Genomic DNA, 55041 nt, shown 5'->3' with positions numbered 1-55041 from the left:
AACATCATGGACGCCAACGAATCGGCCCAGAAGCAGGCCGAGGAGACCAGCGCCATCCGCCAGCTCTTCATGGAGAAGCTGGACGTCGACGAGGAGATCGCCGACATCCTGATCGCCGAAGGCTTCACCAGCCTGGAAGAGGTGGCCTACGTGCCCATCGCCGAGATGCTCGAGATCGAGGCCTTCGACGAGGAGACCGTCAACGAGCTGCGCGCCCGTGCCAAGGACGCGCTGCTGACCCTCGAAATCGCGCGGGAAGAGAGCGTCGAGAGCGTCTCGCAGGACCTGCGCGACCTCGAAGGCCTCACCCCCGAGCTGATCGCCAAGCTGGCCACCGCGGGCGTGAACACGCGCGACGACCTGGCCGACCTCGCGGTCGACGAACTCACCGAGATCACCGGCCAGAGCGCCGATGACGCCAAGGCCCTCATCCTCAAGGCGCGCGAACACTGGTTCGCTGGCGCGCAAGAGTGATGTCATGGGAGCACGAAACAGATATGTCCAGCACCACCGTTGCAGAGTTCGCTCAGGAACTCAAGAAGACACCCGAAACGCTGCTTGACCAGTTGCGCAGTGCCGGCGTGGCCAAGTCGGCCGCGTCGGACGCGCTGACCGAAGCCGACAAGCAGCGCCTGCTCGGCCACCTGAAGGCCAGCCACGGCACGGCTGCCCCCGAGCGCAAGAAGATCACGCTGACCAAGAAGTCGACCACCGAGATCAAGCAGGCCGACGCGATGGGCCGCGCGCGCACCATTCAGGTGGAAGTGCGCAAGAAGCGCACCTTCATCCAGCGCGACGACGCGCCGGCCGAGGCGCCGGCTCCGGCACCCGCGCCGGCCGCGCCGCGCATCGACGAGGCCGAGCTCGCCCGCCGCGAGGAAGAGGCGCGCCGCAACGCCGAGCTGCTGCGCCGCCAGGAAGAGGAACTCGCCGCCCGCCGCCGCGAGCGCGAGGCTGCCGAGGCGGCCGAACGCGAGGCGGCCGAGAAGGAAGAGCGCGCCGAGCGCGACCGCGAGACGCAGGCCGAGAAGGCCCGTGCGGAAGCCGCCGCCATCAACGCCGCGGCGGCCGAGGCGCGCAACGCGCCGGCCGCCGAGGCTGCGGCCCAGAAGGCGGCCGAGGAGAAGGCCGCTGCCGAGAAGGCCGCCGCCGAGAAGGCCAAGGAAGAGGCCAAGGCCAAGGCCGCCGCCGAATCCAAGGCGCGCGCCGACGAAGAGGCGGCCCGCGCCCGCGACCTGGAAGAGCGCCGCCGCAAGGCGCTGGCCGAGGCCGAGGCCATCCGCGAGATGATGAACGCGCCCAAGCGCGTGCTCGTGGCCAAGAAGGAAGAGCCCAAGCCGGCCGAAGCCAAGCCGGCCGCGCGCGGCACGCTGCACAAGCCGGCCACCGGTACGGGCGCGCGCCCGGCCGCCGGCGGGGCGGCGGCACCGGCGCCCGGCGCCGGCAAGGAGATCAAGTCGGCCAAGCTGTCGTCCAGCTGGGCGGGCGAGGCCGGCAAGAAGAAGGAGATCAAGACCCGCGGCGACGCCAGCGGCGGCGTGGGCCGCGGCAACTGGCGCGGCGGCCCGCGCGGCCGGCGCGGCAACGACCGCGACCGCGACGACTCGCACCACCAGGCGCAGCCGGCGGAGCAGCGCGTCATCGAGGTGCACGTGCCCGAGACCATCACGGTGTCGGAGCTGGCGCACAAGATGGCGGTCAAGGCCTCCGAGGTCATCAAGCAATTGATGAAGCTGGGCCAGATGGCGACCATCAACCAGTCGCTGGACCAGGACACGGCCATGATCCTCGTCGAGGAGATGGGCCACAAGGCGGTGGTCGCCGCGCTGGACGACCCCGAGGCCTTCACCGAGGAAGAAGTGCAGGCGCAGACCGCCGAGGCCCTGCCGCGCGCACCGGTGGTCACCGTCATGGGCCACGTCGACCACGGCAAGACCTCGCTGCTGGACTACATCCGCCGCGCCAAGGTGGCGGCGGGCGAGGCCGGCGGCATCACGCAGCACATCGGCGCCTACCACGTCGAGACGCCGCGCGGCATGGTCTCCTTCCTCGACACCCCGGGCCACGAGGCCTTCACTGCCATGCGCGCCCGCGGCGCGCAGGCCACCGACATCGTCATCCTGGTGGTGGCGGCCGACGACGGCGTGATGCCGCAGACCAAGGAAGCCATCAAGCACGCGAAGGCGGCGGGTGTGCCGATCGTGGTGGCGGTCAACAAGATCGACAAGCCCGAGGCCAACCCCGAGCGCGTGAAGAGCGAGCTGGTGGCCGAGGAGGTCGTGCCCGAGGAATTCGGCGGCGACTCGCCCTTCGTCGAGGTCTCGGCCAAGACGGGCAAGGGCATCGACGACCTGCTGGAACAGGTGCTGCTGCAGGCCGAGGTGCTGGAGCTGAAGGCGCCGGTGGATGCCGCCGCCAAGGGCCTGGTCATCGAGGCGCAGCTCGACAAGGGCCGCGGCCCCGTGGCCACGGTGCTGGTGCAGTCCGGCACGCTCAGGGTGGGCGACGTGGTGCTGGCCGGCTCCACCTCCGGCCGCGTGCGCGCCATGCTGGACGAGGATGGCCGCAACACCAAGTCGGCGGGTCCCTCCATCCCGGTGGAGATCCAGGGCCTGACCGAGGTGCCGCAGGCCGGCGACGAGTTCATGGTGATGGCCGACGAGCGCCGCGCGCGCGAGATCGCCACCTACCGCGCCGGCAAGTTCCGCAACACCAAGCTGGCCCGCCAGCAGGCCGCCAAGCTGGAGAACATGTTCTCCGACATGACGGCGGGCGAGGTGAAGAACCTGCCCATCATCATCAAGGCGGACGTGCAGGGCTCGCAGGAGGCGCTGTCGCAGTCGCTGCTCAAGCTGTCGACCGACGAGGTGCGGGTGCAGATCGTCTACGCCGGCGTGGGCGGCATCAGCGAGTCGGACGTGAACCTGGCGATCGCCTCCAAGGGCATCGTGATCGGCTTCAACGTGCGCGCCGATGCCGGCGCGCGCAAGCTGGCCGAGGGCAACGACGTCGACATCAAGTACTACAGCATCATCTACGACGCCGTGGACGAGCTGAAGACCGCGATGGCCGGCATGCTGGCCCCCGAGCGCCGCGAGGAAGTCATCGGCCATGCCGAGATCCGCACGGTGTTCGTGGCCTCCAAGATCGGCACCGTGGCCGGCTCGTACGTGCTGGACGGCGTGGTGCGCCGCGACGGCCACTTCCGCCTGCTGCGCGACAACGTGGTGGTCTATACCGGCGAGATCGAGTCGCTCAAGCGCATGAAGGACGACGTCAAGGAAGTCCGCGAGGGCTTCGAGTGCGGTATCAAGCTGCGCAACTACAACGACATCCGCGAAGGCGACCAGCTCGAGATCTTCGAGATCAAGGAGATCGCACGGACGCTGTGAGCGCCCGGCGCGGCACCTGAACCATGGCCTCGAAGAAGCAGACCACGCCCAACCGCGGCTACCGCGTCGCCGACCAGATCCAGCGCGATCTGACGGAGATCATCGCGCGCGAGCTGAAGGACCCGCGGGTGGGCATGGTCACGCTGCAGGCCGTGGAGGTGACGCCCGACTACGCCCACGCCAAGGTGTTCTTCAGCGTGCTGGTGGGCGACCCGCAGGAGACGCAGGACGCGCTCAACCAGGCGGCCGGCTTCCTGCGCAACCACCTGTTCAAGCGGCTGCACATCCACACCGTGCCGACGCTGCACTTCGTGTTCGACCGCACCACCGAGCGTGCGGCGGACATGAACGCCTTGATCGCCAAGGCCGTTTCCTCGCGCGGCAAGGAAGACTAGCCCCCATGTCGTCGCCATCCCGTGTCAGGGTGCAGCGGCGCCCTGTGCATGGGGTGTTGCTGCTCGACAAGCCGCTGGGCCTGTCCAGCAATCAGGCCTTGCAGAGGGCCAAGTGGCTGCTGCGCGCAGAAAAGGCGGGCCACACCGGCACGCTGGACCCGCTGGCCACCGGCGTGCTGCCGCTGTGCTTCGGCGCGGCGACCAAGTTCAGCCAGTTGCACCTCGACGCCGACAAGACCTACGAGACGGTGGTGCGCCTGGGCGTGCGCACGGCGACGGGCGATGCGGAAGGCGAGGTGCTGAGCGAGCGCCCCGTGCAATGCACGGCCGGCCAGGTGGTGGAGGCGCTGGACCGCTTCACCGGCCCGATCGAGCAGGTGCCGCCCATGCACAGCGCCCTCAAGAAGGACGGCAAGGCGCTCTACGAATATGCGCGCGACGGCGAAACCGTCGAGCGCGAGCCGCGCCAGGTGGTCATCCATGCGCTGGAGCTGCTGGAGATGCAGCTCTCGGGCGAGACGCCGGGCCTGCGGTTGCGCGTGCATTGCTCCAAGGGCACCTACATCCGCACCCTGGGCGAGGACATCGGCGAAGCCCTGGGCTGCGGCGGCCACCTGGGCTTCCTGCGCCGCGTCGCCACGGGCGGCTTCGAGGTCTCGCAGTGCGTGACGCTGGAGGCGCTCGAAGCCCTGCCCGAAGACGGGCGCCTGGCGCTGCTGCAGCCCGTCGAATGCCTGGTGGCCGGCCACACGCCCGTCACGCTGGGCGAGGACGATGCCGGCCGCTTCCTCAGCGGCATGCGCCGCCGCGGCGGCTGGCCCGACGCCGGGGCGGTGGCCGTCTTCGGCACCCTGCCGCATGCCTTCCTGGGCACCGCCCACGTGAAGGCCGGCGAACTGATCCCGGGGCGCTTGCTGGCCCCCACCGAAATCCAGCAGATCCTTGTGAATCGAACGCCTCTGACCGAGGCCCTTGCACCATGACCGCAACCCGCCAGATCCGAAACATCGCCATCATCGCCCACGTCGACCACGGCAAGACCACCATGGTCGACCAGCTCCTGCGCCAGTCGGGCACCTTCGCCGAGCACGAGAAGGTGGTCGACACGGTGATGGACAGCAACGCCATCGAGCGCGAGCGCGGCATCACCATCCTGGCCAAGAACTGCGCCGTGAGCTGGAAGGGCACGCACATCAACATCGTCGACACCCCCGGCCACGCGGACTTCGGCGGCGAGGTGGAGCGCGCCCTGTCGATGGTCGACGGCGTCCTGCTGCTGATCGACGCGCAGGAAGGCCCGATGCCGCAGACCCGCTTCGTCACCAAGAAGGCGCTGGCGCTGGGCCTCAAGCCCATCGTGGTGGTCAACAAGGTCGACAAGCCGGGCGCCAACCCCGACAAGGTGGTCAACGCCGCCTTCGATCTGTTCGACAAGCTGGGCGCGACCGACGAGCAGCTCGACTTCCCGGTGGTCTACGCCTCCGGCATCAACGGCTGGAGCTCGCTGGAGGAGGGCGAGCCCGGCGAGCAGTGGGGCCCCGACATGTCGGCCCTGTTCGAGACCGTGCTCAAGCACGTGCCGCCGCACGACGGCGATCCGGACGCACCGCTGCAGCTGCAGATCTCGGCGCTGGACTTCTCCACCTTCGTCGGCCGCATCGGCGTGGGCCGCATCAACGCCGGCACCCTGCGGCCGAACATGGACGTGCAGGTGATGGAAGGCCCGGACGGCGCCTCCTTCAAGGGGCGCGTCAACCAGGTGCTGACCTTCCAGGGCCTGGACCGCGTGCAGGCCGCCGAGGCCGGCCCTGGCGACATCGTGCTGATCAACGGCATCGCCGACATCGGCATCGGCGTCACGCTCACCGACCCGGCCGACCCCACGCCGCTGCCGATGCTGAAGGTGGACGAGCCCACGCTGACGATGAACTTCTGCGTGAACACCAGCCCGCTGGCCGGGCGCGAAGGCAAGTTCGTCACCAGCAGGCAGATCTGGGACCGGCTGCAGAAGGAACTGCAGTCCAACGTGGCGCTGAAGGTCAAGGAGACCGACGAGGACGGCATCTTCGAGGTCTCCGGCCGCGGCGAACTGCACCTCACGATCCTGCTGGAGAACATGCGCCGCGAGGGATACGAGCTGGCGGTGTCCAAGCCGCGCGTGGTGTTCCGCGACATCGACGGCGAGCGCTGCGAGCCGATGGAGCTGGTCACGGCCGACATCGAGGAAGGCCACCAGGGCGGCGTGATGCAGGCGCTGGGCGAGCGCAAGGGCGAGCTGGCCAACATGGAGCCGGACGGCAAGGGCCGCGTGCGCCTGGAATACCGCATCCCGGCGCGCGGCCTGATCGGCTTCACCAACGAGTTCCTGAACCTCACCCGCGGCTCGGGCCTGATCAGCAACATCTTCGATTCCTACGAGCCGCACAAGGGCGAGATCGGCGGCCGCAAGAACGGCGTGCTGATCAGCATGGACGACGGCGAGATCTTCACCTACGCGCTGGGCAAGCTGGACGACCGCGGCCGCATGTTCGTCAAGGCCGGCGACCCGGTGTACGAGGGCATGATCGTCGGCATCCACAGCCGCGACAACGACCTGGTGGTCAACGCCACCCGCACCAAGCAGCTCACCAACTTCCGCGTCAGCGGCAAGGAGGACGCGATCAAGATCACGCCGCCGATCGAGCTGACGCTGGAATACGGCGTGGAGTTCATCGAGGACGACGAGCTGGTCGAGATCACGCCCAAGAGCATCCGCCTGCGCAAGCGCTTCCTGAAGGAGCACGAGCGCAAGCGCGCCTCCCGCGAGGCGTGAAATGAAACACCCCCAGTCTTCGCGGACTTCGTTCCGCTTCGCCAACCCCCTCAAGGGGGCACATCCTGCGGCCTGGCAAAGCCAGTTCCGCGGATGTTCCCGCATGGCCTGCTCCGCCGCCTTCGGAGCGGCTGCCTGCCAGGCGTTTCATGCGATGCGGGTGGCGGCGTAACGCCATGGAAGACTGAGATGAAGAAGCGGGCAGCCATCGTCCTGTGCATGGCGCTGGGTGCGTGGCCGCTCTTCGGCCACGCGCAGGCGGCGGCTGAACAGGCCGAGGCGGCGCGCACCTTCGCGTCGCTGCGCTCGGCCCACCCGGAGCGCATGCCGCGGCTGGCGGAGGCCGACGCCGGCCCGGTGCTGCGCGCCCTGGCCGACCCCCGCGCGCTGCCCGCCGAAGGCGCCTCGGCCGACCTGGCCGCCGTCTCGGATATCTGCGATCACGCGCAGGAGGCGTCGCTGGCCTACCTGTCCTTCGGCGCGATGCAGGACGGCCGGTTCGTGGCCTCGGTGGTGGCGGGCAACGCCGCCACCTACCAGGACGAGCTGGCGCTGCTGCAGCCCTTCCTCGCGCACTGCATCGCGCGCCAGGTGCCGCTGGCGGAAGAGACGCTGCGGCGGCTTGATCCGAAGATGGCCGGCCAGTTGCGCCTGGGCGGGCTGCGGCGCGGCCAGACGGGCGTGCTGCAGCTCTATGCCGGCCTGGCGACGGCTGTGGGCGATGCGCGCTTCGGCGCGGCGTATGTCGATGCGCTGCTCGGTGCGCTGGCCGACAGCGCGCCGGCGCACGCCCGGGCGCTGTCCGTCGCCTCGCGCGCCGTGCCGCGCAGCCTGGCGGCGGACCAGATCGCCCGGGCGCAGGGCGCGCGCCGTGCGGCCTGGCAGAAGGTGCTGGACGCGATGTCCGACACCCGCTGCGAGGCGCTGTGCGAGCTGGCTGCCCGCAACGGCCCGCGCTGAGCGAAGGGCATCGCCATCATGGCCCTGACGCATGCCCGCGCGGTGTGGCTGATGGTCGGCGCGACGCTGATGTGGGGCACCGCCGGCGTCGTCACGCGGCACCTGGAGAGCGCGCGCAGCTTCGAGGTCACCTTCTGGCGCAGCGCCTTCACCGTGCTGGCGCTGCTCGTCATCCTGCCCGCCTGGCGCGGCCGGGCGGTGCTGCGGACGCTGCGCGGCGGCGGCGTGGCGCTGTGGCTCTCGGGCCTGTGCTGGAGCGTGATGTTCACCGCCTTCATGGTGGCGCTCACGCTCACCTCCACCGCCAACGTGCTGGTGACGATGGCGGTGGGGCCGCTGTTCACCGCGCTGGCGGCCCGCCTGTTCATCGGGCACCGGTTGCCGCTTCGCACGTGGGGCGCGATCGTCGTGGCGGGTCTGGGCATCGGCTGGATGTATGCGACCAAGCTGGGGCAGGGCGAGCTGGCCGGCACGCTGGTGGCCCTGTGCGTGCCGCTGGCGCTGGCCTGCAACTGGACGGTGGTGCAGCACGCCCATGCCCAGGGCCGCGACATCGACCTGGTGCCGGCTGTGCTGATCGGCGCGTCGCTGTCGGCGCTGGCCACGCTGCCGCTGGCCTGGCCGCTGCACGCCACCGTGCACGACCTGGGGCTGCTCGCCTTCCTCGGCGTCTTCCAGTTGGCGATCCCGAGCATGCTGGCGATGGTGTGCGCCCGGGTGCTGAAGGCGCCCGAGGTGGCCCTGCTGGCGCTGCTGGAGGTGATCTTTGGCATCGCGCTGGCATGGATCGGCGCCGGGGAGATCCCGGCGCCCAGCGTGCTGATCGGCGGGGTGCTGGTGGTCGGTGCCCTGGTCGCCAACGAGTGGCTGGGCTGGCGTGCGGGGCGGTAGCCCGTCGCGCGCGCGACGCCTGCGCCGATGCGGTTCGGCCTTGTCCGACAACGCCGCCGGGCCCGGCTGCGTTATATCGGGTCCAACAACCGGGAGTCCTCCACGATGAAAACGAAGCTGTCCCTCCTCACGATCGCCGCTGCCGTCACGGTAGCCGCCGCGCCGCTGGCGGCAGGCGCCCAGGTGTCGGTCAACATCAATGTGCCCGGGCTGGTGGCCGTGGCGCCGCCGCCCCCGCGCTGGGAGGCGGTGCCTGGGCCACGGCAGGGCCGGGTCTGGGTGCCGGGCCACTGGCAATGGAGCGGTCACGCCTATGCGTGGCGGGGCGGCTACTGGCAGGCAGCGCGGCCCGACTACGCCTACGTGCCCGGCGGCTGGGTGCAGGTCGACGGCGGCTGGCGCTGGCGCGACGGCGACTGGCGCCGCGCCGCGCGCGAGCGGCAGCGCGAGGAGCGCTGGCACGACGGCCCGCGCCGCGGCCATGGCCATGGCCATGGCGGCTATCACTGCCCGCCGGGGCAGGCCAAGAAGGGCAACTGCTGACGCAAGAAAGCCGACCCGAGGGTCGGCTTTTTCATCGGGGGCGGGATGGCCGCGGCCTCAGGGGCGCGCGATCCTCCACGCGCCCGCCACGCCGTCGCCCGTGCGGTCGCCGGCCTTCGTGTCTTTCACCCAGTAGTACAGGGGCTGGCCCTTGTAGGCCCACTGCTTCTTGCCGTCGTCGCGCGTCACGACGGAGTAGCCGCCCATGGGCTTGGCGTTGTCCGGCGCGATGAGGGGCGGCCAGTTGGCGGCGCACTGCCCGTTGCACACCGACTTGCCGCTGTCGGGCGTGTCGCGCGCAAAGGTGTAGAGCGTCATGCCGCTGGGCCCGATGAGCACGCCATCGACCGTGCGCGTGGGCGTGTCGGGTGCGGACCGGGTGGCGCAGCCCCCGGCAAGCAGGGCGACAGCAAGGACGGATGCACTGAGCAGTTTCATGGACTTTCTCCTTCGTTGAAAAAACCGGCCCGGGCAGTGTAGGCGCCCGCGCCGACGGCCCGTGTCGGCGGCAGCCGCGCATTCGGGCGGCCTTAGCGGTGCCGGCTTTTCATCGCCCGCTCCACCTCGCGCTTGCCCTCGCGCTCCTTGATGGTGTCGCGCTTGTCGTGCTCGGCCTTGCCCTTGGCCAGGGCGATCTCGCACTTGACCCGCCCGTTCTTCCAGTGCAGGTTCAGCGGCACCAGGGTGTAGCCCTTCTGCTCGACCTTGCCCATCAGGCGCTTGATCTGCTCCTTGTGCAGCAGCAGCTTCTTGGTGCGCACGGCGTCGGGGTTGACGTGGGTGGAGGCGCTCTTGAGCGGGTTGATCTGGCAGCCGATGACGAACATCTCGCCGTCGCGGATGACCACGTAGCCGTCGGTCAGCTGCACCTTGCCTTCGCGCAGCGCCTTCACCTCCCAGCCTTCGAGCACCATGCCCGCCTCGAACTTCTCCTCGAAGAAGTAGTTGAAGGCGGCTTTCTTGTTGTCGGCGATGCGGGCGTTGGGGTCTTGCTTCTTGGTGGCCATGGGGGCTCAGTTGGGGGCGCATGGCGTCCCTACAATCGGCCGCTCGCTTCCCCCGAACCCGCGATTCTATGAAGAGTGTGCACAAGTCCGTCCTCATCTGGTACAGCGCCGAGGAGATGTACGGCCTGGTGACGGACGTGGCGAGGTACCCGGAGTTCCTGCCCTGGTGCGACCGCGCCCGCGTGATCGAGCAGGACGAGGCCGGCATGACGGCGGAAGTCGGCCTCGCCTTCGGCGGCATCCACCAGAGCTTCACCACCCGCAACACCCACGTGCCGGGGCGCGAAGTCCACCTCAAGCTGGTGGACGGCCCCTTCTCCAACCTCGACGGGGTGTGGAAATTCACCCCCGTGGGCGGCGAGGGCGAACGCGCCTGCCGCGTGCAGCTCGACCTGAGCTACGGCTTCAGCAACTTCGCGCTGCAGGCGCTGGTCGGGCCGGTGTTCGACAAGATCGCCTCCAGCCTTGTCGAGGCCTTCGTCAAGCGGGCCGAGCAGACCTACGGCGAGCCGGCGCCATGATCCGCATCGTCCTGTGCTGCGCCCCGGCGCCGCGGCAGGTGCACGAGGAGGCGCTGTGCGTGCCCGAGGGCTGCACGCTGGAGGCAGCCGTCGAGGCCAGCACGCTGGCGCAGGCGCTGCCGGCGCTGGACTGGCGCGCGATGCATCCGGGCGTGTGGGGCCGCGCGGCGGAATGGTCCCGGCCGCTGGCCGACGGCGACCGCGTGGAGCTGTGCCGGCCCCTCACCGTCGATCCGAAGGTGGCGCGGCGCGAGCGCTTCCAGCGCCAGGGGGCGCGCACGGCCGGCCTGTTCGCGCGGCGGCGCGAAGGGGCCAAGGCCGGCTACTGACCGATTGAAGGGGGCGGGCCGGGCGGCTGCTACTTGCAGTCGCTGTCGATGATCGACTGCAGGCGGCGCTGCTCCACCGCGCGGGCGTTGTCGTCGAGGATCTCGCGCTCGCCCTTGTCGTTGACGCGGGCCACGCGCATGCCGCTGTCCATCGTGGCCTTGCCCTGGCGCGCGCGGCTGCAGTTGTCGGCCTTGGCCTGGGCGATCTTCTTCTCCTCGGCGGCGCGCTTGGCCTTCTCGGCTTCCTCGGCCTGGCGGGCCTTCTCTTCCAGCGCCTTGTCCACCCCGGCCGCCTTGCCGGCCGGCGCCGCGGGCGCGGCAGGGGCCTGGTCGGAGGCGGGAGCAGGGGCCGGCGCGGCGGCGGCACGGCTGCCGTGCGGGCGGCGCAGGATGTTCTTCTCGGGCACGTCCAGCGGCGGCGGCTGGTCGCTGAACACCTTCTTGCCCTGCGCATCCAGCCACTGCCACTGGGCCGAGGCGGCCACCGGCATCACGAGAGCGCAGGCGACAAGGACGGCGTGGATCGGCTTCATGGGGCGGAAGTGTAGCGTCCGCTTACGTTTGGCAACACGCGGCAGAGGCCGCGAGCGCGGCATGCGCCACGAATCTGGCGTCAATCCGCAACGCCGGCCGCCCCGGCGTGCGTGCCGGCGACCCTGCCGCTTCAGGGAAAACCAGGGCCCTCGTTACAATCCTTCTTTTGGAGCCTCACCCATGCGCCTTCTCGGCAAAGCGCTCACCTTCGACGACGTGTTGCTGGTGCCAGCGTTCTCGCAGGTCCTGCCCAAGGACACCTCCCTCGCCACCCGCCTTTCCCGCAACATCGCGCTGAACCTGCCGCTGGTGTCCGCCGCCATGGACACCGTGACGGAGGCCCGCCTGGCCATCGCCATGGCGCAGGAGGGCGGCATCGGCATCGTCCACAAGAACCTCACCGCCCAGCAGCAGGCGGCCGAGGTGGCCAAGGTCAAGCGCTACGAATCCGGCGTGCTGCGCGACCCGGTGGTCATCACGCCCCAGCACACGGTGCTGCAGGTGCTGCAGCTGTCGGAAGAGTTGGGCATCTCGGGCTTCCCGGTGGTCGATGGCGGCAAGGTGGTCGGCATCGTGACCGGCCGCGACCTGCGCTTCGAGACCCGCTACGACGCGCCCGTCACCGAGATCATGACGCCGCGCGCCAAGCTGATCACGGTGCCCGAGGGCACCACGCCCGCCGAGGCCAAGGCGCTGCTGAACAAGCACAAGCTGGAGCGCCTGCTGGTCGTCAACGAGGAGTTCCAGCTCAAGGGCCTCATCACCGTCAAGGACATCACCAAGCAGACCAGCTTCCCCAACGCCGCGCGCGACGACAACGGCCGCCTGCGCGTGGGCGCCGCGGTCGGCGTGGGCGACGGCACCGAGGAGCGCGTCGAGGCGCTGGTCAAGGCCGGCGTGGACGTGATCGTGGTCGACACCGCGCACGGCCACAGCAGGGGCGTGATCGAGCGCGTGCGCTGGGTCAAGCAGAACTACCCGCAGGTGGACGTGATCGGCGGCAACATCGCCACCGGCGCGGCCGCGCTGGCGCTGGTCGAGGCGGGCGCGGACGCGGTCAAGGTCGGCATCGGCCCCGGCTCCATCTGCACCACCCGCATCGTGGCCGGCGTGGGCGTGCCGCAGATCATGGCCGTGGACAGCGTGGCCACCGCGCTGCAGGGCACGGGCGTGCCGCTGATCTCCGACGGCGGCGTGCGCTTCTCGGGCGACATCGCCAAGGCCATCGCGGCCGGCGCCAGCACCGTGATGATGGGCAGCATGTTTGCCGGCACCGAGGAGGCGCCGGGCGAGATCGTGCTCTACCAGGGCCGCAGCTACAAGAGCTACCGCGGCATGGGCTCCATCGGCGCCATGCAGCAGGGCAGCGCCGACCGCTATTTCCAGGAATCGACCACCGGCAACCCGAACACCGACAAGCTCGTGCCCGAGGGCATCGAGGGCCGGGTGCCCTACAAGGGCTCGATCGTCTCGATCATCTACCAGCTCGCCGGCGGCGTGCGCGCCAGCATGGGCTACTGCGGCTGCGCCACCATCGACGAGATGAAGAACAAGGCCGAGTTCGTGGAGATCACCGCCGCCGGCATCCGCGAATCGCACGTGCACGACGTGCAGATCACCAAGGAAGCGCCCAACTACCGGGCCGAGTAATCCACAAGAAGGACAAGGCCGGTGCAACGCACCGGCCTTGTTGTTCCAGCGAAGCGCCTTTTCATCGAAGCGTCCCATGTCACACGACAAGATCCTCATCCTCGACTTCGGCTCCCAGGTCACGCAGCTCATCGCGCGCCGGGTGCGCGAGGCGCATGTCTACAGCGAGGTGCACCCCTGCGACGTGACCGACGACTGGGTGCGCGAGTACGCGAAGGACGGCCACCTGAAAGGCGTGATCCTCTCGGGCAGCCATGCCAGCGTGTACGAGGTGGACGACCGCGCGCCGCAGGCGGTGTTCGAGCTGGGCGTGCCGGTGCTGGGCATCTGCTACGGCATGCAGACGATGGCGCAGCAGCTGGGCGGCAAGGTCGAGGGCTCGCACCAGCGCGAGTTCGGCTATGCCGAGGTGCGCGCGCGCGGCCACACCGACCTGCTCAAGGACATCGCCGACGTCACCACACCCGAGGGTCACGGCATGCTCAAGGTGTGGATGAGCCACGGCGACAAGGTGACCGAGCTGCCGCCGGGCTTCAGGCTCATGGCCAGCACCGGAAGCTGCCCCATCGCAGGCATGGCCGACGAGGCGCGGCACTTCTACGGCGTGCAGTTCCACCCCGAGGTCACGCACACGCAGCAGGGTCGCGCGATCCTGGAGCGCTTCGTGCTGGGCATCTGCGGTGCGAAGCCAGACTGGGTGATGAAGGACCACATCGCCGAGGCCGTCGAGAAGATCCGCGAACAGGTGGGCGACGAGGAAGTGATCCTCGGCCTCTCGGGCGGCGTGGATTCGAGCGTGGCGGCCGCGCTGATCCACCGCGCCATCGGCGACCAGCTCACCTGCGTGTTCGTCGACCACGGCCTGCTGCGCCTGGACGAAGGCAAGATGGTGATGGAGATGTTCGCCGGCAAGCTGCACGCGCGCGTGATCCACGTCGACGCCAGCGAGCAGTTCCTCGGCCACCTCAAGGGCGTGAGCGACCCGGAGCAGAAGCGCAAGATCATCGGCCGCGAGTTCGTCGAGGTCTTCAAGGCCGAGGCGGCGAAGCTGAAGGCCGGCGGGGCAGGGCACAAGGGCGCCAGCTTCCTGGCCCAGGGCACCATCTACCCCGACGTGATCGAGAGCGGCGGCGCCAAGAGCAAGAAGGCCGTCACCATCAAGAGCCACCACAACGTCGGTGGCCTGCCCGAGCAGCTCGGCCTGAAGCTGCTGGAGCCCCTGCGCGATCTGTTCAAGGACGAGGTGCGCGAGCTGGGCGTGGCGCTGGGCCTGCCGCCCGAGATGGTGTACCGCCACCCGTTCCCCGGGCCCGGCCTGGGCGTGCGCATCCTCGGCGAGGTGAAGAAGGACTACGCCGACCTGCTGCGCCGCGCCGACGCCATCTTCATCGAGGAACTGCGCAACTTCCGCGACGAGGCCACCGGCAAGACCTGGTACGACCTGACCAGCCAGGCCTTCACCGTCTTCCTGCCCGTCAAGAGCGTGGGCGTGATGGGCGACGGCCGCACCTACGACTACGTGGTGGCGCTGCGCGCCGTGCAGACCAGCGACTTCATGACCGCCGACTGGGCCGAGCTGCCCTACGCGCTGCTCAAGAAAGTGTCGGGCCGCATCATCAACGAGGTGCGCGGCATCAACCGCGTGACCTACGACGTGAGTTCCAAGCCGCCGGCGACGATCGAGTGGGAGTGACGACGCACCGGCCACCGCATCGGCCGGCCGCCGCTGAATTCCTTCGCCGGTTCATCGCCCGAGGAAAAGGCGCTCAGCCGACCCAGGCCTGCACCTCGATCTCCACCTTCGCGCCCTGGTAGAGCACCGCCTGCACGCACGAGCGCGCGGGCAGCCCTTCGGGGAAGTGCCGGGCGTATTCCTGGTTGAAGGCGGCGAAGTCGCCCAGGTCGGCCAGCCAGATGGTGGCGCGCACCACGCTCGCCATGCCGGTGCCGCAGTCCTTCAGGTTCTGGGCGATGCGTTCGAGGACGGCGCGGGTCTGCGCCTGCACGTCGCCCTCGATGACGCGGCCCTGCGCATCCATGGCCAGCACACCCGACAGGAAGAGGAAGCCGCCGGCGCGCACCGCCTTGGAGAAGGGAACGGGCAGCGGCGAGGGGATGCGTTCGATCTGGCTCATCGGGAAGACTCCGTGCGGGTGATGACCTGGCCGTTGCGCGCACCGGTGTGAGCGCCCTGGCGCCAGGTGACGGCGCCATTGACGATCACGGCGTCGATGCCTTCGGCGGGCCGGGTCGGGGTTTCGTAGGTGGCGGCATCGCGCACGGTGGCGGCGTCGAACACCACGATGTCGGCGTGGTGCCCGGGCGCGAGCGTGCCGCGCTGGTGCAGCCCGAAGTTGCGGGCCGTCAGCCCGGTCATCTTCCAGACCGCGGTTTCGAGCGGGAACAGGCCGACGTCGCGGCTGTAGTGGCCCAGCACGCGCGGGAAGGTACCCCACAGGCGCGGGTGCGGGCTCTCGCCCACCGGGATGCCGTCGGAGCCGATCATGGTGTCGTCGAAGGCCAGGATGCGCTGCACGTCGCCCTCGTCCATGAGGAAGTAGATCGCGCTGCCCGGCTGCAGCCGGCGCGCCGCCTCGTCGGGCTCGACGCCCCATTCGCGCGCGATGTCGGCCAGGTCGCGGCCGGCGCACTCGGGGTGCGGCTGGCTGGCGGCGATCAGCACGCGCCCGCCCAGCATGCCGCGGTCGGTGCGGATCATGGTCGAGCCGGCGGTGTAGGGGTAGCAGTCCAGGCAGATGCGCTGCGTCTTCATGGCCTCGCGGATGTGCGGCAGCGTGACCTGCGACCGGCCGAAATTCTGGGTGTTCTGCACCTTGTGGTGCGACACGACGACCGGCACGCCCAGTTCGCGGCCGATGCGGAAGGTCTCGTCCAGCGCCTCCATCACGCGGTCGGCCTCGTCGCGCATGTGAGTGACGTACAGCGCCTGCCGCGCGCGCAGCGGCTGGCCGACGGCGATGATCTCCTCGGTGGTCGCCTTGACCGCCGGCGGGTAGAAGGTGCCGGTCGACAGGCCGATGGCGCCGGCCTGCATGGCTTCCTCCACCAGCGCCTGCATGGCGGCGATCTCGTCCGGCGTGGCCTCGCGGTCGAGCGAGGCCATCGTCACCGCGCGCAGCGTCGAGTGGCCCACCATCGCCGCCACGTTGACCGAGGCGGGCCGCGCGCGCAGCGCGTCCAGGTAGGCCCGGAAGGTGGTGAAGCGTCCCTCGTCGGGGCTGTCGAGCAGGCTCAGCGGCATAGGCAGTTCCATGCCGGGGCGCAGCGGCGCGGCGCTGATGCCGCAGTTGCCAGCCACCACGGTGGTGACGCCCTGCGAGACCTTGAAGGGCAGGGTGGCCTGCGAGAGCAGCGCCTGGTCGTCGTGCGTGTGCGAGTCGATGAAGCCGGGCGCGACGATGCGCCCGTGCGCCTCGATGACCGTGTCGGCGCCGTGCCCGCCGAGGCGGCCGATGGCCGAGATGCGCCCGTCGCGCACGGCCACGTCGGCGTCGAAGCGCGGCGCCCGCGTGCCGTCGATCACGGTGCCGCCGCGGATCAGCAGGTCGTGGTGGGTGGGTGTCATCCGGGTCTCCAGGAAGGGTTCAGCGAAAGTGGCAGGCCACGAGGTGCTCGCGCGGAGCGCCGTCGGCGTCGGCCGCCTCGCGCGGCGACAGCGGCGGCGCCTGCTCCCTGCACACCGGCTGGGCCAGCGGGCAGCGGGTGTGGAAGCGGCAGCCCGCGGGCGGGTTCGCCGGGCTGGGCGGATCGCCCTGCAGCAGCAGGCGCTGGGCCGGCGTGCGCGGGTTGGGCACGGGCACCGCCGACAGCAGGATCTGCGTGTAGGGGTGGCGCGGCGCGGCGAACAGCGTGTCGCGGTCGGCCAGCTCGACGATGCGGCCCAGGTACATCACGGCCACGCGGTGGCTGATGTGGCGCACCACCGAGAGGTCGTGCGCCACGAAGAGGTACGCGATGCCGAACTCGGCCTGCAGGTCCATCAGCAGGTTGACCACCTGGGCCTGCACCGAGACGTCGAGCGCCGACACCGGCTCGTCGCAGACGATCAGCTTCGGCTGCAGAGCCAGCGCGCGTGCGATGCCCAGGCGCTGGCGCTGGCCGCCCGAGAACTCGTGCGGGTACTTGTCGATGGCTTCGGGCCGCAGGCCGACCTTGCCGAACAGCCAGCGCACGCGCTCGCGGCGCTCGGCCGCCGAGGTGCTGCCGTAGTTCCTCAGCGGCTCGGCGACGATCTCGCCGGCCTTCAGGCGCGGGCTCAGCGAGGCGTAGGGGTCCTGGAAGATGATCTGCACGTCGCGCCGGCGCTCGCGCATCTGCGCGGGGCCGAGCCGGAGCAGGTCCTGGCCGTCGAGCCATACCGCGCCGGCGGTGGGCTCGATGAGCCGCATCACGGACTTGGCGGTGGTGGTCTTGCCGCAGCCCGATTCGCCCACCAGCGAGAGCGTTTCGCCGCGCGCGATGGTGAAGGACACGTCGTCCACCGCCTGCACCGGCGGCTGCGGGCGCGCCAGCCAGCGGCGCGGCGCGGCGTAGTGCTTGCGCAGGCCTTCGACGCGCAGCAGAGGAATATCCGTGCTCATGCGTCCAACGCCTCCATCGGCGCCAGCCGTCCTTCTTCCACGGCGAAGCAGGCGACGCCGTGGCCGCCGCCCTGGTCGCTCAGGGCGGGGGTTTGCGCGGTACAGCGCGCATCGGCGTGCGGGCAGCGCGCCGCGAAGGCGCAGCCGCGGCGCGCCGCCAGCGGCGAGGGCACGAGGCCGGGAATCTCGGCCAGCCGCGCGCTGCGCGTGTTCATCGAGGGCATCGAGGCCATCAGCGCGCGGGTGTAGGGGTGCAGGGGACGGTCGAACAGGTCCTGCACGTCGGCCTCCTCGACCTTGCGGCCCGCGTACATCACGACCACGCGGTCGCAGCTCTCGGCCACCACGCCCAGGTCGTGCGTGATCATCACCACGCCCATGCCCAGCTCGCGCTGCAGGCGCCGGATGAGGTCCAGGATCTGCGCTTGGATGGTCACGTCCAGGGCGGTGGTGGGCTCGTCGGCGATCAAGACCTCCGGGTTGCAGGCCAGGGCCAGGGCGATCATCACGCGCTGGCGCATGCCGCCCGACAGCTGGTGCGGGTACTCGCCGGCGCGGCGCCCGGGCTCGGGGATCTGTACCAGTCGCAGCATGTCCACCGCGCGCGCCATGGCCTCGGCGCGGCCGGCGCGCTGGTGCAGGCGCACCGTCTCGGCGATCTGCCGGCCCACGGTGAGCACCGGGTTCAGCGAGGTCATGGGCTCCTGGAAGATCATGGAGATACGGTTGCCGCGGATGCGGCGCATCGCGGCCTCGTCCAGCTGCAGCAGGTCGGTGCCGCGCAGCCGCACCGCGCCCTGCAGCCGCGCGGGCGGCGTGGGCAGCAGCCGCAGGATGGACATGGCCGTGACGCTCTTGCCGCAGCCCGATTCGCCGACCACGCCCAGCGTCCGGCCGGCGTGCACGGTGTAGGAGACGCCGTCGACGGCGCGCGCCGGGCCGTCGAGGGTGTCGAAGCGCACGTGCAGGTCGTCGACTTCGAGCAGGGGCTGGCCGGCGGCCGGCATGTCGCGCGCGGGGGCGTTCATCGTGGCGTCTCCCGCTTCACAACTGGCGCGCCAGGCGCGGGTCCAGCGCGTCGCGCAGGCCGTCGCCCAGCAGGTTGATGGCCAGCACCGTGGCGGCCAGCAGCATGCCCGGGTAGAGGATGATGTGGAAGGCCACCGCCACGAAGTTGCGGCCCTCGGCCATCATGTTGCCCCAGCTGGGCGTGGTGGGCGGCACGCCCACGCCGAGGAAGGACAGCGCGGCCTCGTACAGCACGGCCGAGGCCGCGATGAAGGTGGCCTGCACCACCAGCGGCGCCACCATGTTCGGCAGCACGTGGCGCGCCAGGATCACCGGCAGCCGCGTGCCCACGGCATGGGCGGCCTCGACGAAGAGCTGCTCGCGCAGCGTCAGCGCGAGCGAGCGCACCAGGCGCACCACGCGCGGGATCTCGGGCACCACGATGGCCACGATCACGGTGGCGAGGCTGGCCCGCGTGACGGCCATCAGCGCGATGGCCAGCAGGATGCCCGGGATGGCCATCAGCCCGTCCATGATGCGCATGACGAAGCCGTCCAGGCGGCGCACGAAGCCGGCCGCCAGGCCCAGCAGCACGCCCAGCGCGGTGGACACCAGCGCCACGCTGACGCCCACGACCAGCGAGACGCGCCCGCCCCACACCGCGCGGCTGAACACGTCGCGGCCCAGCGCGTCGGTGCCGAACCAGTGCTCGGCCGAGGGGGCCTGCATGCGCGCCAGCGGGTCGATGTCCTGCGGGTCGTGCGTGGCGATCCACGGCGCGGCCAGCGCCAGCACCGCCATCGCGACCAGCAGCAGCGCGCCGGCGATCAGCGTGGGGTGCTTGCGCGCCCAGCGCCAGCGCGGCGGCACGAACACCGGCTCGTCGGCCGGCGCCGCACCGTCGTGGAGGGGAAGGGTGGAAGACATGGCCTCGGGTCAGTAGCGGATGCGCGGATCGAACAGCCGGTAGCTCAGGTCGATCAGCAGGTTGATCAGCACGTAGACGCCGGCGGAGAGCAGCAGCACGCTCTGGATCACCGGGTAGTCGTGGCGCTGCACCGAATCGACCACCAGCCGGCCCACGCCGGGAATGGCGAACACGGTCTCGGTCACGACCACGCCGCCGATCAGCAGCGCGATGCCCACGCCCACCGTGGTGGCGATGGGCACGGCCGCGTTGCGCAGCGCGTGGCCCAGCACCGGCAGCACGCCCAGGCCCTTGGCCCGCGCGGTGCGGATGTAGTCCTCGTGCAGCACCTCCATCACGGTGGCGCGCGTCATGCGGGTGACCAGCGCGATGTAGACCAGCGCGAGGTTCAGGCACGGCAGCACCAGGCTGCGCAGCCAGGGGCCCAGGCCCTCGCCCATGTGCACGTAGCCCTGCACGGGGAACCACGGCAGGCGGATCGCGAAGCCGTAGACCAGCAGGTAGCCGACCAGGAAGGAGGGCACCGAGAAGGCCAGCACCGCGAAGAGCATGACCAGCCGGTCGACCCAGCTTCCCGCGCGGTAGGCGGCCAGCGTGCCCAGCGGCACCGCGACCGCGATGGTCAGCAGCATGGTCACGAGCGCGATGGCCAGCGTGGGTTCGAGCCGCTGCGCGAGCAGCGCCGTCACCGGCACCTGCGTGAAGATGGAGATGCCCAGGTCGCCGGTGGCCAGCTTGCCGATCCAGATGAGGAACTGCTGCCAGATCGGCAGGTTCAGGCCCAGCGCATCGCGCAGGCGCGCGATGTCCTCCTCGGTGGCCAGGTCGCCGGCGATGAGCGCCGCCGGGTCGCCGGGCGAGAGGTGGATCAGCAGGAAGACCACGATCGCCACCACCGCCATGACGGGCAGGGTGGCGACGAGGCGGCGCAGGACGTAGCTCATCGCGCGCTGCTGCGGCCGGCCGCCTTACTTGTCCAGCGCCCAGACGATGGGCATGCCGCCCCACAGCCTGTCCAGCCCCTTGAGGCTGGCGCGCGCGGCGTAGGCGGCCGAATACTGGCCGGCGTTGACGTAGGGCACGGTCTCGAAGGCGCGGGCCTGGAAGGCGTCCAGCCGCTCCTTGCGCTGGGCCGCGTCGGCGGACTGCAGCCAGGCGGTGCGCAGCTCGTCCAGCTGCTTGTCGCAGGGCCAGCCGGGCAGCGAGTTGCCGCAGGCGGGGCTCAGGTAGGCGTTGGTGATGGGCGAGTTGACGTCGAACTCGCCGGCCACCGTCACGTAGACGTTCCAGCCGCCGGCCGCGGGGGCGTCGCGCTTGGCGCGCCGCGCGCCGATGGAGGCCCAGTCCATGGACTGCATGTCCACGTTCACGCCGATGCTCTTGAGGGTCTGCGCGGCCATCAGCGCCAGCGCGTTGAGGTAGGTGATGTCGGTGGGCACCAGCAGCACCACCTTCTCGCCCTTGTAGCCCGACTCGGCCAGCAGCGCCTTGGCCTTGGCCACGTCGGGCTTGGCCCAGGCCTGCGAGCCGGCGGCGGTGTCGTTGGGGCTGCCGCAGATGAAGAAGGTGTGGCAGTAGGCCTTGCGCATGTCGGCCGGGTAGCCCATGGCCGCGACGAAGCGCTCCTGGTTCACCGCCATCTGGAAGGCCTGGCGCGCCTTGATGTTGTCGAAGGGCGGGTGCAGCTGGTTGAGCACCAGGAAGGCCTGATAGGCCCCGCCGCTGCCGACCTTGATGTTCTTGTCCGCGCGCAGCGGCGCGATGTAGTCGGGCGGCAGCTGCTCGACCATGTCCACCTCGCCGCGCTGCAGGGCCGCGACGGCGCTGTTGGCGTCGGGCAGGTACAGCCACTCGACCCGCTCGAAGCTGCTCTTCTTGCCGCCGGCCAGGCCGCTGACGGGCTCGGTGCGCGGCACGTACTGCGCGTTGCGCACGAACACGGCCTTGTTGCCCGGCACCCATTCGTCGCGCTTGAAGACGAAGGGGCCGGAGCCCAGCACCTCGGTCATCGGCGCGGTGGTGGGCAGCTTGGCCAGCCGCTCGGGCAGGATGAAGGCGGGGTAGCCCGAGGGCTTGGCCAGCGCGTCCAGCACCATGCCGAAGGGCTGCCCCAGCGCGAGCGTGAAGCTGCGCTCGTCCACCGCCTTCCACTCGGCGCCGCCGGCCACCATGGCGCGGCCCAGGCTGTCGCGGCCGGTCCAGCGCTGCAGCGAGGCGATCACGTCGGCCGTGGTCACGGGCGTGCCGTCGGAGAACTTCAGGCCCGGGCGCAGGGTGAAGCTCCATGCCTTGCCGTCGGGCGACTGGGTGAACTTCTCCACCATCTGCGGCTGCGGCTTGCCGCTGGCGTCCTGCGAGAACAGGGTGTCGTACACCATGTAGCCGAAGTTGCGCGAGATGTAGGCCGTGGTGAAGGTCGGGTCGAGGATCTTCAGGTCGGCGTGCGCCACCACGCGCAGGGTCTTGGGCGGCGTCTGGGCCTGCGCCATCGGGCCGATGCCTCCCAGGGTGAGGGCGCCGAAGGCGGCCAGGGCGGCGAGCGTGCGTCGTTTCATGGTCGGGACTCCTGAGGGGGACACAAGAAAAATCAGGCGGGCAGGGCATCCAGCGGCCACTTGGGGCGCTGGATCTTCCGGTAGGGCAGGGTGCTCAGGTCCAGCGTCACGGCGCCGGGGGCGGCCACGTAGATCACGTGCCGGGCCACCTTCGAGAAGGAGGCGTAGAAGTGCTGCGAGGACTTCACCACGATCAGGCGCTTGGAGGCCAGGTCGCAGCCGAGCTGCGTGAACAGGTCGGTGCCCATGGCCTGGTTGCGCAGCGTGATCAGCACGATCTCGATGCCGCCGGCCTCGACCAGGGCGCAGTCGCCCAGGGCCGTGGGCGTGCCGGCCAGGCCGGTCATGACCATGTCGGTCTTCAGCGCCTTGACGGTGCAGTCCAGGTCCAGCGGCTGGCCCGACAGCGGGCTGATCTTGCCGCCGATGCGCATCGGCAGGCGCGCGCCTTCGCCGGCCTCGAAGGCGATACGCACGGCGATCGGGTCCCACAGCGGGCCGACGGCGGCGTTGCCGATGCCGCGCTCCAGCATGCGCCGCAGCACGAAGGTGGAGTCGCTCGCCGCGCCGCCGCCGGGGTTGTCGGCGCCGTCGGCCATCACCACCGGGCCCGCCGTGGCCAGGGCTTCGTCCAGGGCCGCGTCGATGTCGGGGTAGTTCACCGTCAGCGCGTCGCGCATGCCGATCACCTCGTCGGCCAGCTGGCGCGCCAGCGCCTGCGCCTTCGCGGCGTCGCCGTCGGCGTAGACCAGCACCTTGGTGCCCATGCCCGGCACGTCGCCCCAGCTGAAGCCGTGCGCGAGCGAGACGGACAGCACGCCGTCGCGGCCCTCCAGCGACTGCATGCGCTGCACGAAGCCGCGGGCCGGCTCGCGCGAGGTGTGGATGGTGAGGATCAGGCCGGTGTCGACCACCGCCGCCACCGGGCGGATCTTCTTCTGCGCCGCCGCCACGCACAGGTCCACCAGCTCCAGACCGCGCTCGAGCACGTCGGTGTGCGGGTACTCCTTGAAGGTGATGAGCACGTCGGCGCTGTCCACCATCTCGGGCGTGACGTGGCAGTGCGGGTCGAGCTCGGCGCCCACCACCACACCGGGGCCGGCCAGGGCGCGCACGCGCTGGAGGAGGTCGCCCTCGCAGTCGTCGTAGCCGTCGGCCACCATGGCGCCGTGCAGGCCCAGCAGCACCACGTCCACCGGCATCGCGGCCTTCAGGTCGGCCAGCAGCTCGTCGCGCAGCGACTCGTAGGCGTGCCGCGTGGTCGTGCCGCTGGGCTGGGCCGCCGCCACCATGCCTTCGAGCAGCGTCCAGCCCTGGTCCTTGCCGCGCAGGCGCGCGGCCCACAGCGGGCCCGAGAACAGCGTGAGGTGGTCGGGATGCCGGCCGGCCGGGAAGTAGCCGCGGTCGCGGAACGAGGCCATGCCCGTGGGCATGGGGCCGAAGGTGTTGGTCTCGGTGGCGAGGGAGGCGCTGAAGACACGCACGTGGGGCTCCTGTGAGGCGGGAGGAAGGAGGGCGTCAGGCGCCGGCCGGCTGCCGCAGGCGGCGCGGGCTCAGCATCCCGGCCGTCAGGCCGAAGGACGCGGGATGCGCCGGCACGGGCAGCCCGCGCGCCAGCGCGGCGCAGGTCTCGCCCATGGCGGCCGAGGTCTGGATGCCGTAGCCGCCCTGGGCGGCGATCCAGAAGAAGCCTTCCACCTGCTCGTCGAAGCCGCCCACCAGGTCGCCGTCGGCGACGAAGGAGCGCAGCCCGGCCCAGGTGCGGGCCGGCCGGCGGATCTGCAGCGTGGTCATCGTCTCGATGCGGTCGATGGCCAGCGCGATGTCCAGCTCCTCGGGCCGCACGTCCTGCGGCTCCACGGGGTCGGCGTTGGCGGGCGAACCCAGCAGCATGCCGGCGTCGGGCTTGATGTACCAGTCCTCGGCGGCGCCGTGCACCATGGGCCAGCCGGCGCTGTCGAGTTCCGGCGGGCCGGCGAAGACGAAGGCCGAGCGGCGGCAGGGCTGCAGCCCCAGCGGCGCCGCGCCCGCCAGGGCGCCGATCGCGTCGCACCAGGCACCGGCCGCGTTGAGCACCACCGGCGCCTCGTAGCGCTGCCCGCCGGCCGTCACCAGCCAGCGGCCGTCGACCCGTTGCAGGCCCGTGACCTCGGCGTCGCACACCAGCGTGCCGCCTGCGCGGCGCATGCCGCGCAGGTAGCCCTGGTGGATGGCATGCACGTCCATGTCGGCGGCATCCGGCTCGTAGACGGCGCCGCCGAGCAGTTCGGGGCGCAGCACCGGCACCATGGCCTGCGCCTCCTCGGGGCTCAGGCGGCGCGCGTGCGGCGACATGGGATGCAGCACCGCCCAATGCGCGTCCAGTTCGGCGGCCTGCTCGGGCGAACCGACCATCATCGCCCCGCGCGGCGTGAGCAGGGGGTGTTCGGCGAAGCCAGGGGGCGGCGACGTCAGGAAGGCGCGGCTGGCGAGGGTGAGGGCGCGCACCTGGGGCGTGCCGTAGCTTTCCATGAACAGCGCCGCGGAGCGCCCCGTCGAGTGGTAGCCGGGCTGCGACTCGCGCTCCAGCACGATGGTGCGGCCGTGCGGGGCCAGCCAGTGGGCGACGGAGGCGCCGGCGATCCCGGCGCCGATCACCAGGAAGTCGGCTTGCAGGGCGGCGGAGGAGGCGGGCGTCGTGGTCACGTTTCGGGCGGTGGAGCGAAGGCGGTGCGGCCCGGCATGGGCAGCGCGCAGAGTCTAAGAGAGGAATTTGCGCATATGCAAATTTTGCAGAGCCCCCTAGGGTAAACACCGGACCTTCTCTCAAGCGAGATCCGTGCCTGTTGGATTTGCAGTGACGCAAATTCCGCGCGAGCGCTGCGCGGCCGCGCGGCGCGCCGCTGGCAGAATGCCGGCGCATGAGCAGTCGAACCGGACGCGGAAGCACCGCGCAGAAGAAGCCCGTGGACGCGCGCGAGAGCGGGCACGCCGGGGACGCAGCGCATTCGCTCGACCGCGAGACCTTCGGCCGCCGGCTGCGCACGGCGCGCAAGGGCTTCGGCTGGACGCTGCAGCAGCTGTCGGCGCTGTCGGGGGTGTCGGTGCCGACCATCTCGCGCGCCGAGCGCGGGCAGCTGGCGCTGGGCTACGAGAACTTCGCCGCCCTGGGCCGCGCGCTGCAGATGGACATGAACGCCATGTTCGCCGGGGAGGGCGTCAAGACCACCGGCCTGGAGGCGCCGGTGGTGACGCGCGCCGGCGAGGGCATGGTCTACCGCGGGCTGTCCTTCGCCTACGAATTCCTCGGCACCACGGCCGCCGGCAAGCTCATGAGCCCGGTGGTCGGCACGGTGCACGCGCGGCGCATCGCCGGCCCGGAGGACTTCGCGCGGCACGAGGGCGAGGAATTCGCCTACGTGCTCTCGGGCACGATCGAGGTGCATTTCGAGACGGGCGAGGTGGTGCGCCTCGGGCGCGGCGACTCGCTGTACTTCGACAGCCGCATCGGCCACGCCTACGTCAGCACCAGCAGGCAGCTCGCGCGCATCGTGGGGGTGACCTCGACCGAAAGCCGCTTCATGCGCACGGCGCGCGCCGGCGAGGCGGGCGCGGCCGCGGCGCCGCGCAAGCGGGCGGCCGCCGCCCGGCGCCCGGACGGCACGCAGCGCGCACCGGCCAGACGCTGACGGCGGCCCGCCCGCGCCTCACTTCACCTGCTGCTTGCCCAGCTTGCGCGCCAGCGTGCGGCGGTGCATGCCCAGGCGCCGCGCGGTCTCGGAGATGTTGAAGCCGGTCTCGGCCAGGGTCTGGTGGATGCGCTCCCACTCCAGCGTCTTGATGGAGCTGGCGCGGTTGGTCAGCTCGACCTCGGTGGTGCCCTCGGCGCGGCCGAAGGCGGCCTCGATGTCGTCGGTGTTGGAAGGCTTGGCGAGGTAGTGGCAGGCGCCGAGCTTGATGGCCTCCACGGCGGTGGCGATGCTGGCGAAGCCGGTGAGCACGACGATGAGCATGTCCTCGTCGTGGGCGTGCAGCGCCTGCACGCAGGCCAGGCCGGAGGCCTCGCCCTGCAGCTTGAGGTCGACCACGGCGTGGGTGGGCGCGAAGCTGCCCTCCTGCAGCACCGCCTGCATCGCCTCCAGGCTGGCGGCCACGCGCACCTGGTAGCCGCGCCGCTCGAAGGAGCGGGCCAGGGTGCGCGCGAAGGCGTCGTCGTCCTCGACGAGGACCAGCCGGCGGGCGGGGGCGTCTTCTTCATCCATGCGCATCCTCCGCATCATCCGCCGGCAGCACGATCGCCGTCAGCGGCAGGGTGATCAGCAGCTCGGCGCCACCCTCGGCGCGGTTGCGCGCCGCCACGCTGCCGCCCAGGGTGCGCGCCACGTTGACGACCAGGAACAGGCCGAGCCCGCCGCCCGGCCGGCCCTTGGTCGATTGGTAGGGCTTGCCGATGTGCTGGAGCATGGCGGGCGCGAAGCCGGGGCCCTGGTCGCGCACCGCCAGCAGCAGCGCGTCGTCGGTGCGCGTGGCCTCGAATTCCTGCATGCCGGGCGAGGCCTCGAAGGCGTTGTCCAGCACGTTGCCGATCATCTGCTTGAGTGCGGAGTCCGACACCATGGGCAGGTCCTGTCCGAAGCGGTTGAGGTAGCTCAGCCGGTTGTCGGGCCGCCGGCGGCGCCAGTCGGCCACCACGTCGTCCAGGAAGGTGCAGACGGTGGTGGCGCTGGAGGATTCGCCGCGCGTCTCGCCGGCTGACAGCAGGATGCCGCTGACGATCGACTTGCAGCGCCGCACCTGCGTCTGCATCTCGGCGACGTCCTGCGCCAGTTCGGGGTCGGAGCTGAAGTGCGGCAGGTGCTGCCAGTCGCCCAGGATCACGTCCAGCGTGGAAAGGGGCGTGCCCAGCTCGTGCGCCGCGCCGGAGGCCAGCAGGCCCATGCGCACGATGTGCTCTTCCTCCGCGGCGCGCTGGCGCAGCGCGGCCAGCCGCGTGTCGCGTTCGCGCAGGTTGGCGGCGATGCGGCCGATGAAGGTGACCAGCAGTGCGGCGTTGAGGGCGAAGCACACCAGCATGCCCAGCACGTAGGGGCTGGCCAGGCCGCGGTCGTGGTCCGGGCGCAGCGGCAGCGGCTGCGCGAACAGCGCCAGCCCCGCGAAGCAGGCGCTGGTGACGGCCACCATCGTCCAGGTGGCCCAGGCCGGCAGCAACACCGCGCCGAGGATCACCTGCAGCAGGTACAGGAAGACGAAGGGGTTGGCGGCGCCGCCGGCCAGGTAGAGCTGCGCCGTGAGCATGCCCACGTCCACCAGCAGGGCGAACAGCAGTTCGGCGTTGGTCACCTCGCGGCGGGTGCGCCAGCGCAGCAGGCTGGCGATGTTGAACAGCACCAGGGCGGCCAGCACGGCCAGCATGCTGCGCACCGGGATGGGGATGCCGAAGCCGTAGTGGACGACCTCGATGGTGACGATCTGCCCGAAGACGGCGATCCAGCGCAACTGGATGAGCTGCTGCAGGTTCTTCAGCCCGGTGGCCGCGGAGGCGGTGCGCGCGGCGGCGAGCTCAGGGGCGGGGAGGGCGGGTGGCATCGTCGGGGCGGTCGCCGGGCGGCGCCGGCCGGTCATTGTCCATGCCGCCGCTCGCTGCGCAGCAGGTACACGGTGGCGCCCAGCAGCAATGCGGCCAGACCGTACCAGGTGATGGCATACACGAGGTGGCTGTTGGAGAAGCGCACCACCGTCAGGCCGGCGGCCGGCCAGGTGCCGGCGGGCGTGCCGGGCTCGGCCTGCGCGTCGATGAAGTACGGCGCCACGCTGCCCGCCGGCAGGCCGTGGGCGGCCGAAAGGGCGGCCACGTCGCGCGAGTGCCAGCGCTGTGCGGCCGGGTCGTTGTCGCGCAGGAAGGCGCCCCCGGGTTCGCTCAGGCGCAGCAGGCCCTGCACGTGGACGGTGCCTTCCGGTGCCGGCCGGCCGCGGCGCGCCGGATCGCGCGCCTCGGTGGGCACGAAGCCGCGGTTGATCCAGATCCGGTGGCCGTCGGCCGTCGCCAGCGGCGTCAGCACCCAGTAGCCGGCGCCCAGCGCGGTGCTGGCCTGCACCAGCGCCTCCTTGTCGTGCAGGTAGCGGCCGTCGGCCTGCACCCGCAGGTATTCGTGGCGCGTGCGGTCGATCGCGGGCCACTCGGCGGGGCCGGGCGCCGCCACCGGCGGGGCGTGGATGCGCGCATCCACGCGGGCGATCAGGTCGCGCTTCCAGGCCAGGCGCTGCACCTGCCAGTTGCCCAGCAGCACGAAGCCGGCGATGCCCACCGCCACGCCGGCCAGCAGCGCGGCACGGCGGCCGCGGGAGGCGGCGGCAGGGCCGGTCGGCGCGGCGCGCACCGTCAGGATTGGCCGAGGTGGTGCACCTGCCCGTCGTGGCCCGGCATCATGTTGACGTTCATGTGGAACATCACCCACAGCGTGCCGGCGACGGCGATGGCCACGAAGACGATGGTGAAGAGAGTGGACAGCATGGTCCAGCCGCCCTGGACCTTGCCGTTCATGTGCAGGAAGCAGACCATGTGCACCAGCACCTGCACCACCGCCATGCCGCCGAGCACCAGCACGGCGACGGTGCGGTCACTGATCACGTTCGACATCACCAGCCAGAAGGGGATGGCGGTGAGGACGACGGACAGCACGAAGCCGATCATGTAGCCGGAGAAGGTGCTGTGCGGGCCCTCGTCCTGGGCGTGGTCGTCGTGGTGGTGGTCGTGCCCGCCGGCGGGCATCGGTACGTCGTGCGCGCTCATCTCACAGCACTCCCATCAGGTAGACAAAGGTGAAGACGCCGATCCAGACCACGTCCAGGAAGTGCCAGAACATGGACAGGCACATCAGGCGGCGCTTGTTCTCGCGGATCAGGCCGTGCCGGCCGATCTGGATCATCAGCACCACCAGCCAGATCGAGCCGAAGGTGACGTGCAGGCCGTGCGTGCCGACCAGCGTGAAGAAGGCCGACAGGAAAGCGCTGCGCCCGGGGCCCGCGCCTTCCTGGATCAGGTGGTGGAACTCGTACAGCTCCAGCCCGAGGAAGCACAGGCCGAAGACCAGGGTGACGGCCAGCCAGCCCAGCGTGCCGCCGACCTTGCCCATCTGCTTTTGCAGCATGGCGAAGCCGAAGGTGATGGACGACAGCAGCAGGAAGGCGGTGTTGATCGCCACCAGCTTCAGGTCGAACAGCTCGCCGCCGGTGGGGCCGCCCGCGTAGCTGCGGCCCATCACGCCGTAGGTCGCGAACAGCGCGGCGAAGATGAGGCAGTCGCTCATCAGGTAGAGCCAGAAGCCCAGCGCGGTGCCGCTCTCCGGATGCGGGTCGTGCGCGAGGTGGTAGTCGCGCGCGGCGGCGCCGGCCTGCACGGCGGCGGGATGGACGAGCTCAGACATGGCGGGCCAGCAGTCGGGTGCGCGCTTCCTCCGTGGCCGCCACTTCGGCCGCGGGGATGTGGTAGTCGCGCTGGTAGTTGAAGGTGTGGACGATGGCGGCCAGCACGGTGGCGGCGAAGGAAGCGGCCGCCAGCGGCCACATGTGCCAGATCAGCGCGAAGCCGCAGACCAGGGACAGCACCGAGATGACGACGCCCGAGGCGGTGTTGGCCGGCATGTGGATCGGCTGGAAGCCGCCCAGCGGGCGCTTGTAGCCGTGCCGCTTCATGTCCCACCAGGCGTCGGCGTCATGCACGACGGGGGTGAAGGCGAAGTTGTACTGCGGCGGCGGCGAGGAGGTGGCCCACTCGAGCGTGCGGCCGTTCCACGGGTCGCCGTCGGCGTCGCGCAGCTGTTCGCGGCGCATGAAGCTCACCACCAGTTGCACCAGGAAGCAGCCGATGCCCAGCGCCACCAGCAGGGCGCCGAAGGCGGCGATCTGGAACCAGATCTGCAGCGAGGCGTCCTCGAAGTGGCTCACGCGGCGCGTCACGCCCATCAGGCCCAGCACGTACAGCGGCGTGAACGCGAACCAGAAGCCCGCCAGCCAGAACCAGAAGGAGCACTTGCCCCAGAACTCGTCCAGCCGGAAGCCGAAGGCCTTGGGGAACCAGTAGTTGATGGCGGCGAACACCGCGAACACCACGCCGCCGATGATGACGTTGTGGAAGTGCGCCACCAGGAACAGGCTGTTGTGCAGCACGAAGTCGGCCGGCGGCACGGCCAGCAGCACGCCCGTCATGCCGCCGATGACGAAGGTGATCATGAAGCCCACCGTCCACAGCATCGGCACCGTGAAGCGGATGCGCCCGCGGTACATGGTGAACAGCCAGTTGAAGATCTTCGCCCCTGTCGGGATCGAGATGATCATGGTCGTGATCCCGAAGAAGGAGTTCACGCTGGCGCCCGAGCCCATGGTGAAGAAGTGGTGCAGCCACACCAGGTACGACAGGATGGTGATGCACACGGTGGCGTAGACCATCGACGCGTAGCCGAACAGGCGCTTGCCGCAGAAGGTGGCGACCACCTCCGAATACACGCCGAAGGCCGGCAGCACCAGGATGTAGACCTCGGGGTGGCCCCAGATCCAGATGAGGTTGACGTACAGCATCGGGTTGCCGCCGTCGATGTTGGTGAAGAAGTGCGTGCCCAGGTAGCGGTCCATCGTCATCAGCGCCAGCGCGGCGGTGAGGATGGGGAAGGTCGCCACGATCAGCGCGTTGGTGCACAGCGCGGTCCAGGTGAAGATGGGCATCTTCATCAGGTTCATGCCGGGCGCGCGCATCTTGATGATGGTCACCAGCAGGTTGATGCCCGAGAGCGTGGTGCCCACCCCCGCGATCTGCAATGACCATATGTAGTAGTCCAGCCCCACGCCCGGGTTCTGGTTGCCCAGGTTCGACAGCGCCAGCCAGCCGGAGGTGGAGAACTCGCCGAGGAACAGCGACAGCATCACCAGCACCGCGCCGGCGGTGGTCATCCAGAAGCTGAAGTTGTTCAGGAAGGGGAAGGACACGTCGCGCGCGCCGATCTGCAGCGGCACCACGTAGTTCATCAGGCCCGTGACGAAGGGCATGGCCACGAAGAAGATCATGATCACGCCGTGGGCGGTGAAGATCTGGTCGTAGTGGTGCGGCGGCAGGTAGCCCATGTTGTCGCCGAAGGCCATGGCCTGCTGCAGGCGCATCATGATCGCGTCGGAGAAGCCGCGCAGCAGCATCACCACGCCCAGCACCATGTACATGATGCCGATCTTCTTGTGGTCGATGCTGCAGAACCAGTCGCGCCACAGCGGGCCCCAGAGCCGGTAGCGGGTGATCAGGGCCAGCAGGGCGATGCCGCCCAGCACGACGGCCACGAAGGTCCACAGCAGGATGGGCTCGTGCGCCATGGGCACCGAGTCCCAGGTCAGCCGGCCCAGGAGCCAGTGGGTCGGCGCCGAAGAAGGTTCAGACATGGTTCTTGTCACTCACACTCAGGTTGGCAGCGGCGGCGCGCGTGCCTCAGTTGTCCGCCAGCGCGACCGGCATGCCGGGCGTGCAGATCGATTGCGCCTGGGCCTTGGCGAACAGCGCCCCGTTGACGCGGGCGCGGCCGCGCAGCGCGTCCGAGGCCATCGTCTCGTGCATGCAGCGCTGGCCGTCCTCGACGCACAGGTTGAGCACGCGCTGGTACAGGTTCGGATCGACCGAGGCGAAGCGCTCGACCGGATGGCGCTCGCTGGGGCGGGCGAGGTCGCGGTAGGCGTCGCGCGTCAGCGGCTTGCCCTCGGCCTTGGCCCGGGCCACCCACCGGGCGAAGTCCTGCTCGCTCAGGCCGTGGAACTTGAAGGTCATGCCCGAGAAGCCGGTGCCGCTGTAGTGGGACGACATGCCGTGGAACACGCCCGGCCGGTTGATGACGGCGTTCAGCTCGGTCTGCATGCCGGGCATCGTGTAGATCATGCCGGCCAGGTCGGGCACGTAGAACGCGTTCATGGTCGAGCTGGAGGTGAGCCTGAAGCGGATCGGCCGGTCCACCGGCGCCGCCAGCTCGTTGACGGTGGCGATGCCCTGCTCGGGCAGGATGAACAGCCACTTCCAGTCCAGCGAGACCACCTCGACCTCCAGCGGCTTGATGCCCTCCGGCACCGGCTTGCCGGAGGCGATGCGGTCCAGCGGGCGGTAGGGGTCGAGCTTATGGGTGCCGATCCAGGTCAGCGCGCCCAGCGCGATGATGATGACCAGGGGCGCGGCCCAGATCACCAGCTCCAGCTTGGTCGAGTGGTCCCAGTCGGGGGCGTAGTCGGTCTCGGCATGCCGGCTGCCCTGGCGGTAGCGCCAGGCGAACAGCAGGATCAGGATGATCACCGGCACGATGATCAGCAGCATGAGCAGGGTGGAGATCACCACCATCTGCCCCTGCTGGGCGGCCACGTCGCCGGCAGGGTTGAGCACCACCAGGTTGCAGCCGGCCAGCAGGCTGGTCGCGGCGAGCAGGGGCAGGGCCCGAAGAGGATTGGGTAGACGCATGCTGGGCATCTCGGCGGCGACGGCACGGTCGCTCCGGGTTGGTACGGGTTGCGAACGGGACGAATCTAACGCGCGGCCGGCCCGGAGGCGATAGGACGTTTTGTCCTATGTCAATGCGCCGCCCGCCACCTTATAGTGCCCCTTGCTGCGCCTCGTCCAGTGCCGCGGGGCCGCGCGCAGGAGACCTGTCCTGATGTCCAGCATCACCTATCCGCCTTCCTTCCCGCCGGCGCCGGACGCCGATGCACAACCGCACGAGGTCCACGGCGACCACAGCGTGTCGCCGGGCGACATCGCCGTCGGGGTGGTGATCGGCCGCGCCTCCGAGTATTTCGACTTCTTCGTCTACGGCATCGCCTCGGTGCTGGTGTTCCCGCAGCTGTTCTTCCCGCTGCACCAGCGGCTGGAGGGCGTGCTGTTCGCCTTCACCATCTTCGCCTTCGCCTTCATCGCGCGGCCCGTCGGCACCGCGATCTCGATGGCGATCCAGCGCCGCTGGGGGCGTGCCACCAAGCTGACCATCGCGCTGTTCCTACTCGGCACCTGCACGGTGGGCATCGCCTTCCTGCCCGGCTACGAGACGCTCGGCACCAAGGCCGTGCTGCTGCTGGCGGTGCTGCGCGTCGGGCAGGGGCTGGCGCTGGGCGGCTCGTGGGACGGGCTGCCCTCGCTGCTCGCGCTGAGCGCGCCCCCCAACCGCCGCGGCTGGTACGCGATGCTGGGCCAGCTCGGCGCGCCGGTGGGCTTCATCCTGGCCAGCGCGCTGTTCGCCTTCCTCTATGGCAGCCTGTCGCAGGACGACTTCCTCTCCTGGGGCTGGCGCTATCCCTTCTTCGTCGCCTTCGCCATCAACGTGGTGGCGCTGTTCGCCCGCCTGCGGCTGGTGGTGACGCCCGAGTACGAGCGGCTGCTGGAGCGCAGCGAGCTCGAGCCGGTGCCGGCCGGCGAGCTGGTGCGCACCCAGGGCTACAACCTGTTCATCGGCGCCTTCGCCGCGCTGGCCAGCTATGCGCTGTTCCACCTGGTGACGGTGTTCCCGCTGTCGTGGATCCACCTGTATACCGAGCAGTCGATCACCGGCTTCCTCGGCGTGCAGATCGTCGGCGGCTTCCTGATCGCCGTGGGCGTGGTCGTCTCCGGCCTGGTGGCCGACCGCTACGGCCGCCGCCGCACGCTGGGCACGCTGGCCGGCATGATCGCGGTCTTCAGCGGCTTTGCGCCGACGCTGCTCAACGGCGGCACGCTGGGCCAGGACGTGTTCATCCTGCTGGGCTGCACGCTGCTGGGCCTGTCGTACGGGCAGGCGGCCGGCGCGGTGACGTCCAACTTCACGCCGCGCTTCCGCTACACCGGCGCGGCGCTCACGCAGGACTTCGCCTGGCTGATCGGCGCCGCCTTCGCGCCGGTGGTGGCGCTGGGCCTGTCGGCCCACTTCGGGCTGGGCTACCTGAGCCTGTACCTGCTGTCGGGCGCCGCCTGCACGCTGGCCGCCCTGGGGCTGAACAAGGCCCTGGTGGCGAAGGACTGACGGCCGGCCTTCATCAGCCGCCGGCGGCGCGCGCCGCCACGGCCTGCGCCAGCGCCTGCACGCTCAGCGGCGCCGAGCCTTCCGCCTTGTTGTTGATCGCCACGTAGGCCGGCCAGCCCGCGCCCACGGTGCCGGCGATCACCTTCGACAACACCTCGCGGGTCTCGGGATCGGGGTCCACCAGCCTGTCGAAGGGCTCGTACAGGCCCTTGGCCGTCTCGTAGCCGTAGGCGCCGTGGCGCCGGTGCAGGCTCCAGCGGCACACCAGCGGGCCGGGCCACAGGGCGCGCAGCAGCGGCAGTTGCGCCTCGATCGGCGGCAGCTTGGCATGCAGGCCCAGGCAGTAGGTGGCGCCGGCGCCGCGCAGCACCTCGGCGAAGGCGGGCGTGAGGAACTCGGGGTTGCGCACCTCGACGGCCACCACGCCGTCCGGCGCCTGCGGCTTCAGCGGGGGCAGGGCGGCGAGCAGGGTGCGCAGCCGTTCCAGCACCTCCGGCAGGCGGGCGAGCAGGTGTGCCGGCAGCGGGCTGAGCTGGAACACCAGCGCGCCGATGCGCGAACCCAGGCCCTCCAGCGCCGGCTGTACGAACTGCTCCACCGCCAGCACCGGATCGAGGAAGGCCGGGTTCGGCTGCTGGCCGCGTCCGTCCTCGGCGCGCACCAGCGCATCGGTCACCAGCGCGGGGGCCTTGACGATGAAGCGGAAGTCCGGCGGCACCTGCGCCGCGTAGGCGGCGTACTGGCTGGCCGTCAGCGGCCGGTAGAAGCCGCGGTCCAGGCTCACGCCGCGCAGCAGCGGGTGCTGTGCGTAGGCGGCCAGGCCGTGGCGCGACAGCGTGGGCTGCGCGTGCTCGCCGTCCCAGACCAGGCCAGCCCAGCCGGGGAAGTGCCAGGACGAGGTGCCCATGTGCAGCCGCGGCGCAAGCCGCTCGGCCAGCGCGCGCAGCCCGTCGTCCGCCGGCGCGGGCAGCACCTTCGCCGCCGCCCTGGCGCGAGCGCGGCGCGCCGGCGCGGGCTGGCGGGCGGGCTCGGGCGGCGTGTCGTCGGGGTCTTCGAAGAGGGCGTCCTGCATGGCGAATCGGTGCGCCGCGCATTCTCCGCCAGCCCCGGCGGGCACAATCGCCCGCCATGACCCATCGCCTGCGCGCCCTCGGCGGCTGGATGCTCGGCTGGCTGCTGCTGTCGGCCGCCGGCGCCGCCTGGCTGGCGCACGCGCAGCTGGAGGCGCTGCAGGCCGCCTTCGACACCGACGGCCGCATCGTCCACCGCATCCTCAGCCAGCAGGTGGTGCAGAACGACGCCGTGCTGGCCACGCTCGCGCTGGCCGGCGGCGAGGGCGCGGCGGGCGGCGAGGCGCGCCTGCCGGCGGTCTATCCCTCGATCCTGCGTGTGCAGCGGCGCGCCCCCGGCGAGGCGTGGAACGACGCCGCGCTGGCCCAGGCCGAGGTGCGCTCGCGCGCGCAGCGCGGCCCGGTGCTGGCCGATGCCGACCTGGCGCGCGGCCGCTACCGCCTGGTGATCGGCGCCGCACCGGCCAGCTTCGCGCTGGACATCGACCTGGCCGCCGCCGTGCCCTGGCGCGACTGGCCGGCCGACCCGAAGACCGCGCCTGCCCGCATGGCGCTGGTGCACCAGGGCCAGCGCTTCGAGCTGCAGGGCGGCCGCGACGCGGAGGCGCCGGGCGGCTGGCACTTCCGCTTCCGCAAGCCGCTGGCCTCTGCCAGCCAGCCCTTCGAGGTGGATGCCGAGCGCCGCGTCGGCTGGGGCGAGCTGCCCTGGGCCCGGATGCTGGCGTGGGCGGCCGGCATGGCCGTGCTGCTGGCCGGCGCGCGCCTGCTGCGGCGCCAGCGCACCGAGCGCCGGCGCGCCGAGGAACTGCTGCGCCTGGGCCAGGTGGCGCGCCTGAACACGCTGGGCGAACTGGCCGCCGGCATGGCGCACGAGCTGAACCAGCCGTTGACGGCGGTGCTCGCCAGCACCCAGGCCGCGCGCCGCCTGCTGGACGAGGAGCCGCCCGAGACCGGCGCCGCCCGCGACGCCATGGCCCAGGCCGCGCTGCAGGCGCGCCGCGCGGCCGACGTGCTGGGCCGCCTGCGCGGCACGCTGGAGCGCCCGGACGCCGCGCGCCGCGAGCCGGTCGACCTGCGGCAGGCCGCGCGCCGCGCCCTGCACCTGCTGGAGCCCGAGGGCGAGCGCCGCCACACCGCGATGCGCCTGGAGGCGCCGGAGCAGCCGGTGCGCGCGCTGGCCGACCCCGTGGCGCTGGAGCAGATCGTGCACAACCTGCTGATGAACGCCCTGCAGGCCCTGGAGGAGGTGCCGCCGGCGCGCCGCGAGGTGCTGCTGCGCGTGCGGGCGCAGGACGGGCAGGCGCTGCTGTCGGTCAGCGACACGGGGCCAGGCATCCCCGCCGAGCTGCGCTCGCGCGTGTTCCAGCCCTTCTTCAGCACCCGCCGCGGCGGGCTGGGCCTGGGCCTGAGCCTGAGCGAGACGCTGGCCGCCGGCATGGGCGGCGCGCTCGCCGAGGGCGCCGCGCCGGGGCAGGGCGCCTGCTTCGTGCTGAGCCTGCCGCTGGCATGACCGCCCGCATCACCGCATGACCGCCCCCTCCACGCCCCAGTCGCCCCTCGTCCACCTCGTCGACGACGATGCCGCCGTGCGCGACAGCCTGGCGCTGCTGATCGGCACCATCGGCCTGCGCGTGCAGGCCTGGGAGGCGCCGCAGCGCTTCCTCGCCGAGTTCGACCGCGCCGCCGTCGGCGCCATCGTGCTGGACGTGCGCATGCCGGGCATCGGCGGCCTCGCCGTGCTCGACCGGCTGATCGCCGAGGGCGTGGACCAGCCCGTCGTCATGCTCACCGGCCACGGCACGGTGGAGATGTGCCGGCGCGCCTTCAAGGCCGGGGCGGCCGAGTTCCTGGAAAAGCCGGTGGACGACGAGCAGCTGCTGGAGGCGCTGCAGAACGCCGTGCGCCAGCACGTGCGCTCGCGCGAGCGCAGCCAGGCCGACCAGGCGGCGCGGCGCCGCTACGCCCAGCTCTCCGAGCGCGAGCGCGAGGTGCTGGGCCTGATCGTCGCCGGCCTGAGCAACAAGGAGATCGCGCGGGCGCTCACGCTGTCGCCGCGCACCGTCGAGACGCACCGCGCCAACGTGTTCGCCAAGCTGGGCTGCGAGTCGCTGGCGCAGCTCATCCGCGGCTATGCGGCACTGGCCGAGGAAGAGGGCGCTGCGTAGTTCTACGGACGGCCGCGCGTAGCCGCACGAATGGCCCGCGGGCGGGCGCTTTCCTAGAGTGACGTGGTCGCCGGCCGAGCCTGGCGCGCCCCCTCGACAAACTCCTGGAGAGACCCTCATGACCGCATCGTCCCTGCGCCGCATCGGCGCCCTCGCACTCCTCGCCGCCGCCTGCGGCGCCCAGGCCCAGCAGGCCGCCCCCGTGCGGGCCGAACGCAACATCGGCCTCGACCTGGCCAACCAGATCGCCGCCGGCGCCGTGGCCTCCTGCGCCGCCAACGGCTATGCCGTCGCCGCCACCGTGGTGGACCGTGCCGGCGGCGTGCGCGCCGTGCAGCGTGCCGACAACGCCGGCCCGCACACCCTGGGCGCCAGCGAGCGCAAGGCGTGGACCTCCGCCTCGGCCAAGGCACCCACCCAGGCCATGATGGAGAACGCGCAGAAGAACCCCGGCGCGGCCAACCTCGTGCACCTGCCCGGCTTCCTGCTGCTGGGCGGCGGCGTGCCGATCAAGGCCGGCAACGAGGTGATCGGCGCGGTCGGCGTCGGCGGTGCACCGGGCGGCCACCTCGACGAGCAGTGCGCCAACGCCGCCATCGAGAAGGTGCGCGCGCAGCTCGGCTGAAGCCGGCCCAAGGCGGGGGCGTGAGGGACAATGGCGCCCCTCACGCCGCGCCATGCCTTCTTCCTCCCCCGACGACGCCCACTGGATGGCCCTGGCGCTGGCCCAGGCCCGCGATGCCGCTGAGGCCGGCGAGGTGCCGGTGGGCGCCGTCGTCGTCCGGGACGGCCGGCTGCTGGCTGCGGGCCGCAACAGCCCCGTCGCCGGCCACGACCCGAGCGCCCATGCCGAGATCAACGCGCTGCGCGCCGCCGCGCAGGCGCTGGGCAACTACCGCCTCGACGGCTGCGAACTCTTCGTCACCCTCGAACCCTGCCCGATGTGCGCCGGGGCGATGCTGCATGCGCGGCTGGCCCGGGTCGTCTTCGGTGCGGCCGACCCGCGCACCGGCGCGGCCGGCTCCGTGCTCGACCTGTTCGCGCAGCCGCAGCTCAACCACCACACCCGGGTGACGGGCGGCGTGTGCGCCGCCGCGTGCGGCGCCCTGCTGCAGGACTTCTTCCAGGGCCGTCGGCAGGCGGCGCGCGAGCGCGCCGAGCCGCTGCGCGACGACGCCCTGCGCACGCCGGACGCCTGCTTCGAGCCCTTCGCCGCCGCGCTGCCGCCGGTGCGCCACATGGCCGGTCTGCCGGCGCCGGGCGGATGGCGCCTGGCCTGGGTTGAATCAGGCGAAGAGCGCGGCGATCCCGCGCCGCTGCTGTGCCTGCACGGCCCTGGCCAGTGGGGCTGGCTGTTCCGCGAACTGCTGCCCCTGCTGCCGGCGCGCCGGGTGCTGGCGCCCGACCTGATCGGCTGCGGCCGCAGCGACAAGCCCAAGCGGTCCGACGCTCTGACGCCTGCCGTGCAGGCCGAAGTGCTGGCGCAGTGGCTAGCGCGCCTGGGCATCGGGCAGGTCGCGCTGCTGCACCACCCGGGCAGCGCGGACGTGGCGGCGGAACTGGCCTGCCGGCCGGGGCTGCGCGTCCTGCGGGCCGATGTGTTCACGCCGCAGGCCGCATCGCCCCACGCCCGGGCCGCGTGGCACGCGCCCTTTCCCGACCGGGGGCACGAGGCGGTCCTGCGCGCCCTGGGCCGGCGCGCGCCGCCGGCCGACGACCTGCCGCCCGATGCGGCGCAGGCGCTGGCCGATGTCCTGCGGCGCGCCTGAGATACTGCGCGCCGTGAGCCATCGACGACACATCTACATCTATTCCCCCTCCGGCGCCGTGCGCGACAAGGTCGCCTTCCGGCGCGGCGTGGCGCGGCTGAAGGCGCTGGGCCACGAGGTCGAGATCGACGAGGCCGCGCTGAAGAGCTGGCAGCGCTTCGCGGGCGACGATGCCACCCGGCTGGCCGCCATCGGGCGCGCGGCCGCCAGCGGCGCCGACGTCGCGCTGATCACGCGCGGCGGCTACGGACTGACGCGCATCCTCGACGCCTTGCCCTACAAGGCCGTGGCCAAGGCGATCGACAGGGGCACGGCCTTCGTCGGCCTGAGCGACTTCACCGCCTTCCAGCTGGCGCTGCTGGCCAAAACGGGCCAGGTGAGCTGGGCCGGCCCCGCGCTGGGCGAGGACTTCGGCGCCGAGGCCGGGCCGGACGACATCATGGAGGCCTGCTTCGACGACCTGCTCGAAGGGCAGGGCGAGGGCACCGGCTGGCGCATGCCGGCGCGCGATGCGGAGGTGGCCCTGAAGTCCATCCACGGCGCCACGCTGTGGGGCGGCAACCTGCGCGTGCTGGTCAGCCTGCTGGGCACGCCGTACTTCCCGGCTGTCGACAAGGGCGTGCTGTTCCTGGAGGACTTGGGCGAGCATCCCTACCGCATCGAGCGCATGCTCGACCAGTTGCGCCATGCCGGCGTGCTCGGCCGCCAGAAGGCCGTCGTGCTGGGCCAGTTCACCGGCTTCCGGGCGGTGCCGCACGACCGCGGCTTCAAGCTGCAGACGGTGATCGACCGGCTGCGCTCGCTGCTCAAGGTGCCGGTGCTGGCCGGCCTGCCGTTCGGCCATGTGCCGACCAAGGTGCTGCTGCCCGTCGGCGCCCCGGTCGAGATGGCGGCGCAGGAGCGCGAGGTCTTCCTCGTGTGGGGCCACGGCGTGGGGGGCAGCCGCCACCACCACGGCCATGGGCACGACCACGACCACGCCTAGCCGCCCGCCGGCTGCGCCCCAACGAAAAAGAGCGCCAGAGGCGCTCTTTTCATTCCTTCGGGCGCAAGGCCCGGTTCATCATCCGCGCGCGTAGCGCTGTCCGTGCGTGCGCGGCGCCATCGACTGGGGCAGGGCGCCCCTGAACATCCGCGTCACCGCGGCCATGTGCTGGCGCGCACCCCGCTCGCCGTACACGTCGCTCAGGGCGGCCAGCATGTCCTGGCGCAGGTACCACAGGGATTCCAGCTCGTCGGCATAGCGCACCCGCTGGGCGACGCGGTGGAAGCGTTCGCCCTGGTGGGACTGCAGCAGCGCCAGCATCGATTCGCGGATGCGCTGCACCGTCCGCTCGCTGGCCACGGGCTGGCGCGACGCCGAGAAGGAGAGGAAACGCAGCAGGCTGTTGGGAAACGCCATGGCTTGGATCGGAACACAGCGGAACAGTGATGGAACGGAACCATACGCAGCCCCCTCGGCGGCGGCAAGCGGGAAACAATTATTCATGTTTAAAAACAACAGTATTTCGCGCTTTCCTGGAGCGGATTCCCGAAAACAGAAACCAAAGTCTTAGATGCGACGCATACTGCCAATAACACTTCGGGAGCAGGATGTGAGCGGGCGTATCTTGTCGGGAGCAAGCGTTCAGAGATCGTCACGGGCGTGCGCCGGGCTTCGCGCACCCCATTGCCATAATCACCCGAACCTGCCCATGTGCGTGACTCCATGACCACCACCGTCGTCTTTGCGGATCTCACCGGGAGCACGCGGGTCTTCGAGATCATGGGCAACGCGCGCGCCACCGAGACGGTGACGCGCCTGATCCAGTGGATCGGCAACGTGTGCGAGGCGCACGAGGGCCGGGTGGTCAAGACGCTGGGCGACGGCGTCCTGGCGATCTTCAACGACGGGCCTTCCGCCATCGCCGCCGTGCTGGAGATGCAGCGCAGCCACCACAAGCGCCTGCAGAACTGGCCCGCGCCGCTGCGCATGGAACTGCAGATCGGCGTCGCCAGCGGCGAGGTGCTGCAGGTGGACGGCGACAGCTACGGCGACGCCGTCAACGTGGCCTCCCGCCTGAGCGACCTGGCCGGCCCGAGCCAGATCTGGGCCACCGACTCCGCCATCGCACAGCTGCAGGACAGCGACGTGCAGCACCGCAGCCTGGGCCCGATCAACATCCGCGGCCGCACCGAGATGCCCGTGATCCATCGCGTGGACTGGCAGGAGGAGGTGACCGAGTTCCTCACCGTCCCCTCGCCGCTGGTGCCGCCGCCGCGCAGCGCCGATTCCAGCTTCGGGCAGATCGAGCTGTCGTGGCTGGACGTGCGCAGCATGTTCACCGCGGAGCAACTGCCCATCCACCTGGGCCGGGTGGACGAGGCGGAGTTCGTCGTCAACGACCCGCGGGTGTCCCGGCTGCATGCGCGGCTGGAGGCGCGCAACGGCAGCTGCGTGCTGATCGACGTGAGCACCTATGGCACCTGGGTGCGCTTCCACAACCGCATCGGCGCGAGCAGCGAGATCGCGCTGCGGCGCGAGGAGTGCGTGCTGCACGGCAGTGGAGAGATCGGCCTGGGCGCGCCCCTGAGCGAACTCAGCGCACCGACCATCTCCTTCAACACGCTCGACGGCAACCTGTCGCTCAGCCGGCGCACGCGGGTGTAGCCGGGTTCCGCGCGGCGGATACAGCCGCTCGGCGCGGAGTCCGACAGCCGGGCCGTCCGCTTCCTTCCAGAGTGGTCCGACACATGCCGGAAGGGGCGCCTGCCGCCCCTTTCGTCCCCCTGGACCGAAAGGAAGCCGCCGCCATGACCCGAGACCTCTTCGACCGCTGCATCGCCGCCTGCAACGCCTGCGCGCTGGCCTGCGAGCGCTGCGCCACCGCCTGCCTGCGCGAGCAGGACTGCGCCTCGATGCGCACCTGCATCGCGCTGGACATCGACTGCGCGAGCGCCTGCCGCTTCGCCGCCGCGCTGATGGGGCGCGACAGCGTGCACGCCGCGCAGGCATGCCGGCTGTGCGCCGACATCTGCAGCGCCTGCGCCGGCGAATGCGAGAAGCACCCGCACGCGCACTGTCAGGCCTGCGCCGCCGCCTGCCGCGACTGCGCGCAGGAATGCCGGGCGATGGCGGCGGGCTGACCCCGCGCGCCGCCGACCGCTAGCCGCGCTGCCGGCCGCCGCGCGCCATGCGCATCCAGCGCGGGTCGGTGTGCCGGCCTGCGTACTCGCGGTCGATCTCGTCGAGCAGGGCGTCGGCGCTCTTCGGGTCCACCGCGGCGAGGATGGCGTCGATCTTGGCCTCCAGGCGGTCGTCGCCCTCCTTGGACTGCGGCGAGCCGACGTACAGCAGGAAGGCCAGCCCGCCGATCTGCCACAGCAGCTGCAGGAACTCGGACTGCCAGTTCTCCAGCGTGTCGCGCAGCATCTGCACGGTGTAGCCGGAGACCTCCACCGGCGCGCCGAACTGCTGCTGCTCGTCCACGTAGGCGAACCAGCCGAACAGCCAGTGGCCGACCAGCGAGACCAGGAAGAAGCCCAGCGTCACCCAGCCGTAGCCGTAGCGTTTCCAGAGGGAGCGGTTCATGGAGCCTCCCGGTTCACACCCGCGGCGGATCGCTCTCGCGCGCCAGGTGGCGGTGCAGGCCCACCGCGGTGATGAAGTCGGCCGCCGCCTCGGCGGCATCGGCCGCATCGGCCAGGATCAGGCCGGGGTCGTGCGAGCCGTCCGGCAGCGCCATCGGGATACCGGCTTCCGACAGCAGCCCGTGTGACGCGCCCAGCGCGAGGATGGTCTTGCAGTGCCGGTACTGGTCCTTCACGAACTCCAGCGTGTGGCCGTCCGCCGCGAGCGCTTCCATCGCCGCGGCGCCATCGGGCAGCACCAATGCGTCGAACAGGAAGCCCGGGCTGTTTTCCAGGCTCGCGTCGGCCTCGAAGACGCTGCCGTCGCCGGCGCGGCAGCGGCCCAGGCGCGAGCCCACCAGCCGCGGCACCGCACCGGCCTGCACCAGTGCGCCGAGCAGCAATGCGACGGACGTGCCCTCCATGCCGTCGGCCACCAGGATCGCGATCTTGCGCGTGCGGATGCCGCCGTCGCCCGGCCGCGCCATCAGCGACAGCGCGGGGGAGGCATCGACCTCCGGCGGCTGCGGCCGCTCCAGCGCGCGCGGCAGGGGCGCCGGCAGGTCCATGCCCAGGCCCTGCGCGACCTGCTCGGCCAGCGTGCGCGAGACGTTCAGCAGGCCCGCCACCATGCGTTCGCGCACCGCCGGCACCGTGACCTTCGACAGCTCGAAGCGGAAGGCCGCGGCGATGTGGGCCTGCTCCGCCGGCGTCTGGCTCTCGTAGAAGAGCGTGGCCTGCGTGTAGTGGTCGGCGAACTTCTCGGGCTTGATGCGCACCTTGTCCGTGCTCTGCGCGGCGTCGAGCCGGCGGGCGACGCTGACGAAGCCCTGAGCGGCGCCGGCCTGAAAGGGGCAGCCGCCGCCCAGCGAGTTGGGCTCGTAGGCGGCGCGGCCGCGGTGGATCGCCTGGCGGTGCATGCCGTCGCGCTGGTTGTTGTGCACCGGCGCGACGGGCGCGTTGATCGGCAGCTCGTGGAAGTTGGGGCCGCCCAGGCGGCTGATCTGGGTGTCCACGTACGAGTGGATGCGCCCCGCCAGCAGCGGGTCGTCGGTGAAGTCGAGGCCTGGCACGATGTGCGCCGCGCAGAAGGCCACCTGCTCGGTCTCGGCGAAGAAATTGTCGGGGTTGCGGTCGAGCACCATGCGGCCGACCACCTGCACCGGCACCAGCTCCTCGGGCACGATCTTGGTGGCGTCGAGCACGTCGAAGCTGAACTGCCGGGCCTGCTCCTCGGTGAAGATCTGCAGGCCCAGTTCCCACTCGGGGTACTCGCCGGCATCGATCGCCTCCCACAGGTCGCGCCGGTGGTAGTCGGGGTCGGCGCCGGAGATCTTCACCGCCTCGTCCCACAGCAGCGAGTGGGTGCCCAGCCTGGGCTGCCAGTGGAACTTGGCCAGGCAGGCCTCGCCCGCCTCGTTCACCAGCCGGAAGGTGTGCACGCCGAAGCCCTGCATCATCCGGAAGCTGCGCGGGATGGCGCGGTCGCTCATCAGCCACATCAGCATGTGCGTCGATTCGGGCATCAGCGAGACGAAGTCCCAGAAGGTGTCGTGCGCCGAGGCGGCCTGCGGCATGCCGTGGTGCGGCTCGGGCTTGACGGCGTGGACCAGGTCGGGGAACTTCATCGCGTCCTGGATGAAGAACACCGGCATGTTGTTGCCCACCAGGTCCCAGTTGCCCTCGTCGGTGTAGAACTTGACCGCGAAGCCGCGCACGTCGCGCGCCGTGTCCTTGGAGCCGCGCTCGCCGGCGACGGTGGAGAAGCGCACGAACACCGGCGTGATCTTGCCGGCCTCGCGGAAGGGCGCCGCCCGGGTGTAGCGGGTCAGCGGCGCGTAGCACTCGAAGAAGCCGTGCGCGCCCGAGCCGCGCGCGTGCACGATGCGCTCGGGGATGCGCTCATGGTCGAAGTGGGTGATCTTCTCGCGCAGGATGAAGTCTTCCAGCAGCACCGGGCCGCGCGCGCCCGACTTCAGCGAGTTCTGGTTGTCGGCCACCGGCACGCCCTGGTTGGTGGTGAGGCGCTGGCCGCCGGAGTCCACGCGCACGCGGTCCAGCGAGTCGATGGTGGCGTTGACGCCCTCGGGCGCGACGCCGCCGGTCTTGGCGGAACGGCTGGCCTCGGAGGGCGTGCTGCCGGTCGGCAGCCGCGAGGCCGGCTTCGCATGCGCGCCCTGCGGTGCGGCGCGGCGGGTGCCGCCGGTCTCGTATTCGAACGGCTTGTCGGGGTTGGCGGGCAGGGCGGCGGCCAGGGCCTGGGTCTCGATGGCCTTCTGCGCCGGCACGTCGCCGCGGCCGGCGGCGGGCGGGGCGGGGCGGGCGGGCCCGCTGTCGGTGTTGCGCGCGGCGGACCGGGCGGCGTCGAGTGCCGCGCGCGGCACGGCGGCCGAAGGGGGTTGCTTGGGCATGGGCGTCCTCGTGGGGTGGAAAACGAGCGTGGGGCTCGTGCGGGGGTCTGAAGGTCTCTGGTGTAGTCCAGCGTCCGGAGGCGCCCTGTAGGACGCTTCGCAGAACGGCCGTAGTTGCACGGCAGCGATACGAACGGCCGGCGAACGCGCTTCGCGCCGGCGCCGGCCGGAGGTGCTTGGCCGACCTACACGCGCGCATGAACGAGACCGACAGCCGCCGATGGCCGGAAGAGGGATCGTGTCTCCTGCGGCGCGCGACCGCGCCGCCATCGCCCGAAACCCCACGAAGGAGTCCCCATGAGCAAAGCACCCCCCAAGAAGAACGACGCCGTCGACCTGCTGGACGCGGATCACATCGCCGTCAAGAAGCTCTTCCAGCAGTACAACAAGCTGGCCGAGGAGAAGGCGCCGGCCGGCGAGCGTCAGGCGCTGGCCGCCCGGATCTGCACCGAGCTGACGGTGCACGCGCAGCTCGAGGAGGAGATCTTCTATCCGGCCGCGCGCGCCGCCATCGACGACGAGGAACTGATGGACGAGGCGACGGTGGAGCACGCGTCCGCGAAGGACCTGATCGCCCAGATCGAGTCGATGGGCGCCGACGAGCCCATGTACGACGCCAAGGTCATCGTGCTGGGCGAGTACATCGACCACCACGTGACGGAAGAGCGCGAGGAGATGTTCCAGAAGGCGCGCCGCTCCGGCATGGACCTGGTGGCGCTCAAGGAGCCGCTCGCCGCGCGCAAGGCGGAACTGATGGCCGAGATGGAGGCCACCGCCTGAGGCCCGCGGCGGCGGGGCGCGGGCGGCTCAGCGCCGCCCGAGCAGCCGCGCCATGAGCTGGCGGAAGGTGTTGCGCAGCACCAGGCCGCGCTGCGGGTCGCGTGCCGCGGCCACGGCGAAGTGGCGCACCTGCTCCTGGGTGAAGTGCGGCGGCAGCGGCGCGACGTCCGGGTCGGTGCGGCATTCCAGGATCACCGGCATGGGCGCGGCCAGCGCGGCGTCCCAGGCGGCGCCGACCTGGTCGGGATCGTCGACGTACAGGCCCTGGAGGCCCAGCAATTCGGCATAGCGGTGGTACGGCATGTCCGGCACATGCTGCGTCGAGGGCGTCCTGGCCTCGCCCATGCGGATGCGCTCCTCCCACGTCACCTGTGCCAGGTCGCCGTTGTTGAGCACCATCACCACCAGCCGCGGGTCGGCCCATTGCCGCCAGTACCGGGCGATGGTGATCATCTCGTTCAGGCCGTTCATCTGCATGGCGCCGTCGCCGATCAGCGCGATGACCGGCCGGTGCGGGTAGGCCATCTTGGCCGCGATCGCGTAGGGCGTGGCCGATCCCATCGAGGCCAGAGTGCCCGACAGCGAGCCCATCATGCCGCGGCGCATGCGCACCTGCTGTGCGTACCAGTTCGCGACCGTGCCGGCGTCGGCGGTCAGGATGGCGTCACCGGGCATGCGCGCGGAGAGTTCGTGGAACACCCGCTGCGGGTTCAGCGGCCGGGCCGGCTGCATCGCCGCCCGCTCGGCCTGGGCCCACCAGTCGGCCACGCGCTGCTCCATCCGCACACGCCACTCTGCCGGCGGCCTGGGGCGCAGCAGCGGACGCAGCGCCCGCAGCGTGCGCGCGGCATCGCCGCGCAGGCCGACGTCCATGGGATAGCGCAGGCTCAGCGCGCCGCCGTCGCGGTCGATCTGCACGCCCCGCGCACGGCCCGGCGGCGGCAGGAACTCGGTGTAGGGGAAGGAGCTGCCCACCATCAGCAGCGTGTCGCACTCCTGCATCATGTCCCAGCTCGGGCGGGTGCCCAGCAGCCCGATGGTGCCCGTCACCCAGGGCAGGTCGTCGGGCAGCACCGCCTTGCCGAGCAGCGCCTTGGCGCAGCAGGCCTGCAGGGTATCGGCGACGTCGATCAGCTCGCCGGCCGCGCCGAGCGCGCCGGCGCCAGCCAGGATGGCGACGCGCCGGCCCTCGTTGAGCACGTCCGCGGCGTGCTGCAGCTCCTCGGCCGGCGGCACGGCGGCGTCGAGCGGCAGGCCCACGCCGGTGTGCGTGCTGCCGTGCGCCATCGGCGGCTCCTCGCAGGGCATCTGCTGCAGGTCGTTGGGCAGCACCACGCAGGTGACGGTGCGGCGGTCGTGCGCGATGCGCACCGCGCGGTCGATCAGGTGGCGCACCTGCGAGGGCACGGTGGCCTGCGCGACGAAGTCGCTCGCCACGTCCTTGAACAGCGTCACCAGGTCCACCTCCTGCTGGAAGGCGGAGCCGAGCGCGCCGCGCATCGTCTGCCCGACGATGGCGACCACCGGCACGTGGTCCATGCGCGCGTCGTACAGGCCGTTGAGCAGGTGCACGGCGCCGGGGCCCGAGGTGGCGTAGCACAGGCCGATGCGGCCGGTGAACTTGGCATGCGCGCAGGCCATGAAGGCCGCCATCTCCTCGTGCCGGACCTGGATCATCTCCATGCCGGGGTCGTGCTCCAGCGCCACGTCCAGGCCGCCGGCGCCGTCTCCGGGATAGCCGTAGACCCTGTGCAGGCCCCAGGCCTGCAGGCGCTTCCAGACGTATTCGCTGACGTTCATGGCGTGACGGGACGAGGTGGGGCAGGGGACTTCACAGGGTCGTCTCCGCGGCGGCTGGGCGGTGCCGTCTCAGGGGGCATGCGGGCGTAGGTCCGGGACTACTGTGGGCTTGCGCCTTGCCCGGCCGTGGCCTTCGGCTGACTGCACTGCGCGGGGAACGACGACAGGCAGCGAAGGGCTTCCGCGACATGCTCGGCGCAGGCGGCATGCCGCGCCGCCGAAGGAAGCGCGTCTTGGAAGAAATCCGATCGCCTGCGCCGGAAGGCATCCGCCCCGTGCACCTGCAGCCGCGCAGGGGCCCGTCGCGCCATGCCAGCCCGCTGGCGCTGCTGGTGCTCGGGGCTTTGCTCGCGGCCGGCATGTCGGGGCTGCTCGGCCATCCGCAGCCGCACCGCAGCGTGCATGGCGGCGCGGCGGCCGAACTGGTGGTGGAGATGCCTGCGGTGATCCGCACGGGCGACTTCTACGAGACGCTGCTGCGCGTGCATGCGACGCGCGAGATCCGGCAACTGCAGATCGAGATGCCGGCCTCGCTGTGGCGCGAGATCACCGTCAACTCGATGGTCCCGGCGCCCGAGTCGGAGCACTCGGACGGCGAGCGCTTCCGCTTCGACTTCGGCGCGCTCGGCGCCGGCGAATCCATGCTGTTCAAGATCGCGGCCCAGGTGAACCCGCGCCTGAACGGCCGCGTGGAAGGCCGCATCCGCGTGCTGGACGGCGGCCGGCCGCTCGTCGAGGCCGACCGCGCCATGAAGGTGCTGCCCTGATGGAAGTCGTCCTGCGCGCCACCGCGATGTTCGCGATCGTGTACCTGCTGGTGCGCATGCTCGGCAAGCGCGAGCTCGGGCAGATGACGCCCTTCGAGTTCATCGTGATGGTGGTCATCGGCGACCTCATCCAGCAGGGCGTGACGCAGAACGACTTCAGCCTGACCGGCGCGGCGCTGGCCATCGGCACCTTCGCCTTCTGGGGCCTGGTGCTGAGCTGGATGTCCTACCTGTCGCCGCGCGCCGCCCGCCTGCTGGAGGGCGAGCCGCGCGTGATCGTCCATCACGGCCGGGTGCTGACGGACAGCCTGCGGCGCGACCGGCTCACGCGCGCGGAGATCGAGTCCGAGATGCGGCTGGCCGGCATCGCCTCGCTCGGCGACGTGGCCTGGGCCGTGCTCGAGCCCAACGGCAAGATCAGTTTCATCCGGCGCGCCGACGCGTCCGAGGCGCCCGAGGGGAAGTGAGGCGGCTTCGGCTGTCGGACATGCACTGCACCCGTGGATGACGCCGGCCGACGGCCGCACCCGCTGCGCGCCGGTGGGCGCGGCGAAGCCGCAGGCTCATGCTGGAGCCACTTCATTCGGGGAGTTCGCCATGGTCCTGCACAGGTCATCGCCGCAGCGCTACCGGCTTCGCTTCCGCTCGCTCTTCGATCCGGGGCGCGGCTACTGCTTTCCGTGCGATGCGGCGGGGCAGGTGGACCTCGACGCGCTGAGCGAGCGCGCGCGTGCCAACTACCTGTTCGCGCGCGGCATGATGGGGCGCGAGCTGCACACGCCGGTGGTCGAGCCGGCCTGAGAAGGCCCTAGCGTGGCCCGGGCCGGGAGGCGGCCTGCGGCGGGCCCTGCTCGTCCTGCTCGGACGGCTTTCTCGTCGAGCGCATCCGGGCCAGGGCCGCGCGCCCGGCCGGGGTGATGCCCAGCACCACGGCGCGCGGGATGAAGCGCTCGCCGGTGCGTAGCAGCACCGGCGGATCGGTCGACGCCTCGACCAGCGCGGCGCTTCGCAGGGCCAGGATGCGGTCGATGTCCTCCGGCGCCGTGCACACGACCGGCAACGGCTGGCGCGAGAGCGCCAGCAGCAGGTCCAGGTACTGCGCCTCGCGGCGTTCGCGCAGCGTCGATGCCCGCCTTCTCATGGATGCAGGTCCGGCGCGCCGGCGTGCGCCGCTCAGGCCGCGACCGGCTCGGACACGCCGCACAGCGCCTCGGCGGCCGGCTCCCTGTCGCTTTCCTTCACGGCGACGTCGCCCAGCGCGAGGATGCCGACCAGCCGCTTGTCGCGGTTCACGACGGGCAGGCGCCGCACCTGGTACTGCGCCATGACCAGCGCCGCGCGCTCGACCGATTCGTCGTCGTAGACCCAGCACACGCCGTCGGACATGACCTCGCGCACCGTCGCGCTGCCGTCCAGGCCCTGCGCGACGCCGCGCACGGCGATGTCGCGGTCGGAGATGGCGCCGATCATCCGGTCGTTCTCGCCGACCGGCATCATGCCGAAGTTGCCGTCGCGCATGCAGCGCGCCGCCTCGGCGATGGTGTCGTCGGGGCCGATCACCTGCACGTCCCGGCTCATGAGGTTCCTGATGCTGTGCATTTCAAACTCCTTGCGTGTGCGAATGTGGATGAACGCAGGGCGGCCGATGCGCGCCGCGCTGCGCTGTTCGATCCACTGTACGGGCGGGGTCGGCGCGTTGTGTAGGACGTCGCGAGGAAGACGATGGGAATGCTGCTGCGAATGCCGTCGCAGCGCTTCATGCGGGAGCCCGCGGCACCGGCCGCACGCTGGCGGATGCCGCCTTGGCGCCGAGCAGCATCTCCGTCATCCAGTTCACGAGCTGCAGCCCGTAGGCCTGCCGCATCTCGTCGGCGGACAGGGCATGGTCGGCCCCCGACAGCACCCTGTAGGTAAGCGAATGCGCCTGCTTGAAGGCGTTCACGTAGCTGCGGATCACCTCGTGCGGCACCATGTTGTCGGTCTCCGATTCCACCACCAGCACGTCGCCGCGGAACTCGCCGCAGGCGCGCAGCGCGCGGTTGCTCTCGGCGGGGATCAGGCCGCGCCGGTAGGTGTTGAGCTTCTCGCGGTCGAGCAGGCCCTTGGGGCGCTGCCAGTCCGGGTCTTCGTAGATGGCCGGCGCCCGCAGCGCCAGCCAGCGCACGGGGCGCAGCGCGGTCGCCAGCGCCGCCAGGTAACCGCCGTAGCTGCTGCCGACGATGGCGATGGCGCGCTCGTCGACGCCCGGATGGCTGCGCAGCGTGTCCAGGCCCGCCAGCACGTCCTGGAGGTTGTCCTCCGGCGTCACCTCCATGCGCTGGGCGCGGTGACGGGCATGGCCGCGCAGGTCGATCGTCAGGCAGATGCAGCCCAGCGCGGCGAGTTCGTGCGCGCGCGCGATGTACTGCGCCTGGCTGCCGTCCCAGCCGTGCACGAGCAGCACGCCGGGAAGCAGCGCGGAGGTGGTCACGAAGCTGCCTTCGATGCGCTGGTCGGCTACGGGAATTTCAACGGCTGATAGCTGGATCGTCACCGGGCTGGATGAATGCGTATTTGAGAAGGGGGCCGAGTTCGGCGTCGGTGCCGTGGAAGTAGACGCAGGCCTGCGGCGGCGGCTGGGCCTGGCCGTGCACCTCCATGCAGGAGGCGGCGACGCAGCGGCGCCCTGGCTGTGCGCGGAAGGCTTCCAGCGCCGTGATCTCGGCGCTGGTCGCGCCGCCGATCCGCCAGGATTGCTCGAGGACGCCGCTGCACGCGCTGCCGTCCGCCGCCTCGCCCTGCACCACGTCGTAGTTGATGCGCGAGGCGAACATGCCGGGGTAGCAGTCGAGCACGGCGCGGTGGTAGCGCAGCACCTGCTCGACCGCCCGCCGCACGTGCGGTGGCAGGTGAAGCCGCGCGAGCTGCTCGAAGCCGCCGCGCACGACCACGAGGTCCGAGCCGCCGTAGGTGACGGCGCCCTGCCGGTCGTGCGTCTCGCGCTGGGTGCCGTGGTAGCTGGCCAGCGCATCGCCGACGCGGATCTGGCCGACGCACAGCACGAGCGGGCGTTCGATGTTCTCCTCGATGCACACGCCGTGCGCCTCCACGTCCCGCGGCGTAAGGTCGGCCAGGCCGTGGATGAACTGCGACGGGCTGCGCGCCACGAACTGGCCCGCGCCGCCGGCGCCCTGGGCTGCCTTTACGCGCACGGGGCCGCGCGGCAGCAGCCGGCGCGCCGCCTGCATGGCGTCCTGGTGCGAGAAGGCGGTGAAGCCGCGCAGGGTGGCGTCCTTCACGGCCTCGCCGAAGCGGTCGGACCACCCAGGCGGCCTCGGGGCGTCCGCCGCCACCAGCGGATGGGTGATCGCCTTGGTCGCCACGAAGCCGTGCGGCACGACGCCGCCGAGCAGGTCTTCCGGCCCCCGCACACCGGCCGCGCGGGCGGCCTCGGGGTTCAGCGTGTCGCTGGGCACCAGGTAGGCGTGCGCGGCGCCCGCGGGCCTGGCGGGATCGAATTCCCCCGCGAAGGGCACGCCCAGCAGCCGTGCCGCGCGGCGCGCGATGGCGCCGCGGGTCTCCCGCTCGTGCGGAGCGTTGAACGACTGCGGGTCGACCGTCCACGTCATGACGGCGCGGGGCCGGCCCGTCGGGCGGCCGGTGGGATCAGGAGGCATCGGCGCTCAGCCTTCGTCCTCATCCTCGTCTTCTTCCTGCGCGATCGCATCGACGTCCACCGGCGTGGGATCGGCCGCATCGCGACGGCGGCCGCCACCTGGCGGCAGGGTGCCGGTGCGGTCCGGCAGCAGGTCGGCATCGACGACGGGCGCCGCGGGATCGGCGGCAGCGCGCTCGCCGGTGCCGGCGGCGTCGCTGGTGCTGCCGTGGGCGATGGGGAAGGCGCCTTCCGACGCCTCGTCGGGCATGGCCGACCGGTTCAGGTCGGTCTGCACGTCGCTGCCGCTGTCGCTGCTGTCGCTCGGGCCGAGCGCGTCCACGTCCTTGCCCGTGGGTTCGGCCGGCGCCGGTGCGCCGCCCAGGATGCTGCTGTTTGCCATGAGGCCACCTCCGGATGAGTGAATGCGTGCGTTCCCGTCCACTGTGGAACGGCCTGGGCGCCGGGTCTGTGAGACAGCGCCGATGCGGTGCGTCGGCCTGGGCGGCAGGGCGCGCGCGTTCAGCGCCGCGCGGGCAGGGCGTAGGCGCGGATGGCGTCGCCGGGCTTCGTGCCGGTGGAGCCGTGGCCGCCGGCGACCACCAGCACGTACTGCCGGCCGTCCTCGCCGCTGTAGGTCATCGGCGTGGCCTGGCCGCCGGCGGGCAGGCGGTCGCTCCACAGCACGCGGCCGCTGGCCATGTCGTAGGCGCGCACGTAGTTGTCGAGCGCGCCGGAGTAGAAGGCCACGCCGCCCGCGGTCACCATCGGGCCGCCGATGCCGGGCACGCCCATACGGAAGGGCAGCGGCAGCGGCGAGAGGTCGCGCACGGTGCCGTTGCGGTGCTTCCACGCCACCTGGCCGGTGCGCAGGTCCACGCCGGCCACGTAGCCCCAGGGCGGCGCCTGGCAGGGCAGGCCGACGGGCGACATGAAGGGCTTCATCGACGCGGCGTAGGGCGCGCCGAAGTTCTCGTTCAGCGCCGGCAGGCTGCCCTTGGGCGGACCGCCCTCCTGCACCAGCAGGCTGATGTCGTCGCGGCGCGCCACGAGCCGCGAGACGAAGGCGAGATACGTCGGCGTGGTGAAGGCCCAGCCGCGCGCCGGGTCGACCGCGATGCCGCCCCAGTTGAAGACGCCGAAGTTGCCGGGGTAGACGATCGAGCCGCGCTCCGAGGGCGGGGTGAAGCGCCCCTCGTAGCGCAACTGCCGGAAGGCGATGCGGCAGGCGAGCTGGTCCAGCAGCGTGGCGCCCCACATGTCCCGCTCGCGCAGCGGCGGCGGCGCGAAGGACAGCGCCGAGGCGGGCTGGGTCGGCGCCGTGTGGTCGCCGGCGGCGGCGCCCTGCGGCGCCGGCTGCTCGCTCACCGGCAGGAGCGGCGTACCGTCGCGGCGGTCCAGCACGAAGAGCTCGCCCTGCTTGGTCGGCTGCACCAGCGCGGGCACGCGCCGGCCGCCCACCTCCATGTCCAGCAGCGTGGGCTGGGCCGGCACGTCGTAGTCCCACAGGTCGTGGTGCACTGTCTGGAAGTGCCAGCGCACGCGGCCGCTGGCCAGGTCGAGCGCCACCACCGACGAGGCATAGCGCTCCACCGCCGGGCTGCGGTGGCCGCCCCACTGGTCGGGCGGCTGGTTGCCCATCGGTACGTAGACCATGCCCAGCGCCTCGTCCACGCTGGAGACCGACCAGCTGTTGGGCGAGTTGGCGGTGTAGGTGCGGCCGGGCGGCAGCGGCGCCGTGTCGTCGGGGTTGCCCGAGTCCCAGTTCCACACCAGCGCGCCGCTGTCGATGTCGAAGGCGCGGATCACACCCGACTGTTCCTTGACCGATGCGTTGTCCAGCACCGTGCCGCCCACGATGAGCAGCCGCTCGGTGACGACCGGCGGCGAGGTCGAGTAGTAGGCGCCGGGGCGCACGTTGGGCATGTGCTGCCACAGGTCGATCTGGCCGGTGCCGTTGCCGAAATCGGTGCACACCGCGCCCGAGTCGGGGTTCAGCGCGATCAGGCGGCCGTCCGCGGTGGGCATGAAGAGCCGGCTGCGGCAGGCCGGGTCGGTCGCGCCCTGGCTCGCCGCGACCGGCAGCGGCGGGCGCTCGGTTGCGGGCTCCGCCCGGCCTTCGCCGGCCGTGGGCGCGGGGGAGGGCGCAGGCACCGCGCGCGGCGGCTGGTAGGACAGGCCACGGCAGGTCAGGTGCTGGAGCGCCAGATCGCCGGCGATCTGCGGATCGAAGCGCCAGAGCTGGCGGCCGGTGGTGGCGTCCAGCGCGATCACGGACTGGTGGGGCGTGCACAGGAACAGGCGGTTGCCGATCTTCAGCGGCGTGACTTCGTAGGTCGTCTCCTCCGGGTCGCCGGGCCGGCCGCGCCGGTCGCCAGTGCGGAACTCCCACGCCAGCCGCAACTGGTTGGCGTTGGCCGGCGTGATCTGCGCCAGCGGCGAGTGGCGCTGGCCCTCGCCGGTGCGGCCGTAGGCATGCCATTCCCCTGGCGGCACGGGCGCGGCCGTCTCCGGCACCGCATCCGCGGCGGGCCGGCTTTCGAGGCGTCCGGCGAGTTCGTGCGGCGCGCGGAACCAGGACAGCACCGCCAGCGCCGCCGACACCGCGAGCGCCAGGCTCAGCACCGCGCGCGCCGGCGCCAGGCCGGCGCCCCAGGTGCGCGCGCCGCCGTCGGCCTGCTGCAGCGAACGGCGCACCCAGGGCGTGATCAGCCACAGCCCGAGCAGGAACAGCAGGTCCAGGCGCGCGGCCAGCGGCCACCAGTCGACGCCGACTTCCCACACGGCCCACCACAGCGAGGCGACCAGCAGCACCGCATGCAGCCACAGGGCCGCGGGCGAGCCGCGTAGCAGCAGGCCGCCCACGGCCAGCAGTGCGAGGCCCGCGGCCACGTAGTAGAGGCTGCCGCCGAGCGCGGCGAGCCAGCCG

The 55041-nt window shown here is 71.5% G+C and carries 55 protein-coding genes (2 of these 55 cut by a window edge); 25 read left to right on the top strand and 30 right to left on the bottom strand.

All coding sequences use genetic code 11. The features are described 5' to 3' along the window. From nusA to Q392_RS28765, 8 genes are all read left to right on the top strand, one after another. Positions 1–474, top strand: the 3' portion of a protein-coding gene (gene nusA, locus Q392_RS28800; RefSeq protein WP_038216967.1) for a transcription termination factor NusA. Its footprint begins 1014 nt before the window's first position; 474 of the gene's 1488 nt are visible here — the last part of the coding sequence; the start codon falls outside the window, past its left edge; its stop codon occupies positions 472–474. 23 nt (positions 475–497) lie between these two features. Further along, complete coding sequence (gene infB, locus Q392_RS28795) at positions 498–3392, top strand: translation initiation factor IF-2 (RefSeq protein WP_038216965.1); 2895 nt, start codon at positions 498–500, stop codon at positions 3390–3392. 23 nt (positions 3393–3415) lie between these two features. Next, positions 3416–3787, top strand: a complete 372-nt coding sequence (rbfA, locus tag Q392_RS28790) for a 30S ribosome-binding factor RbfA (protein WP_038216963.1) — start codon at positions 3416–3418, stop codon at positions 3785–3787. A gap of 5 nt (positions 3788–3792) precedes the next feature. Further along, a complete protein-coding gene (truB, locus tag Q392_RS28785; RefSeq protein ID WP_038216960.1) occupies positions 3793–4770 on the top strand; it encodes a tRNA pseudouridine(55) synthase TruB in 978 nt (325 codons plus the stop codon). Beyond that, positions 4767–6599, top strand: a complete 1833-nt coding sequence (typA, locus tag Q392_RS28780) for a translational GTPase TypA (protein ID WP_038216958.1) — start codon at positions 4767–4769, stop codon at positions 6597–6599. Before truB ends, typA begins: the two co-directional genes overlap by 4 nt. Before the next feature lie 189 nt (positions 6600–6788). Beyond that, positions 6789–7559, top strand: coding sequence for a hypothetical protein (locus tag Q392_RS28775; protein WP_038216934.1), 771 nt, complete (start codon positions 6789–6791; stop codon positions 7557–7559). 18 nt (positions 7560–7577) lie between these two features. Beyond that, a complete protein-coding gene (locus tag Q392_RS28770) occupies positions 7578–8450 on the top strand; it encodes a DMT family transporter (protein ID WP_038216932.1) in 873 nt (290 codons plus the stop codon). 105 nt (positions 8451–8555) lie between these two features. Continuing rightward, positions 8556–8993 (top strand): YXWGXW repeat-containing protein, encoded by a 438-nt coding sequence (locus tag Q392_RS28765; RefSeq protein WP_038216929.1) that lies wholly within the window; start codon positions 8556–8558, stop codon positions 8991–8993. 57 nt (positions 8994–9050) lie between these two features. On the opposite strand, the gene Q392_RS28760 is transcribed toward Q392_RS28765, so the two are convergent. Together Q392_RS28760 and smpB are read right to left on the bottom strand one after the other, a co-directional pair. Next, positions 9051–9431, bottom strand: a complete 381-nt coding sequence (locus Q392_RS28760) for a COG4315 family predicted lipoprotein (protein ID WP_038216914.1) — start codon at positions 9429–9431, stop codon at positions 9051–9053. Positions 9432–9523: 92 nt separating this feature from the next. After that, on the bottom strand, positions 9524–10000 hold the full coding sequence (gene smpB, locus Q392_RS28755; protein ID WP_038216912.1) for an SsrA-binding protein SmpB: 477 nt from the start codon (positions 9998–10000) through the stop codon (positions 9524–9526). Between the two features lie 68 nt (positions 10001–10068). Between smpB and Q392_RS28750 the strand changes: the two genes are divergently transcribed. After that, the gene (locus tag Q392_RS28750; protein ID WP_038216909.1) at positions 10069–10521 is read left to right on the top strand and encodes a type II toxin-antitoxin system RatA family toxin; all 453 of its coding nucleotides are present in this window, start codon (positions 10069–10071) and stop codon (positions 10519–10521) included. Then, the gene (locus Q392_RS28745; RefSeq protein ID WP_038216906.1) at positions 10518–10850 is read left to right on the top strand and encodes an RnfH family protein; all 333 of its coding nucleotides are present in this window, start codon (positions 10518–10520) and stop codon (positions 10848–10850) included. The genes Q392_RS28750 and Q392_RS28745 overlap by 4 nt, the downstream gene beginning before the upstream one ends. Positions 10851–10879: 29 nt before the next feature. Here the strand turns inward: Q392_RS28745 and Q392_RS28740 are convergent, their stop codons facing one another. Beyond that, positions 10880–11383, bottom strand: coding sequence for a DUF4124 domain-containing protein (locus Q392_RS28740; protein WP_038216903.1), 504 nt, complete (start codon positions 11381–11383; stop codon positions 10880–10882). Positions 11384–11564: 181 nt separating this feature from the next. Here Q392_RS28740 and guaB point away from each other — a divergent pair, with 181 nt between their 5' ends. Both guaB and guaA read left to right on the top strand, forming a co-directional pair. Continuing rightward, positions 11565–13034 (top strand): IMP dehydrogenase, encoded by a 1470-nt coding sequence (guaB, locus tag Q392_RS28735; protein WP_038216900.1) that lies wholly within the window; start codon positions 11565–11567, stop codon positions 13032–13034. Positions 13035–13110: 76 nt separating this feature from the next. After that, positions 13111–14727 (top strand): glutamine-hydrolyzing GMP synthase, encoded by a 1617-nt coding sequence (gene guaA, locus Q392_RS28730; protein WP_038216896.1) that lies wholly within the window; start codon positions 13111–13113, stop codon positions 14725–14727. A gap of 73 nt (positions 14728–14800) precedes the next feature. On the opposite strand, the gene Q392_RS28725 is transcribed toward guaA, so the two are convergent. From Q392_RS28725 to Q392_RS28685, 9 genes are read right to left on the bottom strand one after another with little or no spacing between them, the layout of a single operon-like run. After that, entirely contained in the window at positions 14801–15169 is a 369-nt protein-coding gene (locus Q392_RS28725) for a RidA family protein (RefSeq protein WP_038216893.1), read from the bottom strand. Next, complete coding sequence (locus Q392_RS28720) at positions 15166–16620, bottom strand: N-acyl-D-amino-acid deacylase family protein (protein ID WP_038216890.1); 1455 nt, start codon at positions 16618–16620, stop codon at positions 15166–15168. Before Q392_RS28720 ends, Q392_RS28725 begins: the two co-directional genes overlap by 4 nt. A gap of 19 nt (positions 16621–16639) precedes the next feature. Then, positions 16640–17635 (bottom strand): ABC transporter ATP-binding protein, encoded by a 996-nt coding sequence (locus Q392_RS28715; RefSeq protein ID WP_038216886.1) that lies wholly within the window; start codon positions 17633–17635, stop codon positions 16640–16642. After that, complete coding sequence (locus tag Q392_RS28710; protein WP_038216884.1) at positions 17632–18663, bottom strand: ABC transporter ATP-binding protein; 1032 nt, start codon at positions 18661–18663, stop codon at positions 17632–17634. Before Q392_RS28710 ends, Q392_RS28715 begins: the two co-directional genes overlap by 4 nt. A gap of 16 nt (positions 18664–18679) precedes the next feature. Next, positions 18680–19570, bottom strand: a complete 891-nt coding sequence (locus tag Q392_RS28705) for an ABC transporter permease (protein ID WP_038216881.1) — start codon at positions 19568–19570, stop codon at positions 18680–18682. A gap of 9 nt (positions 19571–19579) precedes the next feature. After that, the gene (locus Q392_RS28700; RefSeq protein ID WP_038216867.1) at positions 19580–20515 is read right to left on the bottom strand and encodes an ABC transporter permease; all 936 of its coding nucleotides are present in this window, start codon (positions 20513–20515) and stop codon (positions 19580–19582) included. Positions 20516–20539: 24 nt separating this feature from the next. Beyond that, a complete protein-coding gene (locus Q392_RS28695; RefSeq protein ID WP_038216864.1) occupies positions 20540–22126 on the bottom strand; it encodes an ABC transporter substrate-binding protein in 1587 nt (528 codons plus the stop codon). 32 nt (positions 22127–22158) lie between these two features. Then, positions 22159–23610, bottom strand: a complete 1452-nt coding sequence (locus Q392_RS28690) for a M81 family metallopeptidase (protein ID WP_038216861.1) — start codon at positions 23608–23610, stop codon at positions 22159–22161. 34 nt (positions 23611–23644) lie between these two features. Then, entirely contained in the window at positions 23645–24811 is a 1167-nt protein-coding gene (locus Q392_RS28685; RefSeq protein WP_051954050.1) for an NAD(P)/FAD-dependent oxidoreductase, read from the bottom strand. A 215-nt stretch (positions 24812–25026) separates the two neighbouring features. Between Q392_RS28685 and Q392_RS28680 the strand changes: the two genes are divergently transcribed. After that, on the top strand, positions 25027–25794 hold the full coding sequence (locus Q392_RS28680; RefSeq protein ID WP_084217466.1) for a helix-turn-helix domain-containing protein: 768 nt from the start codon (positions 25027–25029) through the stop codon (positions 25792–25794). 18 nt (positions 25795–25812) lie between these two features. Here Q392_RS28680 and Q392_RS28675 read toward each other — a convergent pair whose 3' ends face one another. From Q392_RS28675 to cyoA, 7 genes are read right to left on the bottom strand one after another with little or no spacing between them, the layout of a single operon-like run. Next, entirely contained in the window at positions 25813–26367 is a 555-nt protein-coding gene (locus tag Q392_RS28675; protein WP_038217502.1) for a response regulator transcription factor, read from the bottom strand. After that, the gene (locus Q392_RS28670) at positions 26360–27691 is read right to left on the bottom strand and encodes an ATP-binding protein (RefSeq protein WP_051954049.1); all 1332 of its coding nucleotides are present in this window, start codon (positions 27689–27691) and stop codon (positions 26360–26362) included. The genes Q392_RS28675 and Q392_RS28670 overlap by 8 nt, the downstream gene beginning before the upstream one ends. A gap of 32 nt (positions 27692–27723) precedes the next feature. Further along, positions 27724–28482 carry an SURF1 family protein gene (locus tag Q392_RS28665; RefSeq protein WP_425425207.1) on the bottom strand — a complete coding sequence of 253 codons (759 nt, stop codon included), beginning with the start codon at positions 28480–28482 and terminating at the stop codon, positions 27724–27726. A gap of 2 nt (positions 28483–28484) precedes the next feature. Beyond that, positions 28485–28895 carry a cytochrome o ubiquinol oxidase subunit IV gene (cyoD, locus tag Q392_RS28660; RefSeq protein WP_038216843.1) on the bottom strand — a complete coding sequence of 137 codons (411 nt, stop codon included), beginning with the start codon at positions 28893–28895 and terminating at the stop codon, positions 28485–28487. Position 28896: 1 nt separating this feature from the next. Further along, complete coding sequence (cyoC, locus tag Q392_RS28655; protein WP_038216840.1) at positions 28897–29529, bottom strand: cytochrome o ubiquinol oxidase subunit III; 633 nt, start codon at positions 29527–29529, stop codon at positions 28897–28899. Continuing rightward, on the bottom strand, positions 29522–31525 hold the full coding sequence (gene cyoB / locus Q392_RS28650) for a cytochrome o ubiquinol oxidase subunit I (RefSeq protein ID WP_038216838.1): 2004 nt from the start codon (positions 31523–31525) through the stop codon (positions 29522–29524). Before cyoB ends, cyoC begins: the two co-directional genes overlap by 8 nt. Before the next feature lie 46 nt (positions 31526–31571). Then, positions 31572–32579, bottom strand: a complete 1008-nt coding sequence (gene cyoA, locus Q392_RS28645; RefSeq protein WP_084217481.1) for a ubiquinol oxidase subunit II — start codon at positions 32577–32579, stop codon at positions 31572–31574. Between the two features lie 193 nt (positions 32580–32772). Between cyoA and Q392_RS28640 the strand changes: the two genes are divergently transcribed. Further along, on the top strand, positions 32773–34107 hold the full coding sequence (locus Q392_RS28640) for an MFS transporter (protein ID WP_038216836.1): 1335 nt from the start codon (positions 32773–32775) through the stop codon (positions 34105–34107). Positions 34108–34120: 13 nt separating this feature from the next. Here the strand turns inward: Q392_RS28640 and Q392_RS28635 are convergent, their stop codons facing one another. Continuing rightward, positions 34121–35179: a DUF72 domain-containing protein gene (locus Q392_RS28635; RefSeq protein WP_038216832.1), complete on the bottom strand. Its 1059-nt coding sequence runs from the start codon at positions 35177–35179 to the stop codon at positions 34121–34123. A 56-nt stretch (positions 35180–35235) separates the two neighbouring features. On the opposite strand from Q392_RS28635, the gene Q392_RS28630 reads away from it, so the two are divergent. The 5 genes from Q392_RS28630 (at position 35236) to Q392_RS28610 (ending at position 40096) form a co-directional block, all read left to right on the top strand. Then, on the top strand, positions 35236–36687 hold the full coding sequence (locus tag Q392_RS28630) for a sensor histidine kinase (RefSeq protein WP_038216816.1): 1452 nt from the start codon (positions 35236–35238) through the stop codon (positions 36685–36687). Between the two features lie 16 nt (positions 36688–36703). Next, complete coding sequence (locus Q392_RS28625; protein WP_038216804.1) at positions 36704–37342, top strand: response regulator transcription factor; 639 nt, start codon at positions 36704–36706, stop codon at positions 37340–37342. A gap of 118 nt (positions 37343–37460) precedes the next feature. Further along, the gene (locus Q392_RS28620) at positions 37461–37967 is read left to right on the top strand and encodes a GlcG/HbpS family heme-binding protein (protein WP_038216801.1); all 507 of its coding nucleotides are present in this window, start codon (positions 37461–37463) and stop codon (positions 37965–37967) included. Positions 37968–38019: 52 nt separating this feature from the next. Further along, on the top strand, positions 38020–39111 hold the full coding sequence (tadA, locus tag Q392_RS28615) for a tRNA adenosine(34) deaminase TadA (RefSeq protein WP_038216797.1): 1092 nt from the start codon (positions 38020–38022) through the stop codon (positions 39109–39111). Between the two features lie 13 nt (positions 39112–39124). After that, the gene (locus Q392_RS28610) at positions 39125–40096 is read left to right on the top strand and encodes an LD-carboxypeptidase (protein ID WP_038217497.1); all 972 of its coding nucleotides are present in this window, start codon (positions 39125–39127) and stop codon (positions 40094–40096) included. Between the two features lie 78 nt (positions 40097–40174). Here Q392_RS28610 and Q392_RS28605 read toward each other — a convergent pair whose 3' ends face one another. Next, a complete protein-coding gene (locus Q392_RS28605; RefSeq protein ID WP_038216794.1) occupies positions 40175–40513 on the bottom strand; it encodes a hypothetical protein in 339 nt (112 codons plus the stop codon). 306 nt (positions 40514–40819) lie between these two features. Between Q392_RS28605 and Q392_RS28600 the strand changes: the two genes are divergently transcribed. Together Q392_RS28600 and Q392_RS28595 are read left to right on the top strand one after the other, a co-directional pair. After that, on the top strand, positions 40820–41761 hold the full coding sequence (locus Q392_RS28600; protein ID WP_038216790.1) for an adenylate/guanylate cyclase domain-containing protein: 942 nt from the start codon (positions 40820–40822) through the stop codon (positions 41759–41761). A 143-nt stretch (positions 41762–41904) separates the two neighbouring features. Further along, on the top strand, positions 41905–42237 hold the full coding sequence (locus Q392_RS28595; protein WP_038216786.1) for a four-helix bundle copper-binding protein: 333 nt from the start codon (positions 41905–41907) through the stop codon (positions 42235–42237). Between the two features lie 19 nt (positions 42238–42256). On the opposite strand, the gene Q392_RS28590 is transcribed toward Q392_RS28595, so the two are convergent. Both Q392_RS28590 and Q392_RS28585 read right to left on the bottom strand, forming a co-directional pair. Continuing rightward, positions 42257–42682, bottom strand: a complete 426-nt coding sequence (locus Q392_RS28590) for a DUF6766 family protein (protein ID WP_038216781.1) — start codon at positions 42680–42682, stop codon at positions 42257–42259. A gap of 13 nt (positions 42683–42695) precedes the next feature. Beyond that, positions 42696–45131, bottom strand: a complete 2436-nt coding sequence (locus Q392_RS28585; RefSeq protein WP_038216778.1) for a catalase — start codon at positions 45129–45131, stop codon at positions 42696–42698. A gap of 297 nt (positions 45132–45428) precedes the next feature. Between Q392_RS28585 and Q392_RS28580 the strand changes: the two genes are divergently transcribed. Further along, complete coding sequence (locus tag Q392_RS28580; RefSeq protein WP_038216775.1) at positions 45429–45911, top strand: hemerythrin domain-containing protein; 483 nt, start codon at positions 45429–45431, stop codon at positions 45909–45911. 27 nt (positions 45912–45938) lie between these two features. Here the strand turns inward: Q392_RS28580 and Q392_RS28575 are convergent, their stop codons facing one another. Continuing rightward, positions 45939–47711 (bottom strand): thiamine pyrophosphate-requiring protein, encoded by a 1773-nt coding sequence (locus Q392_RS28575; protein ID WP_038216772.1) that lies wholly within the window; start codon positions 47709–47711, stop codon positions 45939–45941. A 233-nt stretch (positions 47712–47944) separates the two neighbouring features. Between Q392_RS28575 and Q392_RS28570 the strand changes: the two genes are divergently transcribed. The 3 genes from Q392_RS28570 to Q392_RS28560 all read left to right on the top strand — a co-directional run bounded on the left by Q392_RS28570 (position 47945) and on the right by Q392_RS28560 (position 49279). Further along, positions 47945–48478: a hypothetical protein gene (locus tag Q392_RS28570; RefSeq protein WP_038216769.1), complete on the top strand. Its 534-nt coding sequence runs from the start codon at positions 47945–47947 to the stop codon at positions 48476–48478. After that, positions 48478–48945, top strand: coding sequence for a DUF421 domain-containing protein (locus Q392_RS28565; protein WP_038216766.1), 468 nt, complete (start codon positions 48478–48480; stop codon positions 48943–48945). The genes Q392_RS28570 and Q392_RS28565 overlap by 1 nt, the downstream gene beginning before the upstream one ends. 130 nt (positions 48946–49075) lie before the next feature. Further along, positions 49076–49279, top strand: coding sequence for a hypothetical protein (locus Q392_RS28560; RefSeq protein ID WP_038217495.1), 204 nt, complete (start codon positions 49076–49078; stop codon positions 49277–49279). A gap of 7 nt (positions 49280–49286) precedes the next feature. Here Q392_RS28560 and Q392_RS28555 read toward each other — a convergent pair whose 3' ends face one another. The 6 genes from Q392_RS28555 to Q392_RS28530 form a co-directional block, all read right to left on the bottom strand. Next, a complete protein-coding gene (locus tag Q392_RS28555) occupies positions 49287–49619 on the bottom strand; it encodes a hypothetical protein (RefSeq protein ID WP_211260332.1) in 333 nt (110 codons plus the stop codon). A gap of 32 nt (positions 49620–49651) precedes the next feature. Beyond that, on the bottom strand, positions 49652–50077 hold the full coding sequence (locus tag Q392_RS28550) for a CBS domain-containing protein (protein ID WP_038216764.1): 426 nt from the start codon (positions 50075–50077) through the stop codon (positions 49652–49654). Positions 50078–50234: 157 nt separating this feature from the next. Continuing rightward, the gene (locus Q392_RS33995; protein ID WP_038216762.1) at positions 50235–51011 is read right to left on the bottom strand and encodes an alpha/beta hydrolase family protein; all 777 of its coding nucleotides are present in this window, start codon (positions 51009–51011) and stop codon (positions 50235–50237) included. Continuing rightward, a complete protein-coding gene (locus Q392_RS33990; protein WP_038216759.1) occupies positions 50986–52134 on the bottom strand; it encodes a DUF3182 family protein in 1149 nt (382 codons plus the stop codon). Before Q392_RS33990 ends, Q392_RS33995 begins: the two co-directional genes overlap by 26 nt. A 6-nt stretch (positions 52135–52140) precedes the next feature. After that, positions 52141–52515, bottom strand: a complete 375-nt coding sequence (locus tag Q392_RS28535) for a hypothetical protein (protein ID WP_038216757.1) — start codon at positions 52513–52515, stop codon at positions 52141–52143. 119 nt (positions 52516–52634) lie between these two features. Continuing rightward, positions 52635–55041, bottom strand: partial view of a membrane-bound PQQ-dependent dehydrogenase, glucose/quinate/shikimate family gene (locus Q392_RS28530; protein WP_038216754.1) — the 3' portion only. The gene runs 59 nt beyond the window's last position; only the last 2407 of its 2466 coding nucleotides appear in the window; the start codon falls outside the window, past its right edge; it ends in the stop codon at positions 52635–52637.

Origin of the sequence: Xenophilus azovorans DSM 13620 (genome assembly GCF_000745855.1) — a bacterium.
GTDB lineage: Bacteria > Pseudomonadota > Gammaproteobacteria > Burkholderiales > Burkholderiaceae_C > Xenophilus > Xenophilus azovorans.
This window is presented reverse-complemented; position numbering and strand designations above follow the sequence as displayed.

Bases quoted from the DNA above. Each gene is read 5' to 3' on its own strand.
- typA (WP_038216958.1), top strand. From the start codon at position 4,767: ATGACCGCAACCCGCCAGATCCGAAACATCGCCATCATCGCCCACGTC.
- guaB (WP_038216900.1), top strand. From the start codon at position 11,565: ATGCGCCTTCTCGGCAAAGCGCTCACCTTCGACGACGTGTTGCTGGTG.
- Q392_RS28595 (WP_038216786.1), top strand. From the start codon at position 41,905: ATGACCCGAGACCTCTTCGACCGCTGCATCGCCGCCTGCAACGCCTGC.
- Q392_RS28575 (WP_038216772.1), bottom strand. From the start codon at position 47,711: ATGAACGTCAGCGAATACGTCTGGAAGCGCCTGCAGGCCTGGGGCCTG.
- Q392_RS28600 (WP_038216790.1), top strand. From the start codon at position 40,820: ATGACCACCACCGTCGTCTTTGCGGATCTCACCGGGAGCACGCGGGTC.
- Q392_RS28630 (WP_038216816.1), top strand. From the start codon at position 35,236: ATGACCCATCGCCTGCGCGCCCTCGGCGGCTGGATGCTCGGCTGGCTG.
- Q392_RS28750 (WP_038216909.1), top strand. From the start codon at position 10,069: ATGAAGAGTGTGCACAAGTCCGTCCTCATCTGGTACAGCGCCGAGGAG.
- rbfA (WP_038216963.1), top strand. From the start codon at position 3,416: ATGGCCTCGAAGAAGCAGACCACGCCCAACCGCGGCTACCGCGTCGCC.
- Q392_RS28695 (WP_038216864.1), bottom strand. From the start codon at position 22,126: ATGAAACGACGCACGCTCGCCGCCCTGGCCGCCTTCGGCGCCCTCACC.
- Q392_RS28740 (WP_038216903.1), bottom strand. From the start codon at position 11,383: ATGAAGCCGATCCACGCCGTCCTTGTCGCCTGCGCTCTCGTGATGCCG.
- Q392_RS28715 (WP_038216886.1), bottom strand. From the start codon at position 17,635: ATGAGCACGGATATTCCTCTGCTGCGCGTCGAAGGCCTGCGCAAGCAC.
- Q392_RS28725 (WP_038216893.1), bottom strand. From the start codon at position 15,169: ATGAGCCAGATCGAACGCATCCCCTCGCCGCTGCCCGTTCCCTTCTCC.
- Q392_RS28700 (WP_038216867.1), bottom strand. From the start codon at position 20,515: ATGAGCTACGTCCTGCGCCGCCTCGTCGCCACCCTGCCCGTCATGGCG.
- Q392_RS28675 (WP_038217502.1), bottom strand. From the start codon at position 26,367: ATGGATGAAGAAGACGCCCCCGCCCGCCGGCTGGTCCTCGTCGAGGAC.
- Q392_RS28640 (WP_038216836.1), top strand. From the start codon at position 32,773: ATGTCCAGCATCACCTATCCGCCTTCCTTCCCGCCGGCGCCGGACGCC.
- Q392_RS28745 (WP_038216906.1), top strand. From the start codon at position 10,518: ATGATCCGCATCGTCCTGTGCTGCGCCCCGGCGCCGCGGCAGGTGCAC.
- Q392_RS28560 (WP_038217495.1), top strand. From the start codon at position 49,076: ATGGTCCTGCACAGGTCATCGCCGCAGCGCTACCGGCTTCGCTTCCGC.
- Q392_RS28620 (WP_038216801.1), top strand. From the start codon at position 37,461: ATGACCGCATCGTCCCTGCGCCGCATCGGCGCCCTCGCACTCCTCGCC.
- Q392_RS28550 (WP_038216764.1), bottom strand. From the start codon at position 50,077: ATGCACAGCATCAGGAACCTCATGAGCCGGGACGTGCAGGTGATCGGC.
- cyoC (WP_038216840.1), bottom strand. From the start codon at position 29,529: ATGTCTGAGCTCGTCCATCCCGCCGCCGTGCAGGCCGGCGCCGCCGCG.
- Q392_RS28775 (WP_038216934.1), top strand. From the start codon at position 6,789: ATGAAGAAGCGGGCAGCCATCGTCCTGTGCATGGCGCTGGGTGCGTGG.
- tadA (WP_038216797.1), top strand. From the start codon at position 38,020: ATGCCTTCTTCCTCCCCCGACGACGCCCACTGGATGGCCCTGGCGCTG.
- Q392_RS28680 (WP_084217466.1), top strand. From the start codon at position 25,027: ATGAGCAGTCGAACCGGACGCGGAAGCACCGCGCAGAAGAAGCCCGTG.
- Q392_RS28605 (WP_038216794.1), bottom strand. From the start codon at position 40,513: ATGGCGTTTCCCAACAGCCTGCTGCGTTTCCTCTCCTTCTCGGCGTCG.
- Q392_RS28705 (WP_038216881.1), bottom strand. From the start codon at position 19,570: ATGTCTTCCACCCTTCCCCTCCACGACGGTGCGGCGCCGGCCGACGAG.
- Q392_RS28590 (WP_038216781.1), bottom strand. From the start codon at position 42,682: ATGAACCGCTCCCTCTGGAAACGCTACGGCTACGGCTGGGTGACGCTG.
- Q392_RS28760 (WP_038216914.1), bottom strand. From the start codon at position 9,431: ATGAAACTGCTCAGTGCATCCGTCCTTGCTGTCGCCCTGCTTGCCGGG.
- Q392_RS28720 (WP_038216890.1), bottom strand. From the start codon at position 16,620: ATGACACCCACCCACCACGACCTGCTGATCCGCGGCGGCACCGTGATC.
- truB (WP_038216960.1), top strand. From the start codon at position 3,793: ATGTCGTCGCCATCCCGTGTCAGGGTGCAGCGGCGCCCTGTGCATGGG.
- Q392_RS28710 (WP_038216884.1), bottom strand. From the start codon at position 18,663: ATGAACGCCCCCGCGCGCGACATGCCGGCCGCCGGCCAGCCCCTGCTC.
- Q392_RS28765 (WP_038216929.1), top strand. From the start codon at position 8,556: ATGAAAACGAAGCTGTCCCTCCTCACGATCGCCGCTGCCGTCACGGTA.
- smpB (WP_038216912.1), bottom strand. From the start codon at position 10,000: ATGGCCACCAAGAAGCAAGACCCCAACGCCCGCATCGCCGACAACAAG.
- Q392_RS28625 (WP_038216804.1), top strand. From the start codon at position 36,704: ATGACCGCCCCCTCCACGCCCCAGTCGCCCCTCGTCCACCTCGTCGAC.
- cyoD (WP_038216843.1), bottom strand. From the start codon at position 28,895: ATGAGCGCGCACGACGTACCGATGCCCGCCGGCGGGCACGACCACCAC.
- Q392_RS28580 (WP_038216775.1), top strand. From the start codon at position 45,429: ATGAGCAAAGCACCCCCCAAGAAGAACGACGCCGTCGACCTGCTGGAC.
- Q392_RS28770 (WP_038216932.1), top strand. From the start codon at position 7,578: ATGGCCCTGACGCATGCCCGCGCGGTGTGGCTGATGGTCGGCGCGACG.
- Q392_RS28585 (WP_038216778.1), bottom strand. From the start codon at position 45,131: ATGCCCAAGCAACCCCCTTCGGCCGCCGTGCCGCGCGCGGCACTCGAC.
- Q392_RS28555 (WP_211260332.1), bottom strand. From the start codon at position 49,619: ATGAGAAGGCGGGCATCGACGCTGCGCGAACGCCGCGAGGCGCAGTAC.
- Q392_RS28635 (WP_038216832.1), bottom strand. From the start codon at position 35,179: ATGCAGGACGCCCTCTTCGAAGACCCCGACGACACGCCGCCCGAGCCC.
- Q392_RS28535 (WP_038216757.1), bottom strand. From the start codon at position 52,515: ATGGCAAACAGCAGCATCCTGGGCGGCGCACCGGCGCCGGCCGAACCC.
- infB (WP_038216965.1), top strand. From the start codon at position 498: ATGTCCAGCACCACCGTTGCAGAGTTCGCTCAGGAACTCAAGAAGACA.
- guaA (WP_038216896.1), top strand. From the start codon at position 13,111: ATGTCACACGACAAGATCCTCATCCTCGACTTCGGCTCCCAGGTCACG.
- cyoB (WP_038216838.1), bottom strand. From the start codon at position 31,525: ATGTCTGAACCTTCTTCGGCGCCGACCCACTGGCTCCTGGGCCGGCTG.
- Q392_RS28670 (WP_051954049.1), bottom strand. From the start codon at position 27,691: ATGCCACCCGCCCTCCCCGCCCCTGAGCTCGCCGCCGCGCGCACCGCC.
- Q392_RS33990 (WP_038216759.1), bottom strand. From the start codon at position 52,134: ATGCCTCCTGATCCCACCGGCCGCCCGACGGGCCGGCCCCGCGCCGTC.
- Q392_RS28565 (WP_038216766.1), top strand. From the start codon at position 48,478: ATGGAAGTCGTCCTGCGCGCCACCGCGATGTTCGCGATCGTGTACCTG.
- cyoA (WP_084217481.1), bottom strand. From the start codon at position 32,579: ATGCGTCTACCCAATCCTCTTCGGGCCCTGCCCCTGCTCGCCGCGACC.